This window comes from Brevundimonas sp. FV1ye28, from assembly GCF_058681135.1.
The window spans coordinates 1,184,442-1,237,829 of sequence record NZ_CM178731.1; the positions used below are offsets into that span (position 1 = coordinate 1,184,442).

General features: G+C 67.9%; 62 protein-coding genes (1 of these 62 cut by a window edge). 36 read left to right on the forward strand and 26 right to left on the reverse strand.

From position 1 onward, the window contains the following. From ACW171_RS05875 to ACW171_RS05895, 5 genes are all read right to left on the reverse strand, one after another. Window positions 1-161: the 5' portion of a lasso peptide biosynthesis B2 protein gene (locus ACW171_RS05875; RefSeq protein WP_492096159.1), read on the reverse strand. The gene continues 472 nt to the left of window position 1, outside the view; the window shows 161 of its 633 coding nt (coding positions 1-161); the start codon lies at window positions 159-161; its stop codon lies off the left edge, out of view. Further along, window positions 158-280, reverse strand: a complete 123-nt coding sequence (locus ACW171_RS05880) for a hypothetical protein (protein WP_492096160.1) — start codon at window positions 278-280, stop codon at window positions 158-160. Before ACW171_RS05880 ends, ACW171_RS05875 begins: the two co-directional genes overlap by 4 nt. Before the next feature lie 57 nt (window positions 281-337). Beyond that, the gene (locus ACW171_RS05885) at window positions 338-463 is read right to left on the reverse strand and encodes a hypothetical protein (protein ID WP_492096161.1); all 126 of its coding nucleotides are present in this window, start codon (window positions 461-463) and stop codon (window positions 338-340) included. Window positions 464-560: 97 nt separating this feature from the next. Then, window positions 561-689 (reverse strand): hypothetical protein, encoded by a 129-nt coding sequence (locus ACW171_RS05890; protein ID WP_263973019.1) that lies wholly within the window; start codon window positions 687-689, stop codon window positions 561-563. 69 nt (window positions 690-758) lie between these two features. Continuing rightward, window positions 759-1,325 (reverse strand): GntR family transcriptional regulator, encoded by a 567-nt coding sequence (locus ACW171_RS05895; protein WP_492096162.1) that lies wholly within the window; start codon window positions 1,323-1,325, stop codon window positions 759-761. 242 nt (window positions 1,326-1,567) lie between these two features. On the opposite strand from ACW171_RS05895, the gene ACW171_RS05900 reads away from it, so the two are divergent. The 18 genes from ACW171_RS05900 to ACW171_RS05985 all read left to right on the forward strand — a co-directional run bounded on the left by ACW171_RS05900 (window position 1,568) and on the right by ACW171_RS05985 (window position 15,144). After that, on the forward strand, window positions 1,568-2,065 hold the full coding sequence (locus ACW171_RS05900) for a helix-turn-helix domain-containing protein (RefSeq protein WP_492096163.1): 498 nt from the start codon (window positions 1,568-1,570) through the stop codon (window positions 2,063-2,065). A gap of 92 nt (window positions 2,066-2,157) precedes the next feature. Beyond that, window positions 2,158-2,424: a LuxR C-terminal-related transcriptional regulator gene (locus ACW171_RS05905; protein WP_492096164.1), complete on the forward strand. Its 267-nt coding sequence runs from the start codon at window positions 2,158-2,160 to the stop codon at window positions 2,422-2,424. A 75-nt stretch (window positions 2,425-2,499) separates the two neighbouring features. Then, window positions 2,500-3,120 (forward strand): lytic transglycosylase domain-containing protein, encoded by a 621-nt coding sequence (locus ACW171_RS05910; protein WP_492096165.1) that lies wholly within the window; start codon window positions 2,500-2,502, stop codon window positions 3,118-3,120. Further along, complete coding sequence (locus tag ACW171_RS05915) at window positions 3,120-3,431, forward strand: TrbC/VirB2 family protein (protein ID WP_492096166.1); 312 nt, start codon at window positions 3,120-3,122, stop codon at window positions 3,429-3,431. The genes ACW171_RS05910 and ACW171_RS05915 overlap by 1 nt, the downstream gene beginning before the upstream one ends. Next, on the forward strand, window positions 3,431-3,613 hold the full coding sequence (locus ACW171_RS05920) for a hypothetical protein (RefSeq protein ID WP_492096167.1): 183 nt from the start codon (window positions 3,431-3,433) through the stop codon (window positions 3,611-3,613). The genes ACW171_RS05915 and ACW171_RS05920 overlap by 1 nt, the downstream gene beginning before the upstream one ends. Further along, window positions 3,606-3,941 (forward strand): VirB3 family type IV secretion system protein, encoded by a 336-nt coding sequence (locus ACW171_RS05925; RefSeq protein ID WP_492096168.1) that lies wholly within the window; start codon window positions 3,606-3,608, stop codon window positions 3,939-3,941. Before ACW171_RS05920 ends, ACW171_RS05925 begins: the two co-directional genes overlap by 8 nt. Continuing rightward, window positions 3,934-6,309, forward strand: a complete 2,376-nt coding sequence (locus tag ACW171_RS05930; RefSeq protein WP_492096169.1) for a VirB4 family type IV secretion/conjugal transfer ATPase — start codon at window positions 3,934-3,936, stop codon at window positions 6,307-6,309. Before ACW171_RS05925 ends, ACW171_RS05930 begins: the two co-directional genes overlap by 8 nt. Next, window positions 6,306-7,034 carry a TrbJ/VirB5 family protein gene (locus ACW171_RS05935; RefSeq protein ID WP_492096170.1) on the forward strand — a complete coding sequence of 243 codons (729 nt, stop codon included), beginning with the start codon at window positions 6,306-6,308 and terminating at the stop codon, window positions 7,032-7,034. Before ACW171_RS05930 ends, ACW171_RS05935 begins: the two co-directional genes overlap by 4 nt. Next, complete coding sequence (locus ACW171_RS05940) at window positions 7,031-7,249, forward strand: EexN family lipoprotein (RefSeq protein ID WP_492096171.1); 219 nt, start codon at window positions 7,031-7,033, stop codon at window positions 7,247-7,249. Before ACW171_RS05935 ends, ACW171_RS05940 begins: the two co-directional genes overlap by 4 nt. A gap of 11 nt (window positions 7,250-7,260) precedes the next feature. Further along, window positions 7,261-8,181: a TrbL/VirB6 family protein gene (locus ACW171_RS05945; RefSeq protein WP_492096172.1), complete on the forward strand. Its 921-nt coding sequence runs from the start codon at window positions 7,261-7,263 to the stop codon at window positions 8,179-8,181. A gap of 1 nt (window position 8,182) precedes the next feature. Further along, a complete protein-coding gene (locus tag ACW171_RS05950) occupies window positions 8,183-8,377 on the forward strand; it encodes a hypothetical protein (RefSeq protein WP_492096173.1) in 195 nt (64 codons plus the stop codon). Beyond that, complete coding sequence (locus ACW171_RS05955) at window positions 8,374-9,057, forward strand: VirB8 family type IV secretion system protein (protein ID WP_492096174.1); 684 nt, start codon at window positions 8,374-8,376, stop codon at window positions 9,055-9,057. The genes ACW171_RS05950 and ACW171_RS05955 overlap by 4 nt, the downstream gene beginning before the upstream one ends. After that, a complete protein-coding gene (locus tag ACW171_RS05960; RefSeq protein WP_492096175.1) occupies window positions 9,054-9,881 on the forward strand; it encodes a TrbG/VirB9 family P-type conjugative transfer protein in 828 nt (275 codons plus the stop codon). Before ACW171_RS05955 ends, ACW171_RS05960 begins: the two co-directional genes overlap by 4 nt. Continuing rightward, the gene (gene virB10, locus ACW171_RS05965; RefSeq protein WP_492096176.1) at window positions 9,878-11,002 is read left to right on the forward strand and encodes a type IV secretion system protein VirB10; all 1,125 of its coding nucleotides are present in this window, start codon (window positions 9,878-9,880) and stop codon (window positions 11,000-11,002) included. The genes ACW171_RS05960 and virB10 overlap by 4 nt, the downstream gene beginning before the upstream one ends. Then, window positions 11,002-12,009 (forward strand): P-type DNA transfer ATPase VirB11, encoded by a 1,008-nt coding sequence (gene virB11, locus ACW171_RS05970; RefSeq protein ID WP_492096177.1) that lies wholly within the window; start codon window positions 11,002-11,004, stop codon window positions 12,007-12,009. The genes virB10 and virB11 overlap by 1 nt, the downstream gene beginning before the upstream one ends. After that, a complete protein-coding gene (locus ACW171_RS05975) occupies window positions 11,975-13,792 on the forward strand; it encodes a type IV secretory system conjugative DNA transfer family protein (RefSeq protein WP_492096178.1) in 1,818 nt (605 codons plus the stop codon). The genes virB11 and ACW171_RS05975 overlap by 35 nt, the downstream gene beginning before the upstream one ends. Beyond that, window positions 13,789-14,394: an LPD7 domain-containing protein gene (locus ACW171_RS05980; protein WP_492096179.1), complete on the forward strand. Its 606-nt coding sequence runs from the start codon at window positions 13,789-13,791 to the stop codon at window positions 14,392-14,394. Before ACW171_RS05975 ends, ACW171_RS05980 begins: the two co-directional genes overlap by 4 nt. 135 nt (window positions 14,395-14,529) lie before the next feature. Beyond that, complete coding sequence (locus ACW171_RS05985; RefSeq protein WP_492096180.1) at window positions 14,530-15,144, forward strand: class I SAM-dependent methyltransferase; 615 nt, start codon at window positions 14,530-14,532, stop codon at window positions 15,142-15,144. Between the two features lie 154 nt (window positions 15,145-15,298). On the opposite strand, the gene ACW171_RS05990 is transcribed toward ACW171_RS05985, so the two are convergent. From ACW171_RS05990 to ACW171_RS06010, 5 genes are all read right to left on the reverse strand, one after another. Beyond that, window positions 15,299-16,294: a relaxase/mobilization nuclease domain-containing protein gene (locus ACW171_RS05990; protein WP_492096181.1), complete on the reverse strand. Its 996-nt coding sequence runs from the start codon at window positions 16,292-16,294 to the stop codon at window positions 15,299-15,301. Beyond that, on the reverse strand, window positions 16,291-16,812 hold the full coding sequence (mobC, locus tag ACW171_RS05995; protein ID WP_492096182.1) for a plasmid mobilization relaxosome protein MobC: 522 nt from the start codon (window positions 16,810-16,812) through the stop codon (window positions 16,291-16,293). The genes ACW171_RS05990 and mobC overlap by 4 nt, the downstream gene beginning before the upstream one ends. 229 nt (window positions 16,813-17,041) lie before the next feature. Then, window positions 17,042-17,188 (reverse strand): hypothetical protein, encoded by a 147-nt coding sequence (locus ACW171_RS06000; RefSeq protein WP_169802110.1) that lies wholly within the window; start codon window positions 17,186-17,188, stop codon window positions 17,042-17,044. Window positions 17,189-17,666: 478 nt separating this feature from the next. Then, the gene (locus ACW171_RS06005; protein WP_492096183.1) at window positions 17,667-18,557 is read right to left on the reverse strand and encodes an ArdC family protein; all 891 of its coding nucleotides are present in this window, start codon (window positions 18,555-18,557) and stop codon (window positions 17,667-17,669) included. Between the two features lie 70 nt (window positions 18,558-18,627). Continuing rightward, a complete protein-coding gene (locus ACW171_RS06010) occupies window positions 18,628-18,924 on the reverse strand; it encodes a DUF736 domain-containing protein (RefSeq protein WP_492096184.1) in 297 nt (98 codons plus the stop codon). Between the two features lie 439 nt (window positions 18,925-19,363). On the opposite strand from ACW171_RS06010, the gene ACW171_RS06015 reads away from it, so the two are divergent. The 3 genes from ACW171_RS06015 to ACW171_RS06025 all read left to right on the forward strand — a co-directional run bounded on the left by ACW171_RS06015 (window position 19,364) and on the right by ACW171_RS06025 (window position 21,099). Next, entirely contained in the window at window positions 19,364-20,134 is a 771-nt protein-coding gene (locus ACW171_RS06015; protein ID WP_492096185.1) for a COG4705 family protein, read from the forward strand. A gap of 43 nt (window positions 20,135-20,177) precedes the next feature. Further along, window positions 20,178-20,801, forward strand: a complete 624-nt coding sequence (locus tag ACW171_RS06020; protein WP_492096186.1) for a methyltransferase family protein — start codon at window positions 20,178-20,180, stop codon at window positions 20,799-20,801. 61 nt (window positions 20,802-20,862) lie between these two features. Further along, on the forward strand, window positions 20,863-21,099 hold the full coding sequence (locus ACW171_RS06025) for a hypothetical protein (RefSeq protein ID WP_492096187.1): 237 nt from the start codon (window positions 20,863-20,865) through the stop codon (window positions 21,097-21,099). Window positions 21,100-21,134: 35 nt separating this feature from the next. Here ACW171_RS06025 and ACW171_RS06030 read toward each other — a convergent pair whose 3' ends face one another. From ACW171_RS06030 to copM (ACW171_RS06050), 5 genes are all read right to left on the reverse strand, one after another. Next, a complete protein-coding gene (locus ACW171_RS06030) occupies window positions 21,135-22,256 on the reverse strand; it encodes a hypothetical protein (RefSeq protein WP_492096188.1) in 1,122 nt (373 codons plus the stop codon). Continuing rightward, the gene (locus tag ACW171_RS06035; RefSeq protein ID WP_492096189.1) at window positions 22,240-23,157 is read right to left on the reverse strand and encodes a HEPN domain-containing protein; all 918 of its coding nucleotides are present in this window, start codon (window positions 23,155-23,157) and stop codon (window positions 22,240-22,242) included. Before ACW171_RS06035 ends, ACW171_RS06030 begins: the two co-directional genes overlap by 17 nt. A 216-nt stretch (window positions 23,158-23,373) precedes the next feature. Continuing rightward, window positions 23,374-24,042, reverse strand: a complete 669-nt coding sequence (locus tag ACW171_RS06040) for an MBL fold metallo-hydrolase (RefSeq protein WP_153921737.1) — start codon at window positions 24,040-24,042, stop codon at window positions 23,374-23,376. Window positions 24,043-24,053: 11 nt separating this feature from the next. Continuing rightward, entirely contained in the window at window positions 24,054-25,493 is a 1,440-nt protein-coding gene (locus ACW171_RS06045) for a YncE family protein (protein ID WP_153921745.1), read from the reverse strand. Window positions 25,494-25,496: 3 nt separating this feature from the next. Further along, entirely contained in the window at window positions 25,497-25,880 is a 384-nt protein-coding gene (gene copM / locus ACW171_RS06050) for a CopM family metallochaperone (RefSeq protein WP_228763506.1), read from the reverse strand. A gap of 133 nt (window positions 25,881-26,013) precedes the next feature. Here copM (ACW171_RS06050) and ACW171_RS06055 point away from each other — a divergent pair, with 133 nt between their 5' ends. The 9 genes from ACW171_RS06055 to ACW171_RS06095 all read left to right on the forward strand — a co-directional run bounded on the left by ACW171_RS06055 (window position 26,014) and on the right by ACW171_RS06095 (window position 33,622). Next, on the forward strand, window positions 26,014-26,904 hold the full coding sequence (locus ACW171_RS06055) for a LysR family transcriptional regulator (protein ID WP_291756533.1): 891 nt from the start codon (window positions 26,014-26,016) through the stop codon (window positions 26,902-26,904). 148 nt (window positions 26,905-27,052) lie between these two features. Beyond that, window positions 27,053-27,481 carry a nuclear transport factor 2 family protein gene (locus tag ACW171_RS06060; RefSeq protein ID WP_183197711.1) on the forward strand — a complete coding sequence of 143 codons (429 nt, stop codon included), beginning with the start codon at window positions 27,053-27,055 and terminating at the stop codon, window positions 27,479-27,481. 467 nt (window positions 27,482-27,948) lie between these two features. Then, window positions 27,949-29,118 carry a molybdopterin-dependent oxidoreductase gene (locus tag ACW171_RS06065; protein WP_221205267.1) on the forward strand — a complete coding sequence of 390 codons (1,170 nt, stop codon included), beginning with the start codon at window positions 27,949-27,951 and terminating at the stop codon, window positions 29,116-29,118. Then, window positions 29,115-29,612: a c-type cytochrome gene (locus tag ACW171_RS06070; RefSeq protein ID WP_291756537.1), complete on the forward strand. Its 498-nt coding sequence runs from the start codon at window positions 29,115-29,117 to the stop codon at window positions 29,610-29,612. The genes ACW171_RS06065 and ACW171_RS06070 overlap by 4 nt, the downstream gene beginning before the upstream one ends. A 132-nt stretch (window positions 29,613-29,744) precedes the next feature. Further along, window positions 29,745-30,287, forward strand: coding sequence for a hypothetical protein (locus tag ACW171_RS06075; RefSeq protein WP_291756539.1), 543 nt, complete (start codon window positions 29,745-29,747; stop codon window positions 30,285-30,287). A gap of 31 nt (window positions 30,288-30,318) precedes the next feature. After that, window positions 30,319-31,500 carry a TDT family transporter gene (locus ACW171_RS06080; protein WP_183197705.1) on the forward strand — a complete coding sequence of 394 codons (1,182 nt, stop codon included), beginning with the start codon at window positions 30,319-30,321 and terminating at the stop codon, window positions 31,498-31,500. Between the two features lie 31 nt (window positions 31,501-31,531). Beyond that, complete coding sequence (locus tag ACW171_RS06085) at window positions 31,532-32,155, forward strand: DsbA family protein (RefSeq protein ID WP_291757088.1); 624 nt, start codon at window positions 31,532-31,534, stop codon at window positions 32,153-32,155. Window positions 32,156-32,163: 8 nt separating this feature from the next. After that, on the forward strand, window positions 32,164-33,150 hold the full coding sequence (locus ACW171_RS06090; RefSeq protein WP_183197703.1) for a malate dehydrogenase: 987 nt from the start codon (window positions 32,164-32,166) through the stop codon (window positions 33,148-33,150). A gap of 58 nt (window positions 33,151-33,208) precedes the next feature. Then, complete coding sequence (locus ACW171_RS06095; protein ID WP_492096190.1) at window positions 33,209-33,622, forward strand: OsmC family protein; 414 nt, start codon at window positions 33,209-33,211, stop codon at window positions 33,620-33,622. 136 nt (window positions 33,623-33,758) lie between these two features. Here the strand turns inward: ACW171_RS06095 and ACW171_RS06100 are convergent, their stop codons facing one another. Then, window positions 33,759-35,759 (reverse strand): ParB/RepB/Spo0J family partition protein, encoded by a 2,001-nt coding sequence (locus ACW171_RS06100; protein WP_492096191.1) that lies wholly within the window; start codon window positions 35,757-35,759, stop codon window positions 33,759-33,761. A gap of 339 nt (window positions 35,760-36,098) precedes the next feature. On the opposite strand from ACW171_RS06100, the gene ACW171_RS06105 reads away from it, so the two are divergent. The 3 genes from ACW171_RS06105 (at window position 36,099) to ACW171_RS06115 (ending at window position 38,419) form a co-directional block, all read left to right on the forward strand. Then, window positions 36,099-36,692 (forward strand): hypothetical protein, encoded by a 594-nt coding sequence (locus ACW171_RS06105; RefSeq protein WP_492096192.1) that lies wholly within the window; start codon window positions 36,099-36,101, stop codon window positions 36,690-36,692. A gap of 52 nt (window positions 36,693-36,744) precedes the next feature. Continuing rightward, complete coding sequence (locus ACW171_RS06110; protein WP_492096193.1) at window positions 36,745-37,860, forward strand: helix-turn-helix domain-containing protein; 1,116 nt, start codon at window positions 36,745-36,747, stop codon at window positions 37,858-37,860. A gap of 97 nt (window positions 37,861-37,957) precedes the next feature. Further along, window positions 37,958-38,419 carry a DUF411 domain-containing protein gene (locus ACW171_RS06115; RefSeq protein ID WP_492096194.1) on the forward strand — a complete coding sequence of 154 codons (462 nt, stop codon included), beginning with the start codon at window positions 37,958-37,960 and terminating at the stop codon, window positions 38,417-38,419. Here the strand turns inward: ACW171_RS06115 and ACW171_RS06120 are convergent. From ACW171_RS06120 to ACW171_RS06160, 9 genes are all read right to left on the reverse strand, one after another. Beyond that, window positions 38,384-39,544, reverse strand: coding sequence for an acyltransferase family protein (locus ACW171_RS06120; protein ID WP_492096195.1), 1,161 nt, complete (start codon window positions 39,542-39,544; stop codon window positions 38,384-38,386). The genes ACW171_RS06115 and ACW171_RS06120 overlap by 36 nt on opposite strands. Window positions 39,545-39,611: 67 nt before the next feature. Beyond that, on the reverse strand, window positions 39,612-39,929 hold the full coding sequence (locus ACW171_RS06125; RefSeq protein WP_492096196.1) for a hypothetical protein: 318 nt from the start codon (window positions 39,927-39,929) through the stop codon (window positions 39,612-39,614). Between the two features lie 106 nt (window positions 39,930-40,035). Further along, entirely contained in the window at window positions 40,036-40,479 is a 444-nt protein-coding gene (gene copM, locus ACW171_RS06130; protein ID WP_492096197.1) for a CopM family metallochaperone, read from the reverse strand. Further along, a complete protein-coding gene (locus ACW171_RS06135; protein ID WP_492096198.1) occupies window positions 40,476-42,563 on the reverse strand; it encodes a heavy metal translocating P-type ATPase in 2,088 nt (695 codons plus the stop codon). Before ACW171_RS06135 ends, copM (ACW171_RS06130) begins: the two co-directional genes overlap by 4 nt. 11 nt (window positions 42,564-42,574) lie before the next feature. Then, on the reverse strand, window positions 42,575-42,913 hold the full coding sequence (locus ACW171_RS06140; RefSeq protein WP_492096199.1) for a DUF190 domain-containing protein: 339 nt from the start codon (window positions 42,911-42,913) through the stop codon (window positions 42,575-42,577). A gap of 53 nt (window positions 42,914-42,966) precedes the next feature. Then, window positions 42,967-46,212, reverse strand: coding sequence for an efflux RND transporter permease subunit (locus ACW171_RS06145; RefSeq protein WP_492096200.1), 3,246 nt, complete (start codon window positions 46,210-46,212; stop codon window positions 42,967-42,969). Between the two features lie 3 nt (window positions 46,213-46,215). Beyond that, the gene (locus ACW171_RS06150; protein ID WP_492096201.1) at window positions 46,216-47,376 is read right to left on the reverse strand and encodes an efflux RND transporter periplasmic adaptor subunit; all 1,161 of its coding nucleotides are present in this window, start codon (window positions 47,374-47,376) and stop codon (window positions 46,216-46,218) included. Beyond that, entirely contained in the window at window positions 47,373-48,632 is a 1,260-nt protein-coding gene (locus ACW171_RS06155) for a TolC family protein (RefSeq protein WP_492096202.1), read from the reverse strand. Before ACW171_RS06155 ends, ACW171_RS06150 begins: the two co-directional genes overlap by 4 nt. Window positions 48,633-49,127: 495 nt before the next feature. Continuing rightward, complete coding sequence (locus ACW171_RS06160; RefSeq protein ID WP_492096203.1) at window positions 49,128-49,772, reverse strand: cation efflux transmembrane domain-containing protein; 645 nt, start codon at window positions 49,770-49,772, stop codon at window positions 49,128-49,130. A gap of 74 nt (window positions 49,773-49,846) precedes the next feature. On the opposite strand from ACW171_RS06160, the gene ACW171_RS06165 reads away from it, so the two are divergent. The 3 genes from ACW171_RS06165 (at window position 49,847) to ACW171_RS06175 (ending at window position 52,148) form a co-directional block, all read left to right on the forward strand. Continuing rightward, complete coding sequence (locus tag ACW171_RS06165) at window positions 49,847-50,317, forward strand: MerR family transcriptional regulator (protein ID WP_492096204.1); 471 nt, start codon at window positions 49,847-49,849, stop codon at window positions 50,315-50,317. 185 nt (window positions 50,318-50,502) lie between these two features. Next, window positions 50,503-50,850 carry a helix-turn-helix domain-containing protein gene (locus tag ACW171_RS06170; protein ID WP_492096205.1) on the forward strand — a complete coding sequence of 116 codons (348 nt, stop codon included), beginning with the start codon at window positions 50,503-50,505 and terminating at the stop codon, window positions 50,848-50,850. After that, window positions 50,847-52,148, forward strand: a complete 1,302-nt coding sequence (locus ACW171_RS06175) for a type II toxin-antitoxin system HipA family toxin (protein WP_492096206.1) — start codon at window positions 50,847-50,849, stop codon at window positions 52,146-52,148. The genes ACW171_RS06170 and ACW171_RS06175 overlap by 4 nt, the downstream gene beginning before the upstream one ends. A gap of 44 nt (window positions 52,149-52,192) precedes the next feature. On the opposite strand, the gene ACW171_RS06180 is transcribed toward ACW171_RS06175, so the two are convergent. Then, a complete protein-coding gene (locus ACW171_RS06180) occupies window positions 52,193-53,173 on the reverse strand; it encodes an arsenic resistance protein (protein ID WP_492096207.1) in 981 nt (326 codons plus the stop codon). Window positions 53,174-53,388 lie beyond the last annotated feature (215 nt).

Genomic DNA, 53,388 nt, shown 5'->3' on the forward strand with positions numbered 1-53,388 from the left:
AGCAGGGCGTCCATCGGTCCGCGCAGGCGTTCGCCATCGACCGCGACGTCGCCGCAGTTCGGGAAAAGCAGATAGTCGTCCGCCGCCAGATCCAGCAGGATCAGATCGCCTCCGATCGGCACGGCGTGGACGCCCTGCGCCAGTTGCCCTTCCTCGCTCATTCGAGCGCAAGCTCGTAGCGGTGGGTCACCTGCAGCTCGACGAACTCGCCGCCCTTGCCGCGGGTCAGCCGTCGCGCCGACCCAAGGATCAGCAGGCATGCAGTCTTTCGTATCAGCATGAACTTTTCCTCCAAAGGGAGCCGATCGGGGTCGCCCCGAAAGACGACCCCGGCCGCTCATTCGGGCGGCATTTCCCAGCGGAAATGCGAGTTGAGCTCGGCGAAGTCGCCTTCGTCGACGGCGCGCGTCAGGCGGCGAGCGCCGCCCAGCCGAAAGATGCGGCTCTTGTTCTGGACCTTCATGGCCAGACTCCCTTTTTCGATGACGGCCTCTGATCTGGACGCACCGGGCGAGGCCGGACCGGGCGTCCGTGCCGCCCCGCAGGACGGCACGTCGCGCTCAGGCGCCCGGCGGGATCGTGTAGAGCTTGGAGGTGTTCAGCTCGGCGTAGTCGCCTTCGTCGACCGCGCGCGTGAGGTCGCGGGCGGCGCCGAGGCGCACGAGGCGCGGGGTGCGGTGGGTGGTCATGGTCGTCTCCTCGTTGAAAAGTCGACAAAAGGTCGACGACGGACTATCAGCGCCTCAAAGCAAATCGATTCAAACTATATTGCGCGTATACTTTGACTGTTCGGGATCGATCCGCCGCGCGCGCGAAGCGATTGTTCCGGCGGTGATCCGCCAACGGGCGTAGTAGGCGTCGATACTGTCTCCCTCGTGCGAACCGGCCGGCGCCTCTGTCGAAGCGGTCAGGCTCCTGAGCGGGGCGAGGCGACGACGGACCCGCGCGAGACTCTCCAGCAGCGGCTGATTTTCACAAACCTCGATCAGTTCGCTGATCCAGGCATCGACGGCCTCATCCGAGGCGTCGGCCGGACTGGCGTAACCGGCGCCGCGCGCCGCGAGGCGAATATGCGCGGCCTCGAGATCCAGCAGGCCGAGGATGTCTTCCAGAGGCGTCGCCCGCGTGAAATAGCCGAGACCACGATGCTCCTCGATCAATCCCTCGCCGCAAAGCCGGGACAGGGCTTCACGGACCGGGCTGGTGCTGAGGTTCAGCGATGCGGCGATATCGGCCACCGACAAGTGCTGGCCGGGCGCCAGCCCATCCTCGATCGCCGTTCGCAGGCTGGCGAGCGCCGTTCCGAATGGATCGCGCTGTCTCACCGGCCTCTCCCACACGGGCCATGGGCGATCTGTAGGCCAGCGGTCGCGACACACCGGGGAAGCCCGGCTGCGGGACGGCGTCTATACTGTCGTCCGCAAGAAACTTGCGTCATAGCCGCAGCTTTCATGCTGTTGATCTTTATCGACTTTCATTTGACGCATGGCTGAGTCATTTTTCAACCTGTAGGGGTGAACCTGAGTTCGTAACGCGTGATGCCCACGGCGAGGGAGTAAACCGAGAGATGGACGCCCGGCACACCCAGTCGACGAATGCGGTGCTCTCCTCGAGCCTGCGCCTGATCCGCTCTCACCGGCGCATGCGGTCGATCGACGTCGCCCAGGCCATGAACATGGCGCTTCGGTCCTACGAGCATTTCGAGTCCGGTGCGGGGCGAATCAACATCGAACGCATTCATCGCTTCGCCGAGGTGACGAACAGCGATCCGCACGGGATTCTCGCGGCCCTCGCCCTCGGCTCCCCCGCCTTCGCCTTGCGGTGCGCCGACAACAAACTGGCGACCATCCTCGCCGTGGCGCTGCAGGAATTCGACGAGGAAGCCGGGGACGCCATCGCTGATCTCGACGCCCGGCCGATCATAAACACCTTCACCAGGATGTTCAGGGATCTCGCGGATCAGTCCGTCAAGCGCGACACCGAGGCAGACGCCTGGCTCGAGCAACGGCGGAGCAGACTGTTGGCGCCCGATCGGGAGGACGGCGGGACCAACACCGGCGGCTGAGACCGCCCGCCGGCGCCCCGCCCCGGTCGTAGAGTCCCGGTGGGAAGGTCCCGGACTGGCGCGCGGCCGTGATTTCCCGGCTGGATTCGGTGATGAAAGCGCACCCCTCCCTTCCCGCTGCGTCATCCACCCCGGGGCTCGAGGCCCTGACCGACCGGCAGCGCGAATGCCTGCAACTCGCCGCCATGGGCTTGACCTCATCCGGCATCGGCGAACGGCTCGGACTCTCCCCCAGGACCATCGATGAGCATCTGATGACGGCCTGCAGCGTCCTCGGCGTGCGGACACGCGTCCAGGCCGTCGCCTGCCTGGCGGTGGCCGCCCGACGCGCCGACGAACCCCGCAGCTTCCTACCGTAGATCTCCCACGGGGCGCTCGCGGGTCGCCGCCGCCGGCCTGATCCGATGGGATGGCGGCGGTTCCTGGAGGCCCTCATGCTCGACCTCGCGTTCGTCCTCGCCCTCTCGCAAAGCTGCGCGCCTTCGGTGGCGCCCCAGACCCTTGCGGCGATCGCGCACGTCGAAAGCCGGTTCGATCCCCTGGCGATCGGCGTCAATCGCAACGGCGCCCGACCCGCTCGGGCGCGCAATGCGACGGAGGCCGCGACGACGGCTCGTCGTCTCCTGAGCGGCGGCGCCAACCTCGATCTCGGGCTGGCCCAGATCAACAGCGACAACCTCGGCTGGCTGGGCCTGACGGTCGAAGACACCTTCGATCCCTGCCTCAACCTGCGGGCCGCGGCGACGGTCCTTCGCGCGGGCTACCGACCCGTCGGCGAGACCCCGGCGCATCGACAGTCCGCCCTGCGCGTCGCCCTGTCCCGCTACAACACCGGCGACGCCCGGCGGGGATTCCGCAACGGCTACGTCGCCAGGGTCGAGCAGGCGGCGGTCGCCTTGGACCTGGCCGCGCCGCTTCTAGCGAGCGTCCTCGAACCGTCCGACACGCGCCTTCCCGAACCGCCGACCCCGAACGCCCTGCCTGCGGCCTGGGACGTGTTCGCGCGCGGGCCCGTGCGGGTCGCCTTTTCCACTTCCGTCGACCGGAGCCACTGATGTTTCGTTCCCTGACCCTTTCGTCCTTTCCGCGTCAGGCCGGCGCTGCGGCCTGCATCGCGCTGGCGGCGACCTGTCTCTCGGCGCAGCCCGCGCTCGCCTCGGCCAATGTCGAAGGCCTGCTGCAGAACGTCGTCGACATGCTCACCGGCAATACGGCCCGCCTGCTGGCCGTGCTGGCGGTGGTGATCGTAGGCATCCTATGGATGTTCGGCCTGTTCGACCTGCGCCGGGCGGCGATCGTCGTGCTCGGCATCGTCGTGGTCTTCGGCGCGGCCGAGATCGTCAATCTGATCACGGGCGGCGCCTGATGACCGCCGCCGCGCCCTGGCTGTGGATCGGGTCGGCGTCGGCCTTTCTCGCCCTGTGTCTGATGCTCGGCCTGAAGCTGATCTCGCCCAAGCGGTTCGCCCAGATCCTCGCCGGTCTCGGCTCGGGCCTGGCGATCGGCCTGGCCTTGGCGCGCCTGTCGGCGGGAGGGCCCAATGGCTGACGAACGTCTGACCGAGGATCCGCTGTTCCTGGCCTGCACGCGTCCGGCGATGATCCTCGGCGTGCCCATGGAGGCGATGGGCGTCAACGTCATCGTGTCGGGCATCGTCTTCCTCGTCGGCGGCAGCCTGCTCTACCTCCTCGTGGCGCCGGCCCTGCACCTGGTGTTCCGGGCGGTCTGCCGGGCCGACCACAACGCCTTCCGACTGCTCTTCGTCTATGTCGACACCAAGGGCCGGTCACGCAACGCGGCGCTCTGGGGCGGGAGCTCGGCGACGCCTCTCCCCCTCGTTCGCCGCTATCGCCTGGCGGAGCTGTCCCGTGGCTGAGGGCGGCATTCCTCCGGCGCGGCTGCGGCGCGAGGGCGACGCCCGGCCGCACCTGCCCTACGCCCGTCACGTCTCGGACCATGTGGTCGCGCTCGACAGCGGCGCCCTGATGATGGTGTTTCAGGTCGACGGGGCCAGCTTCGAGACCGCCGACGCCCGGGACCTCAACGACTGGCACGTCAAGCTCAACCAGGCCTGGCGCAATCTCGCCGACGATCGTCTGGCGGTCTGGCACCATGTGGTGCGACGCCCGGTCGAGCTGGAGCGGTCGGCCGGCTTCCGCTCAGCTTTCGCCGGTGAGCTCGGCGCCCTCTACGACGACCGTGTCGCCGGACGGCGGCTCTGGATCAATGAGCTGTTCGTCACCCTCGTCCTGCATCCCGGTCGGGACGCCGGCGACCGCGCTGCGGCGCTCGCCAAACGTCTGAAGGCGGCGCGCCGCAACGACGCCGAGGTCGAGTTGGCCCATATCCAGCGCATCGAGGAGGCCGGGCGGGACCTGGTCCAGTACCTCGGCCGCTATGCGCCGCGTCGGCTCGGCCTCTATGAACGCGGCGGCCTGTGGTTCTCCGAGCCGATGGAGGTCATGCGGCTCGTCCTCACCGGGCGCCGGTCGTCGGTCCCGATCGTGTTCGGCCACCTCGGCGCGGCGGTCTACACCGTGCGCGCCATCTTCGGGCGCGAGACCCTCGAGCTGCGGGACGCCGCCGAGGCGCGCTACGCTGGCGTCCTGGCCGTCAAGGAATACCCGGCCACGACCCGACCCGGCCTGTGGGACGAGCTGCTGAGCGTCCGGTTCGGCTTTGTGATCAGCCAGTCCTTCGCCTTTCTCTCCAAGGCCTCGGCCCGCGCGGTGATGGAGCGCAAGCAGAATCAGATGGTCTCGGCGCGGGACCGCGCGGCCTCGCAGATCACCGGCCTGTCGGACGCGCTCGACGACCTCGTCAGCAACCGCTTCGTCATGGGCGAGCACCAAGCCTCGATCCTCGTCCACGGCGACACTCCGAACGCATTGGCCGACCACCTGTCCAAGGCCCGCGCCATCCTCGCGGACTCCGGCCTCGTCGTGGCGCGCGAGGATCTCGGCCTGGAAGCGGCCTTCTGGTCCCAGTTCCCCGGGGCCTTCGCCCGCCGCACCCGGCCGGCCGCGATCACCTCGCGCAATTTCGCGGCCCTGGCGCCCTTCCACGCCCATCCGGTGGGCAAGGCGCGCGGCAACCACTGGGGCGACGCCATCGCCGTGCTGCGCACCACGGCCGGGTCGCCCTTCTGGTTCAACTTCCACGTCGGCGACTTGGGCCACACCTTCATCTGCGGGCCGTCCGGGTCGGGCAAGACCGTGGTCCAGAACTTCATGCTGGCGCAGCTGGAGCGCTTCGACGCCCAGCAGCTGTTCATCGACAAGGACCGGGGCGCCGAGATCTTCGTGCGCGCCTGCGGCGGGACCTATCTCGCCCTGCGCAACGGCGAACCGACCGGCTTCGCGCCGTTCAAGGCCCTCGCCCCCAGTCCCGCCAACCGCGCCTTCCTCGTGCGCCTGGTCCGGACCCTCGTCGCCCGGCCGGACGAAACCCTGACGGTGCCCCAGGCCCGCGCCATCGATCAGGGCGTGGCCGCGCTGGAGGCCCTGCCGCGCGAGCGGCGGTCCATCGCCGCCCTGCGCAGCCTCCTCGGCCAGGGCGACGCCGGCGGCGTGGGCGCGCGGCTGGAGCGTTGGCAAAGGGGCGGTCCCCTCGGCTGGGTTCTCGACAATGATGAGGACGCCCTCAGCCTGGAGGCCCGCTTCGCCGGCTTCGACATCACCCAGGTGCTCGACCACGACGAGGTCCGCACGCCAGCGATGTTGTATCTGTTCCACCGCATCGCCGAACGGGTCGACGGCCGCCGTCTGGTCCTCGACATCGACGAGTTCTGGAAGGTGCTGGGCGACCCGGCCTTCACGGAACTGGCCCAGGACGGACTGAAGACCTGGCGCAAGCAGAACGCCCTGATGGTGTTCGGCACCCAGTCCCCCGCCGACGCCCTGCGCTCCCCGATCGCCCACGCCATCCTCGAACAGTGCGCGACCAAGATCTTCCTGCCCAACGGCCACGGCCAAGCCCGCGAATACATCGACGGCTTCGGCCTCACCCAGGAGGAATTCCGACTGGTGCGCGAGGTCCTGACCCCGGAGTCGCGCCGCTTCCTGGTCAAGCAGGGCCACGACAGCGTGGTCGTCGAACTGGACCTGAGCGGCATGGACGACGCCCTGTCGGTCCTGTCCGGCCGCACCGAAACCACTGCCCTGCTCGACCGCCTCCGCGCCGAGGTCGGCGACGACTACACGCTGTGGCGCGATCCCTTCCATGACCAGAGGAGGTTCCTGTGAGAGCCCGCATCCCCTTCGCCGCGGCGGCCGCCGCCCTCGTCCTCGCCTGCGCGCCGGCCGTCCACGCGCAGCAGGTTGTCCACGATCCGAGGGCCTTCGCCCAGATGATCGAGGAGGCCCGCACCACCCTGGAGCAGCTGAGGGCGCTGCAGACCCAGGTCGAGCAGGGCCAGCAGCTTTTCGACAGCCTGAACAATCTGTCTGACGTCAACGCCCTGGCCGGCGAGCTCGGCCTGCCGACGGTGCGCAACCCGCTGCCCGATATGCGCGCACTGCGCGTGGCGGCCAGCGGCGACCTGTCCGCGCTCGGCGACCTGGCCGATCGCGCCGACGCCATCCGCCGCGACACGCGGCTCTACACGCCGCCGGCGGGTGATCCGGGCTCGGCGGACGCCTACTATCGCGACAGCCTCGAACGGGCCGGCGCGCGGACCGCACGGGATCTCGCCATCGGCGAGGCCATCGGCGGCGCGGCGGACCGGCGCCTGCAGGGTCTGGAGACGCTCCGTTCCGCCCTCGACACCGCGCCCAACGCCCGCGCCGTCATGGACCTCGAAGCCCGCCTCGCGGCCGAACAGGCCCTGATCCAGAACGAGCAGGTCCGGCTGCAGGGTCTTGCCCTGACCCAGGCGGCCGAGGCGCGCCTTGAGGAGCAGCGCGCCCGGGAACGGGCCGAGGCCGCCCGGGCAGCCCGCATGGACGTCTATCAAAGGGCGTTCCGGTGAAACGGTCCGCGCTGCTCGTCGCTCTCGGCCTCGTCGGCTGCGGGGCGGCCGACCGGACCGCTGAAGACTTCGCCGCCGATCCCGATGCGGCCGAGGCGATCGTGGCGGCCTGCGACGCCGGACGCGAGGTCGATGGCGAATGCGAGGCGGCGCGGCGGGGGCTTGCCGAGGCGCGCCGCGAGGCGCGGATGCGCGCCTATGAGCGGGCCTTCTGAGGAGTCCGACGATGAGCTTTCGCGTCTTCGAGCCCAGCTACGACTTCATCGACGAACGGCTCAACGTTTTCCTCGGCGACCGCCTGTCGTCGGTGATCGCCGAGGTCGAGGGGCCGCTGCGCATCGCCCTGGTCCTCTACGTCGTGCTCTACGGCGTCGCCATCCTGAGGGGCGCGATCAGCGAGCCGGTGATGGATTTCGCGGTCCGGTCGCTGAAGCTGGCCTTCCTGTATCTGCTGGCGACCACGGCCGCCTATTCGACCTTCGTCACCGAGCCGCTGTTCACCGGCCTGCCCAACGCCCTGACCCGGGCCGTCAGCGGCGCGGACACGCCCAGCGTCGGCGCGGCCTTCGACCAGTTCTTCGCCTATGCCGCCTGGCTGGGCGAGGACATCTCGCGCGAGGGCTCGGCCTTCAATCCCGGCCCCTGGGTGGTGTCGGCGGCCGTCTTCATCATCGGCGCCCTGGCCGCGGCCCTCGGCTTCGGCGTGGTGCTGGTGGCCAAGCTGGCCCTGGCCCTGCTCGTCACCCTCGGCCCCATCTTCATCGCCTGCGCCCTGTTCGACGCCACTCGCCGCTTCTTCTTCGGTTGGCTCAGCCAGGCCGTGAACTATCTCGTCCTGTTCGCCCTGATCATCGTCATCTTCCAGCTCGTCCTGTCGCTCGTCCGCGACCAGTGGGGCGCGATCCAGGGGTCCGACCCGATGATCGGCGGGCTGATCTTCATCGCCCTGTGTCTGCTCGGGGCGATCTTCTTTCTGCAGACCCCGGCCATCGCCGCCGGCATAGCGGGCGGCGCCAGCGCCGGCCTCGCCGACTTCGCCAACGCGGCGGCCCTGGGCGGGAGCGGCTCCGGCCGCAGCCAGGGTCCGCAAGAAGCCAGCCGCCAGCCGCCCAGGGGCGGCGGCACCATTCGACCGAGAGGCGCCTGACATGACCTATCGCTCACTCCTGCTCGCCGGCCTGATCCTGCTGGGCGCCTGCGCCCACCGGAGCGATCCGGCGTTGCCGACTTGCGACGGCTGGGCCCGGCGGCCCGCCAATCCCCATGGATCGGTGCTCGCGCCCCAAACCGAAGCCCCATCGGTCCCCGAGGCCGTAACCTCGGACACGGGAGGCTGCGCATGAGCGGCGTCCCCTCCCCTGAACTGAAGCGCTACTTCACCGAGGCGCGACGCTGGGATCAGGACCGACTGGCCTCGGCGATCCGGTCGCGCCGCCTGGCCTGGTCGGCCGCCGCCCTGGCCACGGGTCTGGCGGTCATCGCGACCGGCGCGGTGGCGATGCTGACCCCGCTGAAGTCCACCGAGCCCTTCGTCATCCGGGTAGACCAGACGACCGGCGCGGTCGACGTCATGCGCGGCCTCTCGGCCGAAGATGGGCCGGTCCGCTACGACGAGGCCGTCAGCAAATATTTCCTCGGCCAGTATGTGCGCCAGCGCGAGGGCTACCTCGATCCGGCCGCCGAGGACGCCTTCCGGCTCGTCTCCATCCTGTCGGCGCCGGCCGAACAGCGGCGCTGGGCCGATCTGTTCCGCGGCTCCAATCCCGCCAGTCCGCAGAACCTCTACGGCCGCGACGGCGAGGCCATCATCTCGATCCGCGCCATCGGCTTCATCAACGACGGCGTCGCCAACGTCCGCTTCCACCGCACAATCCGCCAGGCCCAGCAGACCGTGGAGAGCGACTGGATCGCCACCATCGCCTTCACCTACACCCGCGCGCCGATGTCCGAGCCCGATCGTCTGAGGAATCCCCTCGGCTTCCAGGTGACGTCCTACCGCGCCGATCCGGAGGTCATCCGATGAGACGCCCCATTTTCCTCCTGCCCCTGGTCGCCGCCCTCGCCCTCGCGTCTCCGGTCGCGGCGCAGGCCCCGCTGGATCCGCGTATTCGCGAGCTCACCTATGATCCGTCGGCCGTCTACCGGATCGCCGGGGCGTTCCGCACGGCGACCCAGATTGTCTTCTCGCCGGAGGAGACCATCCGCCATGCGGCCATCGGCGACAGCGTCGCCTGGGAGGTGGCCGCCGAAGGCTCGGTGCTCTTCCTCAAGCCTCGGGAACGTCATCAGGCGACCAATCTTCTGGTCGTCACAGAGCGCGAGGGCGCGGTCCGGCACTACGCCTTCGAGCTGCTCGCCCGCGAGGCCGGCGACCGGACGGCGATCGCCTATCAGGTCCGGTTCCGCTACCCGGCCGACGAACAGGCCCAGGCGGCCCGCGCATTGGCCCTCCAGGCCGAGGCCGTGGAGCAACGCCTCATCGGACTGGAGCTGGAGCGCGGGGTCGTCGAGGGGACCCGCAATCTGGCCTGGTCCGCCCAGGGCGACGCCGCCCTGCAGCCGAGCGAGGTCAGCGACAACGGCCGATTCACCGTGTTGCGCTTCCCCGGCGTCCAGGCGCTACCGGCCGTGTTCGAGGTCGGGGAGGACGGATCGGAGCGCCTGATCCCCTACGACGTCCGCGGCGAGTTCGTGGTGATCCACGGCGTGACGCGGGGTCTGCGGCTGAGGCGGGGCCAGTCGGTCCTGTGCCTGTTCAACGACGCCTATGACCGCCGCGGAGTCGGCGTGGGAACCGGAACGGCCTCGCCGGTCGTCGATCGCGCGCCGCTCGGAGGCCGGTCATGAGCGCGCCCGACCCAACGCCGCCGGCCGACGCGCCTCGCCCGCCCTCCGCGCCTACCGATCGCGGCGTCTCGCCGATCGCCGGACGCCTCGGCGGTCGGCAGGGCAAGATTATCACCCTGGCCGCCCTGGCCGTCGGATGCGGCGTCTTCCTGATCGCCAGCTGGGATCGCGGCGACGCCAGCGACGCCGAACCGGCCCGTCGCGATGAGCCCGCCCGGCAGACGACGCCGTTCGAGCCCGCCCGTCGCGAGGCGCCGCCCTTGCTGAGCGACGCCGTCGTCGATCCCGACGCGCCGACCCTGACCGGCGAAGAGGCCATCCCGCCACTCGAAGCCGCGCCCCGGGATGGCGCGACACCCCGATCCGGCACCAGTCCGGCGGAACAGCGGCGCGCCCTGGCCGAAAGCGCCCGGCGCGCGCCCGTGCTCGCCTATAGCCGGGCGGGGGGCGGCCAGCCGGGGACGCCGCCCATCTTGACGACGCCGACGCCTCCAGGCGAACCGACGTCGCTCGATCAGTTGCGTCAGCTCACGCCCGTGGGCCAGACGCGCGCCGGCCGCCTGCCGGACCGCAACCTGCTGGTCACGGCGGGGACCAACGTGCCCTGTGTCCTGCAGACGGCCCTGGACAGCACCACGCCCGGCTATGTGACCTGCGTCCTGCCGCGTGACGTCTGGTCCGACAACGGCGCCGTGGTCCTGATGGAGCGCGGCACCCGGGTTCTGGGCGAGTATCGCGGCGGCCTTCAACAGGGCCGGCGTCGGCTGTTCGTCCTCTGGACCCGGGCGGTGACGCCGACCGGGGTCGCCGTCACCCTGGCCTCGCCGGCCGCCGACGCCCTGGGCCGGTCGGGGTTCGACGGCGTCGTCGACACCCATTTCTGGGACCGGTTCGGCGGCGCCCTGTTGCTCTCCATCGTCGACGACAGCGTCTACGCCGCCGTGGGCCAGGGTGACGGCGGCTCCGCCACGGCGCGTCTGCCATCCGACGCTGCGGGCGTGGCCCTGCAGGGCTCGGTCGACATCCCGCCGACGCTTCGCAAGGGTCAGGGGGCCGAGGTGTCGATCTTCGTGGCCCAGGACCTGGATTTCGCCGGGGTCTATCAGCTGCGGCCCCGGTGATGGACGACACGTCGGTCCTGGATCACTACCTCGCGCCGCTCCGTCCCTTCCTCGAGCCGGCGGCGGTGACCGAGGTCGTCATCAATCGGCCCGGCGAGGTCGGGGTCGAGGCGGACGGGGCCTGGCGCTGGACGGAGGCGCCCGAACTGACCGAGGCCTGGCTGCGCACCCTAGCGGTGGCGGCCGCGGCCTATACCCGTCAGGACGTCGGCCCCGAACAGCCGATCTGCTCGACCACCCTGCCCGGCGACGTGCGCTGCCAGATCGTCCTGCCCCCGGTGGCGGCGGACGGCGGGCTCTCCCTGACCCTGAGAAAGCCGTCGCGGCGCCGTCTCGGCCTGATGGAGTTCGCGGCGGCCGGCCTGTTCGACCAGGTCGCCGACGCCCAGGCGGACGCCACGGACCTCGTCGACGCCGAACTGATCCGTCTGCGGCAGGACGGCGACTGGCCGGCCTTCCTCACGCTGGCGGTCACCGCCCGGCGCAACATCCTGATCTCCGGCGCGACCGGCTCGGGCAAGACGACCCTGGCCAAGGGGCTGATCGAACTCATCCCGGACCACGAGCGCCTGCTGACCATCGAGGACACCCGCGAGTTCGTCGTGCCGCACCGCAACGTCGTCCATCTGGTCTATTCCAAGGACGGTCAGGGGTTGGCCAGGATCGGACCGAAGCAGCTTCTGGAAAGCGCCCTGCGCATGCGGCCGGACCGCATCCTCCTGCAGGAACTCCGCGACGGCACGGCCTTCTTCTATCTGCGCAACGTCAACTCGGGCCATCCCGGGTCGATCACCACGGTGCATGCGGATTCCGCCGCCCTGGCCTTCGAGCAGCTCACCCTGCTGGTGCGGGAATCCGAAGGCGGACGCGACTTGCCGCGCGAGGACATCCGCGCCCTGCTGCATCTGCTCGTCGACGTCGTCATCCAGATGAAGAAGGTCGACGGGCGCTTCCGCGTGACGGAGGTCTGGCATGACCCGGTTCGCAAGCGCCAGCCCGGGGGCTAGGGCGGCGGCGGTCGCCCTCGGCGGCCTGGCCGCCTTGAGCCTCCTGGCCGTCTTCGCAATCCTCATCGCCCTGGTCGGTCTGGGCCAGTTCTCAGACGCCATCGACCCGGCCCGGGTCCCGGCCTGGCTTTGGTACTACCGCCAGGACCCCGAGGTGCGCCGCTGGCTGACCGTCGGCGTCTCGGTTTCAGCCTTGGTCGGCGCGGTCCTCGTCGCGGCCGTCCTGCTTGCCCGGCGCCGCCCCCTGCACGGCGCCGCCCGCTGGGCCTCGGGGTCGGAACAGCGGCGCGCGGGGCTGCGGGCGCACCGCGGCATCGTCCTGGGTCGGGGGGACGGCGGCTTCCTCATCGCCGACGATCCAGAGCACGTCATGCTCTACGCCCCCACCCGCACCGGCAAGGGCGTCGGCGTGGTCATTCCCAACCTCCTGGCCTGGCCGGACTCCGTGGTCGTGCTGGACATCAAGCGCGAGAACTTCCTCGCCACGGCCGGCTATCGCGCCGAGGCCGGCCAGACCGTGCATCTGTTCGACCCCCTGGCGCGGGACGGTCGCACGGCGCGCTTCAACCCGCTGGGCCATGTCGATCGCACCGACCCCATCGCGGTGCTCGACGAGCTTCAGCGCATGGCGGCGATGCTCTTCCCGGTCCACGAACGCGCCGATCCCTTCTGGGCCGAGGCGTCGCGAACCGGCTTTATCGGCGTCGGCGGCTACGTCGCGGCCACCGCCGAACGCCCCTTCACCCTCGGCGAGATCTTCCGCCAGCTCACCGCCGGCGACGCCCGCGCGCGGCTGCCCCGGATCCTCGCGGCCCGGGAACAGGAGGGTCGCCCCCTCCCCGGACCGGTCGTGGCCGCGCTCACCGACTTCACCAGCGCCAGCGAGAACACCTTCGCCTCCGTGCGCCAGTCGATCACCACCCGGATGGGGCTGTGGCTCAACCCGCGGGTCGACGCCGCCACCGCCGCGTCGGACTTCGACCTGCGCGACCTGCGCGGCGGCCGGCTCTCCCTCTATCTGGGCGCCACGCCGGACAACATGCTGCGGATCCAGCCGCTCTACGCCCTGCTCTTTCAGCAGCTGGTGGATCTGAACAGCCGCGCCCTGCCCGGTCCCGCCGACCGTCCCGCCCTGATCGTCCTCGACGAATTCGCCCGTCTCGGGCCGGCGCCGGTCCTGGCCCATGCCTTCGCCTGGGTCGCCGGCTACGGCCTGCGGCTGCTGGCGGTGCTTCAAAGCCCCTCGCAGCTGAGGGCGATCTATGGTCCGGACGTCGCCGAGGAGGTCATGACCAACTGCGGGGTCGAGATCGTCTTCGCGCCCAAGGAGCTCAAGATCGCCCAGGAGCTCAGCGATCGGCTCGGCGCCTATACGACCGAAGGCCGCAGCCGCAGTCGGCCGACCGGGCTCAGCCCGGGTCGGCGCAGCACGACGGTCTCCGACCAGCGCCGGGCGCTGATGCTGCCTCAGGAGCTGATGCAACTGCCGCAGACGGCCCTGATCGTGCTCAAGGCCGGCCTGCCCCCGGTCCGGGGCCGGAAGATCGCCTATTTCCGGGAGCGCGCTTTCCAGAGTCGACTGCGGCCCGCCCCCGATCTGGCGCCGGTCGCCGCGCCGGCATCGCCCCCCGTCGTGGAGGAGGATCCCATGGATTTCGACGTCATCGCGCGCGCCTTCGCCGCCGAAGGCCTGCCGCCGCCTGAGGCCGGGGCGGATGAAGACGCCGTCGGCGCCTGGCTGGATCGGGTCGTCGATACGGCCGTGCTGGAGCGCGAAGCGTGAAGACGCCTGACACAGCCCCGCCGTCCAACCGCCTCGGCCCCGCGCCGGGCCCTGCCGGGTCGCGCCGCTCCACCACCAAGGGCGACGTGCCCGAGGCGGTGCTGGACCGCTATCTGGTCGAGCGCGACCTGCGCGGCCGGCCGGAACGCTTCTTTCGCGATCATCGCGCGGCCGAGCCGATGTTCCGCGACCGCGGCGGCTCGCTCGTCTCCAACCAGGCCTATCCCGACGCCGTCATCGACATGCTCAAGATCGCCCGCCATCGCGGCTGGGACCAGGTTCGGGTGTCCGGCGATCCGGCCTTCCGGCGCGAGGTCTGGATCCAGGCTAGGGCCCTGGGGATGGAGGTGCGGGGCCATCGACCGCGCGAGCGCGATCGGCAGGCCGCCGGCCTCGATCGTCCATCGCCCCGGCGAGACGCTGAACCCTCGAAGGCGCAGAACGCGCTCGCTGAGCGTTTGGCGCGGGCAGCCGTCGTGGTGGCGCGCCTGGTCCCCGATGCTGCGATCCAGACGCGCCTGCTCGAGGCCGCCTGGGCGCGCGCGGGCCGAACCCGCCCGATGGAGCGCGAACCGGCGCGCGGGCGCGACCGGCAGCGGTAACGGCTGCAAACGCCGAAGAACAACGTCGCCGATCGTGCCAGTCGGCTCTCACCGACCGCAGACATTCGGACGTGCCCCTCTGGCATTCACCCAGCCGGAGCCCCAGCTTCCAGATCAGGTTTGGGAGCAGCGGCGATGACCACCAGGGCCCATTGGGACGGCGTCTATCAGACGAAAGCGGTAGATGAAGTAAGCTGGTATCGGCCTCACCTGGAGGTTTCACTGAAACTCATCGAACGCGCCACGTCGAACAGCGGCGACGCGATCGTTGATGTCGGTGGCGGAGAAGCGACCTTGGTTGATGATCTGGTCGCCCGCGGCTACGGTGACGTGACCGTGCTGGACATCTCTCCGGCCGCGATTGAGGTGGCGAAACGCCGACTGGGGTCGTCTGCTGCTTCGGTTCACTGGATCATCGGCGACATCACCGCGGTGGAGTTGGAAGCGGCTCGTTACGATGTTTGGCATGATCGGGCCGTGTTCCATTTCCTGACGAGTGCGGACGACAGAGCCGCATACGTGCGTCAGGTCACCCGCTCGGTTAAGCTTGGCGGTCACGTCATTGTCGCGACCTTTGGGCCAGATGGTCCGGAGAAGTGCAGCGGACTGGAAGTCGTTCGCTACGACCCCGAGAACCTGCACGGCGAGTTCGGACCGAGGTTTCGCTTGTTGGATAGCGTCACGGAGTTGCACGAGACGCCTTGGGGGGCGGCCCAACAGTTCATGTATTGCCTCTGCCGCGTGGAATGAGAGGGCGTCCGCGGCCATGCCCGCTCGAGCATTGGGCAAATCTCGCCCTCCACCCAAGCAGCAGCCGCCGCTTGGGGCCTACGTATCTCCTCGGCGCGCGGTCTTTCTGACACTTCGCAAATTCGACGTGGGCTACGCCGACGAGGGCCAACGCCTATCGCTCACGGGTCCGGGCGGGGTCGCGCTGCGTCTCCCCTCTCTGCCGCAACGCCTGATCCCGGGTCATTGGCGTCGGTCGTTCCCGCACGAACCGCTCCACCAGCGCGGCAAGGGCGCGATCTCCGGGCCGCTCCGATCGCGACAGACGCAGGGCCTCGGCGACCAAGGCGCGCCGGACGGCCAACTCTCGCGTTCGGATGGCGTCCAGCCAGGGCGCTTCGCGTCCGCCCCCTGCGAGCACCGCCCGATAGGCGCCGGCGAGCACCTCGGGTAACGGGCCTTCCCCCGCTACGAACCGCTCCCGCATTTTGCGTACCGGGATGCGTTCGGCCTTGTGGGTCACGCCGCGCGTGCGGCGAGGCGTCGCTTCGGCATCGATGAACCGATCCCGAAGGGCGTGGGCGAACCCTTCCCGCCAGGCCTGCAGGTCCGCCTTGCGCGGGTTCAGACGCTCGCCGTCCCGCCCGAGCCTTCGCACCGCCAGATGGACATGCGGGTGTCGTCCCTCGTCGTGTAGGGCGAAGACATAGGGATAACTTTCGCCGAACGTCTCGGCCGCAAAGGCCCGCGCCGCGTCATGAAGACGGACAGCGTCGGTTCCGGCCGGCATGCTCAACACGATCGACAGGGTGATCGAGGCGTCCCGTCTGCGTCCCGGTTCGAGCGCAAACTCCTCAGCCCAGTCGTGCGCCAGGTCCCGCACCTGCCCACGTCCTTCCAGACGTTCCCCGTCCGGCCCTTCCAGCGCCAGGGCGCCGTTGCGGCTGATGTACTCGAGGTGAGCCTTCAGATGCGCGCCGTCCCGGGTTCGGCCGGTGATTTTCACCATCACCTCCGGCGCGCGGCGCGCCACCCGCGTGAACCGGGCGGCCGGATCTTCGCCGCCGAGGCGAGGCGGCCGCAGCACTGCGGTCGTGATCCGGGCGCGCCGGATATCGACGGGCGGACGCAGCGCCTCCTCGAACCCGCGCGATGCCCGAAAATCCGTCATGTCGCCGAGCCCCAGTAGGCCAGGTTGCCATCGAAGGCCTCGCCGATCGCATCGACCCAGGCCGCGATCTCAGTCTGGAACGCCCCTAGTTGCTTGACCTCCACATCCAGCACCGCGCCCTCCATCACGGCGGTGTTGAGCGCGCGGGCGATCTGGTTGACGTTAACGCCGATCCGCCTGAGCTCGCGCCGCACTTCGATCAGCGCCAGAGCCTCGGGTCGGCTGAACTGCGGCCGATCATGCAGGCGGCGACGGATGAGCGCCACGCTCCACTGGGTTCGCGACAGGCCCCTCGCAGCCGCCTCGACCTCCAGGAGGCGCAAGTCGGCTTCGCCCAGACGCAGGGTCAGCTTGCCCGACCTGGCCGTGGTCGGCCCTTCCTCCGGCGTCGTCAGGGGCGCTTGGGCCGCGCTTTCCATGAGCCGTCGCAGGAGTCGCGACCGTCCACCCTGACCGACCGCCGCGGCGTCGAACCGGCGGATCAGATCGGGCGAGAGGCGGAGGGTGAGGCGGTCCATCGGAAAGCGGGTCTGTCAGACATTGCCGGCGCAAAGCCTATCCTGCCCTAGACCGTCAACACCCTCGCCCCGTAGGCCTCCGGTGCTGCCCGCCCTCCCCTCGGCGTCCGCTTCACGGCCGCTCGCCCGCCGTCCTGTCGGACGCCCCAGCCTGACGGATCACAATGAGGGAGGCGGGTTTCCGGAGGCAGACGCCCGCGCTTTCGCGCGGGCGTCCTCCGTCAACGGATCAGCAGCAGGGTCCGCCGTTGCAGCAGGCCGCGAGCAGCTCGCAGCACGAGGCGGCGGCCTTGACCACCGAGTCGGGCGCGGCCGCAAAAGCAGCCGAGGCCGAGGTCAGCAGCACGAGGGCCGCGAGCGAAAAGGCACGTTTCATCGTTGATCTCCATGGATCGGTTTTAGAAAAAGGATCGTCGGTGGAGATCAGGCTCGAGGGGGCGGGTCTTCCGATTCAGGATCCACCCCGACAAGAGGATCGGTCGGGAGGCTTTGGTGGACGTCGGCGGGCAGCGTTACCGGAACGACACTGGCCGGCATCGGGACGAGTCCGTGGCAGAGCACGGCGCAAAGTCGGGCGCAGGTCATCTTCACGGGATCGCAGGGAGCGTCCGAACCGGACTCGTCGGCGGGCGTCATGGCCATAGCCACGGTTTGTGTCGGCGTTTGCCAAGCCGCGACGGGACTCGATGCGAACAACAGCGAGAACACGGCCAGGATGGCCGGCGCCCAGGCCGAGGTTTTCTGACGTCCGATCATAGAGTCGAGTTCGTCCCGCGAAGGCTAGAGGTTACAGCCAGGTCGAGGCGTGCGCCAGCGGCCACGGACGCACGCCCCTTATCACTACGGTTCGCAAATCAGGAGCCCTCGCCGGCACGGTGAAGAAAGTCCGCGGCGCGTTGGGCGTGGGCCGCGGCGGAGAAGACGAACCTCTTGTCGTCGCGCAGTACTTCGAGCCAGGCGGCGAGATAGGCGGCGTGATCCTCGCGGGGCTCCAGAGCCAGCCCGAGGTCGGCGCACAGGAACGCGGCTCCGAGTTCCGCCACGAGTTCTTCTCGGGCGTAGCCTTCGTCGCCGCGACGACGGCGTCCGAAGTCGCGGTCGAGCCGGCTGGGGTGTCGAGTCCAGTGCGTCAGTTCGTGGCCGAGGGTGGCGTAATAGGCTTCAGAATCACGGAAGCTCTCGAACACGGGCATCTGTACGAAGTCCGGCCCCGGCGCATAGAAGGCGCAGCCGCCGCCGTGACGGACATCGGCGCCCGTCGCGGCGAAGAACGCCTCGGCCCGGGCTATCCGTTCGCCGATATTCAAGACTGGTGCGGGCGGCGGGGCATACAAAGCGGGGAGACCGTCAATCTGCTCGACATTGAAGACGGTGTAGGCCTTCAGAAACGGGATCCGTTGGGTCGTCTCCTCGCCTGCGTCATCAGTGTCCGAGCGGACCAGCTTGTTGGCGTAGACAACCGTGGAGCCCCGTTCGCCCTTGCGGACGTGAGCGTCCAGCGCCAGCGATTGACGAAAGGTCATCCAGGTGGAGGACTGGAAACCGCGCGCCGCGGCCTCTCCCCACAACAGGACGACGTTGATGCCCTGATAGGGCGTGCCGTCATGTCGAAGGGGTTTGCTGACGCTCTGGGAGGCCGCCCAGGGCTGGGTCCAGGGACGGACGCCGGCTTCGAGCTGGGCGACGATCTGGTCGGTGATGCGGCTGTAGAGATCGGGACGTGAGGGTTCGTTGGGGCGCGACATGGCGACCTCCTGAGGATGGGATTTTGAAGGAAGGGGCGGCGGCGCTGTCGTCAGCGCCGCCGCGGCCCGGTCAGCGGGACCAGATCAGGCTGTGTCCGCCGTCGATCTCGACCAGGGAGGCGTAGATCGGAGCCGGGAAGCTGGGATCGTCGAGCTTGACCGACAGGTAGTCGCGGTTCTGCTGGCTCGTCTTCTTCCAGGCGGCGCCGAACTCGGTCTGACCGGAGAAGATGCGGAAGTCGGGCGCCTTGTCGTCGGTCTTCTCGTTGGCCCGGAGCTGGGCCGCCTTGACGTTGAGGGTCAGGGTCTTGATCGAACCGCTGTAGCTGCCGTCCGCTTGCTGGGTGAAGGTGCCGATGGTGGCCATGGTCGTCTCTCCTTGCTGATCTCGGGCCACGCCTGCCGCAGCCTCGATGGCGATCGACGGACCGGGAGACGGACGGCCCGCAGGTCGGAGCGCCGCAGGCGTGAGAGACCCCGCAGCGCATGCGAAGGACCGGGCGGGGCGTGTTTCTTGGCTCGCGCGAGGAGGCCGTCAGGCCGGGGAAGAAACTCGCCCCGCCCGGTTGCGGAAGACGGCCGGCTTTCGGTCAGATCAAGCCCTTCGAGAGGCCGCGCCGGCTGGCGCGCCGGCGAGAGACCACCACCCCGCCTCGACGCCACCTCCCACCGGACGGCCTCCTCCGGCTCGGCCTTCTGACCTGCGAACCAAAGCTGCGCCCCAGCCCGCGCCGATTTCGCCGCAATCGAGGATCACGGTCACGCTTCGACGGCCGAACCGGAACGCCGCCGCCGGAGACCATACCGTGGCGACAACCGAGACCATGACCGAGGCCAACAAGGTCGCGACGGTCACATTGGCCTTCTGGATCATGAAGATCTGCGCCACCACAGTGGGCGAGACCGGCGGCGACCTCCTGTCGATGACGCTGAAGATCGGGTATGCGGCCAGCTCGGTGGTGCTGTTGACCTTCTTCATCGCCACCCTGGTGCTGCAACTGCGCGCCAAACGCTTCCACCCCTTCCTCTACTGGGCGGTCATCCTGGCCACGAGCACGGCCGGGACGACAATCTCCGACTTCATGGATCGCAGCCTGGGCCTCGGCTATGCGACGGGAGCGACGATCATCGGCGTCACCCTGTTGGCCGTCCTCGCGACATGGCGACTGACGATGGGGTCGATCGCGGTCGATCATATCCGTGATCCCAAGATCGAGACCTTCTACTGGATCGCCATTCTGGTCTCGAACACCCTGGGCACGGCGCTGGGGGACTTCCTCGCCGACAGCTCCGGCCTCGGCTACGGACTCAGCAATCTGCTGATCGCGGCCGGGATCGGACTAACGATCCTGGCCTATTTCTTCACGCGGGTTTCGCGCACGGTGCTGTTCTGGATCGCCTTCGTCCTGACCCGGCCGTTCGGCGCGACCATGGGCGACCTGCTGACGAAGACGCCGGACAAGGGCGGGCTGGGGTTCGGCACCATCGGCTCGACAGCGGTGCTTCTGGCTGTTCTCATCGCGTTGATCGCCTTCACCAGTTGGCGGACCGGCCGCAGGACGACCGCACCCGCCTAAACGCTCCGACGCCTTTTTCTCATCCGGTCTCGACGGAGTCCTTATGTCGACCACCCAGTCTCTCGATCTTCGACGCGTTCAACTGATCCGCAAGGCGGTCCTGCTGATCGCCATCCTGGCGGTGATCGCGCTCGCGGCGATCAGCCAGTCGCTCGGCGGCGAGACGGAACTCCACGAAGGCCTTGAAACCTTCGGCATCGCCGCGATCGTCGTCTGCATCGTCGGCCGCGCCTGGTGTTCCCTTTACATCGGCGGCCGCAAGAAGGCCGAGATCGTCGATCGCGGCCCCTACTCCGTCAGCCGCAATCCCCTCTATGTCTTCAGCTTCATCGGCGCCTTCGGCATGGGAGCGCAGACCGGCAGCGTGACGATCGCCGCCCTGTTCGTCCTCATCGCCGTGGTGGTGTTCGCCGCGACGGTGAAGCGAGAAGAGGCCTGGCTGTCGGAGGCGTTCGGGCCGACCTATGCCGCCTATGTCGCGCGCACGCCGCGCTTCTGGCCCGACTTCACCAAATGGCGCGACCGGGAGGTGATCGAGGTTCGCCCCCGGTTTTTCCTGACGACCCTCTGGGACGGTCTGGTCATGCTGATCGCCTTTCCGCTGTTCGAAGGCGTCGAGCATTTCCAGCACATCGGCTGGATCAGGGTCATGTTGAACTTGCCCTGAGAAGCCCTGTAGGTTGAGGACGACCGCGCGCGGCACGGGCGGAGAGGGAAGGAGTGATCCCTTGGCGATGCATCCCGACACAATCCAGTTCACGGTCATCCGCGGCGACGGCGACTGGCGCGTTTTTCGTGACGGCCGGAATTCCGGGCATTTCGATTTCAGCATCGACGCGATCGAGTCCGCGCTCGTGAAAGCGGCGACGCTGATCGACAAGGGAGAGCGGGTCGAAGTCTTCGTCCAGGACGCGGCCGGTCAGCTGCGTCAGGTCGATCCGGTCGGCGGTGAAGTGCTGCACTGAAGGCTACCGCCAATCGACGATCCCTTCGTGGGCTTTTAGCCAGCCCAATCGAGATCAAAGTCAGGCGTGAGCGCGAGCAGTCCTGTCTCGATCTGGTTCCACGTCAGGCGAAGCGCCTTGAGATCGTCGGGCGTGAACAGGTGCGCGTGGTGCGATGCAGCCCGCAATTTTCCGGCCTGTTTCAGAAGATCGAACACCGCTTCTGGGTCGTCGAAGCCGGCCTCAAAGATCGCCTGGAAATGCTCCGGATGGCTCATGATCCGGGCGTAGTGGGTGTAGTCGGCGTGGTCGAGAACCTCGCCTCCCCGGTTCTGCCACTTCCCGAGCAAATCCTTGCACTCACACAGCGGCAGACGCTCATTCGGCCAATCCTCGCCGTAGGTCTCGGCCATCACCGCATCGAGAATTTCGCGCAGAGTCAGTTCGTAGCGGTGAACGAGCGTCTTGGCGCGCTTCACATGCGGCGGGGCGGAGTTGGCCTGGAGGCGCGCCTTCAGGCGACGCCGCTTCTCGGCCATGGTCAGAAGACGCCGCCGCGGCCAATGCGACAGCCGCAGGCCGGCGGCGTCAAGGAAATGGCGATAGCAGGACAGGTTGGCGAACTGCGGCATGTCCGTGATCGAGAAGACGCCGACGGCCTCTCGCACACCGCGGGTCAGCCGCTCGCTCTCGGCGAACATGTCTGCCATCGCCGACGCCCGCGCGAAGGCCTCGATCTGGGCCGGCCGCGTGATCGCCAAGGCGCTGGCGCCAAGACCGCCGTCCGACAGCCGAAGGATGCGATCAACAAAACTGTCCGTCGGCGTCCGGAAGCGCTCAAGGACATCGGGCAAGGCGAACCCCGCCGACAGTTGAGCGATCCTCTCGGCCTGTTCGATCAGGCCGTTCGGAAACGCGGCGCGATAAACGCGGTCCGCGTCCGCTTGGGCCTTCATGATGGCGCCGACACCCTGCATCCGCTCCAGAAGCGGATTCCGACCCATCGCCGCGTAGGCGAGCGGGGTGTCCAGCTTCATGCGGTCGGCCAGACCAAGCACTCCGCTCGCGCGCAACATATCGTCCCGTCGCCGGATGTCCTCGAAGGGATCGGCCAGACGCCTCGCCGCGTCCAACGTCGCGGCGAGGTTAGGTGGGATCAGATCACGCGGAAGGGTCATGGTTCGCCGCCTCGCGCAGTTGCGCCAGCCGTTCTTCGCAAACCGTGACAGCCAGTTTGCGCAGCACCTCGACCCGCTGGGTCAGCCAGGCCAGTTCCTCGGCGCTGATTTTGTAGTGCTTGGAGTAGCGCGCCTTCACATAGGCTTCGCGCAATAGCTCGAAACAGCGGCGCTCGAACTTGGTCTCGCGCGGCCACGCCTCGGCCAGCCGGGCGTCTATGGCCTCGCACTTCTTGCGCAGGAAGGCGAGGTTGTGGGCCTTGCCGCTGTAGAGCGTCACCACCAGCAGTACCGAGTGGTAGAGGTGTTCGGCGGTTTGATGGAGCATGAAAGCAGCCCAATTGGGCTGGTTCGTCTCAATGGAAAGCCGCGCGATGTCTTGGGCACCGGTGGCGCTGGACATCCACTTTTCGAAGTGCTGCTCGGCTTCTTCAAGAGCAACCTTCGCCTTCAAGTCCGCGGGCTTGTGCAGCTTCGCGCCCGGAGTATCGAAGAGGACGATCCCCTCGCGCACGATGTCCGCCCAGAAGTAGCGCCCGCGATCCAGCTGTTCGTTCACGTCGTCGAGGCTGTGAACGATCAGGCTGACCGGCGTGCGGATCAGGGTCTCGCCGGGCATCAGCCTGTTCTCGGCGTCATGCCAGAATTCGCCGTCTGCCAGGTCTTCATGATCGACGACGATCAGCAGATCAAAGTCGGAGAAGTAGCGCCCGACCGGATCATGGACCCAGTCGCCGCGCGCATACGATCCGTATAAGATGACCTTGAGGATCTTGCCGTTCTTCAGCCGCTCGGCCCGGCGGGTGGAGATGGCCTCGGCGAACGACTCCTGGATCACCTCGACCACCCGGCGCAGTTCCACCTGCTTGCGCGGCGGCAGATGATCGATCGAAGTCTTCATCGGGCGAGTCTCGCCCAAGGCGTGCATCGGGGCAAGGCGCGAAGCCTCAGTTTGCGACCGCCCCTCGAACTCCGATTGGATTCCAGGGCCGCTGTCGCAGACGCGCCAGAAGCGGAAGTTGAACTCGCGCCAGGAAGGCGACATCCCATGTGCAACTGACCAAGATAAATCTGCGTGGTCAGGCGAAGCCGATGGAGACTCAGGCTGCGTCAATCGTCATTGGTCGGCGACCTCAAACCCGTCTCCGGGCGTCATCGGCCGGTGCAGCTTAATCCCGACTTTGTCCAGATAGGGCTCGTAGACGTCGTAACGCTGCTTGAGGAAATAGTCGCGCGCGTAGCCGTCATGGACCGGCACGACAGATTTCGGCTTCATCCGCTTGGCGAAGGCATGGGCGGTGAGCTCGGTCAGAAAGGGCGCCATCACCGGAAGGGCCAGCACCTCCACGCCGACGAATCGATCCAGACGGCTGTCGAAACTGTCGCCCGGGTTGAGGAAAACGTCGTTGACAAGGAAGGCGGTCAGTTGCGTGCTCTCGTCCGACAGGATGGGCTCATGCGCGACCGCCTGAGCCTGCAGTCGGAACGCGCCGAAGATCCGTTCACCCTCTTCGAAGACCGTGACCGACAGGCCCTTCTCGCTGAGCTTGTTGGCGACCTCGCCGTTGCCGACGAGCGTTGCGCCACTCGCATGCACGATCCTGCCCAACGCATCAGGGTCGATGTGATCCGGATGGCCGTGCGTCAGGACGATCGTCGAGACGTCCGAAAAGACAGCGGGATCGACCCGTCCGTCGACGAACGAGAACTTGCCCGGATCGAAGAGCAGTCGCTCCTGGCCGATCGTCAGGCGCAGGCAGCTATGCACGAACTTGTCGATACGCATGGCGGCCGGTCCTATTCCGACTGTCTCTGGACGACCGGGCCGATCGCCTCGGGCGTTCCCGAGGCGATGACCAGCCAACGGCGGGGTGCGCCGGCGTCGGCGGCGACCACCTGACGGATCGGGCCCACGGCATTGACGACCGCGGACCCGGCCGGATTGGTCATAAACTTCGCCAGAGGCTGCAGCGTCCCCGATCCGTCCGCCGTCTCGGCGAAGGCGAGGACATAGGGCTTGCCGGGTTCGAGGCCTGCGGCGGCGATCTGCAGCATCTGCACCTGCCCCTGCTCGAACAGGGTCGCCTGCGACCGGGCGTCGTCCTCGCCTGTCAGAACGAGTTGATGCGAGGCGCGAGCGGTGCCCAGGGGCATGAGGTTGGCCCTGCCGTCACCCTCGGTGACCGCACGCGGCACATAGGTGACGCCCTGCGGTCCCTGACCTACCGGCACGGTGGCGATCACGCGATTGGCCAGGGTGTCGATGACCGCCACGCCGTCGCCATTCTCCAGTCCGACGTAGATCCGCGAGCCGTCGCCGGAGGGCCACAGACCGTGCGGCAGGGACCCCACCGCGATCGCGGTCACGGGGTCGAAGGTGTCGGTGCGGAAAACCTTGACAACGTTCTCGGTCCCCACCGTGACATAGGCGAACTGACCATCCCGATTTCGCACGATGTTGACGTGATTGGTCAGCGGGCCGGTGTCGAGCGTCTGAAGCACGGCGAACGGCGGACGGGCGTCGAACACCATCGTCTTGCCCACGTCCTTCAGCGTCATCCAGACCTGGTTCCCATCGGGCGTGGCGGCGATGTCTGGGCAGAACGGACTGGCCTGGGCCACCCGACCGACGATCTGACGGGTCGCGGTCTCGACCACGACTGTCTCGGGGCTGAAGCTGGAGCAGATGTAGGCGTAACGGCCGTCCGGCGAGAAGATGGTCATGCCTGGCCCGTTGGGCGTCTCGACCCGGGCGGTTTCCTGATAGGTCGCGGCGTCCAGCACCGAAATATAGGCCTCGCCCCGCACCGTGACCCAGACCTCTTTGCCGTCAGGCGTGAAGAAGGCCTCGTGCGGAGAGCGTCCGACATAGGTGGTGTGTTTGACGACGTTGGTGGCCGTGTCGATGAAGCTGACCGAGTTCGACCCGATCGAGACCACGGCGATCGTCTTGCCGTCCGGCGCCGCGCCGATGCCGTGGACCAGCAGCTGACCCCTGTAGAGCGGGCTGAGGTTGGCCGGGGTCGGCTCGCCGAGGGAGATCACGCCCAGAAGGCTGTTGGTCGAGGGATCGACCACCGAGACGGTGTTGGAGAACTGGTCGGCCGAATAGAACCGATCCTGGCCGCTGATCGGGATGGCGGGCGCCGCCGCCGCGCCGGGAACCTGATCGGCCAAGACCGGGGATGCCATCAGGGCAAGCGCCAGGACGAAGGGCGTCTTCGAAACGAAAGTCATGGGTCAGTGTCCGGTATGAGGTGCGGCGGGCGCGTTGGACGTCGGGCGGGTGGCCGAGCGGTCGAGGAAGGCTTGCATCAAGGCGATCTCCTGGGTCTGTTCGACGATGATCCCCTGGGCCAGACGGCGCATCGGCTCGTCCTTGCCGTAGGCGAGTTCGATCCGCGCCATGTCGACCGCGCCCTGATGGTGAGGGATCATCATGGCGGCGAAGTCGCGGTCAGGATCGCCGGTCGGCGCGATCGTCATGGCGGTGTGCATGCGCGACATGGCCTCGGCCATTTCCGTATCGAAGGGGGAGCGTGGCGTCTGGGCGAAGGCCATAAGTCCTGCGCCAAAGAGGGCGGCGACAGCCAACAGGCCGGTCAGTTTCAAGGAGGAGGTCATCATCGGGACTTTCGGTTCATCGCCATCCTGACGGTTGGACAATCGACCATCCAACGGAGATTGTTGCTGAGAACGTTCGCGACCGCCGAACGATCCATCTGTTTTTCCGGCGCGAGCGGGCTAGGTTGCGCCCATGACCCTGGATCAACTCCGCATCTTCGTCGCCGTCGCCGAGCGTGAGCACGTCACACGTGCTGCCGAGGCCCTGAACCTGACCCAGTCTGCCGTCAGTTCTGCGGTCACCACGCTGGAGGCACGTCACGGTGTTGCGCTGTTCGATCGTGTGGGGCGAAGCATCGTGCTGAATGCGGCTGGACAGGTGTTCCTGATCGAGGCCCGCGCCGTCCTGGCTCGCGCGGCGGCGGCACAGGAGGCACTCAATGACCTCGGTGACCTGAAGCGCGGCAGGTTGTCGATCCAAGCCAGCCAGACGATCGCAGGATGGTGGCTACCGTCTCGTCTGGCGGCGTTTCATGCCTGCCACGCTGGCATCCAGATCGATGTCACCATCGGCAACACCCGAGACGTGGCCCGAGCTGTGATCGAGGGCGAGGCCGAAGTGGGTCTGGTCGAGGGCGAATTGGACGAGCCCGTCCTCAGCCGCACGGTGCTGGATCACGACGAATTGGTGCTGGTCGTCGCTGCAGGACATCCGCAGGCCCAGGACGGGGCGGCCCGACCGGACCTGAAGGCCATGACCTGGGTCTTGCGCGAGCCCGGCTCCGGCACGCGCTCAGCCTTCGAGGCCGCGCTGGCGGCACACAGTCTGAGCGTCAACGATCTGGATGTGGCGATGAGCCTGCCGGGCAATGAGGCGGTGGCGGGTGCGGTCGAGGCGGGGGCTGGGGCCGCCGTCGTCTCGCGAAACGTCGTCGCCGCGCGTCTGAAGGCCGGTATCCTTACGACCCTGCCATTCGACCTTCCGGCCCGACCGTTCTGGCTGCTGCGTCACAAACAGCGATATCGGTCAAAGGCTGGGGACGCATTTGTCAGCCTGCTTGCGTCAAGGTCTCCGATGGCTTGACGGAAAAACCATCAACGAAGACGGACATCTGCTCGGATGATCGGTTCAACCGAATGATCAGTTCGATACATCGCATTGGACCTTCTGGGCGTCGATCCTTGAAGATGAGCAACGATCCAGCCCGGATTGATCTTTCAAGGATATCGCGATGCGACTTCATGCTCTTTCGGCCTTCGTCCTGACGTCAGCCGTGCTGATGACGGGGGCTCCCGCCTTCGCCCAGTCCCACGAGGCTCTGGCCCGAACCCGGATCGCAGCGATCGCCGCAGGGTCGGTCAATACGGTTCTGTCGGCCTATGCACCAGACGCCGACTTGCAGTGGGTTGGCGGACCGCTAGACGGGCATTATGACGACCCGGTCGAACTGCGCGACGTCTGGTCACGATTCGCCGGCCTGGGTCCGCTCAGCGCCAACATCGCCGCCATGACGATCGCCGAAAACCCGGCCGGCGCGACCGTCACCGTCGATGTGACCTTCGAGGGCAAGCAAGCGATCCCGGTCCGCTATGTCCTCTTGTATCGGGCGGGTCTGCTGGTTGATGAAATCTGGCAGGTCAATCCGCCTCATGCCCACTGATAGGCAATATGGTCGCGGCGGCCCAGGTTCTCTTTCGGATCTGGCCGTCGGAGTCAGTCGCGCCCGGCCTGCTTCTGACATCCGTTCGCCGCTGTTCAGGGAGGGAGTTGCATTGGTCCGCGCGGTCAAAACCGCGTATGCAGCAACGCCGTTTCAATCCTCTGAACGATGGGGAAAGGACGGAGGCTCTGATCCTTTTGGAGAAGCCTGGACCTGGACCCGTTCAGGTCCCTTCGGGCTCGCCGGAAAATCCGAACCGCACGGCGCGTGATCTCCGACAGCCGTGCATTGGGCGGAGATCAACACCAGGAGACTGGCACCCCGGAACTGCGATCCTCGGGACAACCCGCTTGCCAATAGAGCTGAAACATCGCCTGATGTGTGCGACGGTTAAGGATATCGACATGGCTTCAGCCAACGACCCCATATCTCACGCCGTTGGACGCCGCTTCGTTATTGGAGGGGGTGTGGCGGCAGCCGCCTGGTCGGCCCCCGCCTGGGGGCAACAGGCGGTGGACCTGGCTCTACCGGGTGGACCCTCGTCGCGCCCACTGACCTCCAGCTTTCCGGGCAAGGGATCGATGATCCTGCAACGCAGCCGACCGCCGCTGCTTGAGACGCCGATGTCGGTGTTCGACCAGAGCGTCTTCACACCCAACGACCAGTTCTTCGTGCGCTGGCACTGGGCCGATATCCCGACCTCGGTCGATGCCACGACCTTCCGGATCAATGTGCACGGCCATGTGGTGCGCCCGTTGTCGGTGTCGCTGACCGAGCTTCTGGCCATGCCGCGCGTGCAGATGGCAGCGGTGAACCAGTGTTCCGGAAACTCGCGCGGCCTGTTCCAGCCCCGCGTGCCGGGCGCGCAATGGGCGCATGGGGCGATGGGCAATGCCATGTGGATGGGCGTCAGTCTGAGGCACCTTCTGGATGTCGCAGGGGTCAGACCCGGAGCCCTGGCCGTCCGCTTCGGCGCGCTGGACCAGCCCGTCGTGGCGGGTGCGCCGGACTTCTCAAAGTCGCTGGCCCTGGATCATGCGCGCGACGGCGAGGTGATGGTGGCCTTCGCCATGAACGGCGAACAACTGCCTCTGCTGAATGGATTTCCCGTCAGGTTGATCGTGCCGGGCTGGTTCTCGACCTACTGGGTCAAGATGTTGAACGATATCGAGGTGCTGGACAAACCCGACGACGGGTACTGGATGGCAAAGGCCTACAAGATTCCCGACACCCCGATGGCCAATGTCTCCCCGACCGACAAGGACTATCCCACCGTGCCGATCAACCGGATGGTCCCTCGGTCGTGGATCACGAGCATCGCGGGCGATCACCCCGTGGCCTGGCAGCCCACCCTGCCGATCGGCGGCATCGCCATGGGCGGGGACACCGGAGTGTCGAGGGTGGACCTGTCGTCCGACGGCGGGCGAACCTGGCGACCCGCGCAGCTGGGACCGGACCAGGGCCCCTACAGTTTTCGACGCTTCGACGGGGTGGTGCCGATCCGTGGCCGAGGGGCCATTCCCCTAATGACGCGCTGCACCAGCACTGCGGGCGTCGTTCAGCCGATGACGCCGAACTGGAATCCGGGCGGCTTCATGCGTGGATGTGTCGAGACCACCACGGTGACTTTCGGATGAGCAAGTCCAGAACACCGTTGTCGACCGGGATGTCGATCCTGCTGGCCGGCGGGCTTACGAGCGTGATCCTGATCGGAGCCATCGCGGGCGGCAATGAGCCCCGGGGACGGAAGATGGTCGTACCTCCTGTGGTCCCTGCGGCCCCGGTCGCGCCGCCGCCGTCGTTCGTGTCGGCAAGCGGCTTCACCCTGACCTCGGCCAGTATCGAACTGCCGGACGAGGCCTCGTCATTCCCCGACGGCCCTGGCGCCGATGTCGTCAATGCCAACTGCACATCCTGTCATTCGGCTAGCATGGCCCTGACCCAGCCCCGGCTGACTGAGGCCCAGTGGCATTCTACCGTCGTCAAGATGCGGGAAACCTATGGCGCCCCGATCGCGGTCGGCGACATCGACGCCATCGTCGATTATCTCAGGGCCATGCCGAGCCAGGCGACACCTGCGGGCGCTGCTGCGGGACTGGCTGTGAACGAGGGCGACGGCGCGACGGGCTGATCAGCATTTCATTCGCCTCAATCGATTAAATAGTTCGCATCATTGCGTTGGATGGAACGAATCCTTGCGATCAATATCGGCGTCGAGGAGCGCGCCGACTGTCGGCCTCCACTCCATTAAAGGAGACCGATCATGACCCCCGCCTGCACGTTCGATACACCGGCACGCATCGTCCAGCCACAACCCCGTCGAGCCGTTCGTGACCTGCGGGTGCCGGTAAAACCTCTACCACCCACTATGGTGACCGCCGTCGAATCCGAGACGGCCCACATCCCCGATGTCGGCGACGGCAAGACGCTTCACCGCATCCAGCTTGATGTCGGTCAGACCGGTATCCACCCGATCATTATCAAGGCCGTCGCCGGCCTTTATGCCAGCATGGTCCTGGTGTTCTGGATCACTTTCGGGCGGGGTGAGGCCACCCTCGCACTCGGCTTTATCAGCCTGCTCGGTGCGATGTATTTCGGCCTGCTGACCGGTGGCACCCTGGTGTCGGATACGCCAGACGCGGGTAATGGTGTACGCAGCTTCAGCCAGTTCCTGAATGGTCGCGTCGTGACCTACACCGGCTGGATCACGGGACGCGAGGCCACACTTCAAATCCTTACCCTGTCGGCTCTTCTGGTCGTGACGGCCGTCGTGCTGGGCGTGATCTGTCGCCTCAACGCCCATTAGTTTCATTCCAGCATTGTTCAGGACACTTCAGATGGCGCATGACCTTCACCTTCGCGACGTCGCCTTCGGCCTGCGGCCTCTGGCCAAACTCCAGCGGCCCAGCGAGGTCGTTCGCCAGTTCACCCCGAACTGGTTCGCCGCCACCATGGGCACAGGCATCCTGGCCATCGCCCTGAACCAGATTCCGATCGACATCCCTGGCGTGAAGCTGGTCGCCGAAGGTCTGTGGGTTTTCAACATCGGCCTCTTCGCCCTGTTCACCGTCCTCTACGCCGCGCGGTGGATCTTCTTCTTCGACGGCGCGCGCCGCATCTTCGGCCATTCGGTCGTCTCGATGTTCTTCGGCTGCATACCGATGGGACTGGCGACGATCATCAACGGCCTGATGGCCTTCGGCCTGGCGCGGTGGGGCGACGGCATCGTCCCTCTCGCCGAGACACTGTGGTGGATCGACGTGGCGATGGCGGTCGCCTGCGGCGTCGGCATCCCCTTCATGATGTTCACACGCCAGGAGCATTCCATCGACCAGATGACGGCGGTCTGGCTGTTGCCCGTCGTGGCCGCGGAGGTCGCGGCCGTCACCGGCGGGCTGATCGCGCCCCACCTGACCGACCCGAACGCGGCCTTATCCGTGCTGGTGGTCAGCTACTCTCTTTGGGCGCTGTCGGTGCCTCTGGCGCTAAGCATCCTCGTCATCCTGGTTCTGCGCATGGCGATCCACAAACTGCCGCACGCCGGCATGGCGGCGTCCAGCTGGCTGTCGCTGGGTCCGATCGGGACCGGCGCTCTGGGGATGCTGGTGCTGGGTCAGGCCGCGCCGGCGATCTTCACCGCCTCCGGGCTGGGTCAATACGGTGACGCGGCAGGAGGCATCGGACTGATCGGCGGCCTTTTGCTGTGGGCCTATGGCCTTTGGTGGGCAGCCATGGCTGCATTGATCACTCTGCGTTACCTTCGTCAGGGCCTGCCCTTCAACCTCGGCTGGTGGGGCTACACCTTCCCGATCGGCGTCTTCTCGGTCGCGACCCTGAAGCTGGGGACCTTGCTGCCGATCCCAGCCTTCAACATCTTCGGCGTGGCCCTGATCGCCGGCCTTGCAATCCTCTGGCTCATCGTCGGCGCCCGCACGATCCGCGGCGCTTGGCGCGGAGACCTGTTCGTCGCCCCCTGCCTTACGGACGCGGCCAAGCGCGACATTCCCTGCGCGCGCTGAGTCGCTCGTCAGTTTCCTGCCCGGAGGCCTCATGAATCCCGATATCCTTCTTCCCACTCGTCGCTCGATCATCGCTGTGGGAGCCGGCGCCCTGATCACGGCATGCGCGCCCCAAGCGGCGGAAGCCGATGACATGGTTCTGGGCCGTCAGGACGCCCCGGTAACCCTGATCGAATACGCTTCGAGCACCTGCGGCCCCTGCGCCCGGTTCGCGATCGAGGTGCTGCCCGAACTGCGCCGTCGCTATATGGATACCGGCCAGGTCAAGCTGATCTATCGGGAGTTCATTACCGGCCCTGCGAATCTTTCCGCCGCCGGCGTTCTTCTGGCGCGCTGTGCGGGGTCTCAGCGGTATTTCGAGGTGATTGACGCCCTGATGCACGGCCAGTCTGAATGGACCGGTGGACAGAGCCCGCGGGCTCATCTGGTGCGGGTCGCGGGTCGTTTCGGGATCGACGAGGCCCGACTGAAAGCCTGCATCGCCGACCCTGACGCCATGGCCGCGTTGGAACGGCGTGTTCGCCGGGCGCAGGATGCGGGCGTCACCGGCACGCCGACTCTATTCGTTCAGGGCCGCCGGGTGGATGGCCCGCTGACTCTCGACAGCGTGGTCATCGCTATCGACACAGCTCTTTCCCAATCTTCCAAGCCCTGAGGTCCACAATGCCCAATACTCCCATCAAGGTCGCCGTGTCCGGTGCGGCCGGCCAGATCGCCTACGCCCTGCTGTTCCGTCTAGCGCAAGGCGACGTCTTCGGCCCCGAGACGCCGATCGACCTTCGCCTGCTCGATCTTCCCCAAGCTCTGTCGGCCCTCAAGGGCGTGACGATGGAGTTGGACGACTGCGCCTTCCCGCTCCTGACCACGATCCGGACGACGGACGATCCGAGGGTCGCGTTCGACGACATCGACGCCGCCTTCCTGGTTGGCTCGCGTCCCCGATCCAAGGGCATGGAGCGCCGTGACCTGCTGGCCGCCAATGCCGCCATCTTCAAGACCCAAGGCGCCGCGCTCGACGCCGTCGCCAAGCGGAGCGTGAAGGTCCTCGTGGTGGGCAATCCCGCCAACACGAACGCCTGGGTGGCGATCCAGTCCGCGCCGAACCTGCCCGAGGGCGCCATCACCTCCATGATCCGGCTGGATCACAATCGCGCCGCCGCGCAATTGGCGCGAAAGGCAGGCGTGTCGGTCGATGCGATCGATCACCTCGCGGTCTGGGGCAATCACTCGCCCACCATGTTCACCGATTGGAGCCACGCCTCGGTGAGCGGCGAACGACTGGCCGCGCGCATCGGCGATGACGGCTGGTATCGCGACACCCTGATCCCGGAGGTGGCGCGGCGCGGTACGGCGGTCCTGGAGGCCCGCGGCGCATCGTCCGCCGCTTCCGCCGCCAATGCTGCCGTCGATCACATGCGTGACTGGGTCCAGGGCTCGGACGGTCGCTGGGTGTCGATGGGCATCCCCGCCACAGGAGAATACGGTATTCCCGCAGGCTTGGTCTGCGGCGTACCGGCGGTCTGCCGCGATGGGCGCTATGCGCCTGTGAACAGTCTGGACCTCGACGCCTTCGCCCGCGCCGGTCTGGCGGCGTCGGTTCAGGAACTCATCGGCGAACGCGACGCTGCGCTTTCGATCGTCTCCACCTGAGGCGCGTCGATCGCGCGACAATCACCGAACAACCCCTACTCATTCAGCAAGGCGCCCCATGACGGCTTCCACACCCCGATCTTCCTTCGCCGACGATGCGGGCCACGGCGGCCTGCAACTCGTGGTCCGCGCCGGCCCTGCCAGCTTCGTCGTCGATGAGCCTGTCGAACTGGGTGGGCTGGATCTCGGGCCGACCCCGCATGAACTGGTGCAGGCCGCTCTAGCCTCCTGCACCGCCCAGACCCTGCGCCTCTACGCGAACCGCAATGGCTGGGCGATAGGCCCCTTGTCCGTCGAGGTTGTTCTGGTCCGACAGCCGGAAGCGACGCCCTCCGACCACTTCGTGCGGACCATCAGCCTGCCGGCAGACCTCCCACAGGAGCAGCGCGACCGACTTCTTGAAATCGCCGACCGATGCCCGATCCACCGCATGCTCGTTGGGGCCGTCTCGATTGAAACCGAGGTCGGTTGATCTTAGCGAATTGTGTCGCCCGCCGCCGCTAAGCAGACATTCCAAACCGCCGCTAAGAGTCAGGATCCGGCATTCAATCCATGAAAAAAGCCGCGCGCCCCCAAAGGGCGCGCGGCGAGTTTTTGATGACCGAGCGCTATTCAGCGGCGAACGAATAGGCGACGTCGTCACGCGGTTCGTCCGCGCCCTGATCCTCCGGCTCCGCCGCATCCGACACCGTTCGCAGCGGAACGGGCAGCCACCCCTTCCCTTCCACCAGCCGCTCGGCGGCCTCGGCCATGTCCGCCTTCTTGAAACCGGCGATCCGGCCCGCTTCCTCCGGATTCACGGCCTCGGTCACCGCCTCCAGCACCCGCGCCTTGGACACGCGAGTGAAGTAGCTGGCCGCCGTCGCCGTCCACGTCCCGGCCATGTCGAGCCCGACCGCCGTCGCCAGCGTCTCGGCCTGCGCCAAGGCGCCGGGTCGCCGGTCGTGCGGATCGCGCACGGCGTAGAGGCCGACCCCGGCGCAGCAGGCCATCAGGTCCAGCTGCTCCGAAGGCGGCAACGCGGCCACCACGCCCCAGAGGTCTTCCGGGCGCTCGGGCAGGCGCGCGCCCCACGCCTCGCACCGGTCGCTGACCCGGCGTCCGGCGGGGCCGTCGTCCACCCCCGGCGCCAGCCGCTCCAGCCCGGTCATCGTCAGCCGAAGCTGCAACGGCGTCCAGACGCCATAACCCGGATAGAAGACTTGCAAGGCGAGGGCGTGGACCACGGTCGCCAGCGCCGCATTCACATCGGCCTGCACCGCGTCGCGCAGCCCCATGGTCTTGTGAGCGGTCAGGTCGATCAGCAGACGATCCGACAAGGCCGACGGTGCCTCGTCCTCGGACGCGTCGGCCTCCGCTCCCGGCCGGTCGTCCGTCCCATCGTCCCCGGCCGCGTCCTCTTGCCACGGCGATGGCGGATCGGCGGGCACGTCTTCAACGCGGACCAGTCCGCGCTCGAACCGGGCGAGCCCGTCGTGACCCAGCGTCACCACGACCCCGGCCCGCGCCCTGGACTCGTCGGCGTAGGCGAAGTCCGGGCCGAAGGCCTGCAAGGCCTTGTCGATCTCCTCCAGCCGCGCATCCGCCTCGGGCGACAGACCATCAACGCCCGCTCCGGAGACGATCCCATCGTACTCCTCGGACAGGACCACGATCTCGGCGGCGTCCGCCTCCGACCGTTCGACCGCCGCCGGATAGACCCGCCCGAACGCCGACACGTCGGGATAGTCGAGGCTGGCCTCGGCCCATTTCCAGCCCTCGCGCTCGCGCGCCTCGTCCGCCAGCCCGGACAGCTTCTCGCCGACCAGCCGGTCCAGCAGAACCACGTCCTCCAGCCAGCCGCCGCCGTCCTCGGTGAACAGGTCCCGAAGCACCCCGCCGCCCGCCTCGGCGTAGGCCTCGACGCCGACGAAGCGGACGCGCCGGTCATCGACCCGGACCTTGGCCTCGGTCATGGCGCGCCGGATGGCGTAGGCCGGGGTGTGGGGGCCGATCTGCTCGAATACCTGCCGCTGCCGGTCCTGATCCTCGCTGACGCAGAAGGCCATCAACTGGTCGAGCGCCATCGCCCCTTCCCGATAGGCAGCCATCAGCTCCGGCGCCGCCGCCCCCAACCGAAGCCGTTGACGCACCACCTGAGCCGAAACCCCGAACCGGGCGCCGATCTCTTCCGGTCCATAGTCCTTCTCCACGGCAAGCCGCTGGAAGGCCTCGAACTGGTCGGCGGGGTGCATGGCCTCGCGGGTGATGTTCTCGTCGAGGCTGATCTCATGGGCGTCGTTCTCCGCGTCCACGATGACCCGTACCGGATGGGTGCGCTTGATCTGCTTGCGCTTGGCCAGCAGCCGCAGGCCCTGACGACGCCCCTCGCCGATGGTGACGAGGTAGTTCCCGGTAGGAATGCCCTCCCCGTCCCGCTCGATCTCGACCACGGGCGGCTGCAACACCCCCTTGGCCTTGATGGAGGCCGCGAAGGCCTCGATAGTCGCTGGCGCGTGCGGGGTCTTCCTCGCATTCTTCGGCGAGGCCTTGAGCCGGTTGAGCGGCACGGTGATCTCGTCGCCGTGCTGCGGCTCCGTCGCGACGGTTTGGATGGATTGAGCAGTCATGTCTGCCTCCTTTGGTCATGGGTTGCAGGCACGCGAACTGCGCGCCTGAAACCCTGCCCGTCGGCGAGACCGGGGTAGCAAGGGCCAGGGCGGACCGGCCGGAGGGGGATCGCCCGACCTGCACAAGCCTGTCGCCATGACATCGTTGACCATCATCGTCGGCGCGGAAGGCCGGGGAGACCGGCCGGTCCGGCGGCGAAGCCGCGGACCCTGTCCCGCGCGAGGGCGGAGCCCTTAGCGTTGCCACTGTTTACAAACAGGGCCCCAGCTTACTTTCGTCAGGTCAGTTGACAGAATCATATTTTTGCCCATTATGGCAGTCCTAGCTCGGAGCTCCGCATGACCCCTTGGGAACATCACACCGCCCTTACCCGGGATCGTCTGATCACGATCGGGAAGCTGATACAGCGCGGCCGGAACGACGCCCTTGATCGCTTTGACGCGAGCGTGGGCTGTACAGGATGGACCCTCGGCTGCGAGGCCTTTGCGTTCCAGAAGCATCAGATCGAGGCGGCGGCGCCCGATGTTGAGTGGCTCGAGATCCTGAACCCGACGATGCAGTTCGTGTTCAGCGTCGGCGGCGTGCCGATCCGCTTCTACCGTGGCGAGCCGGACGACCCGAACGCCCGGACCCTCAAGCAGACCTTTTCCGAACTTCAGCAACTCAGCCTGTTCGGGGCCGATGAACTGGTCAAGCTGACTTCCGAGCCGCTGTACCGCTTCGCGATCGAAACCGATCTCGACGGCGCGATCACCGCCGTGACCTTCGTGGTGCTGGCGGGCGATACGCCGGTCCTGACCTGGCAGGTTCCGCTGGACGAACCGGTCACCAAGGTGTCGCCGCTCTGGGTCGCCGGCAGCGACGGCGTCGATCTCCCCTCCCCCGCCGTCGGAATCGCGGCAAGGAAACAAAAGGACGGGACGACCGAATGATCGGACGACCTGTACGGATCTGGGTGGGGGACGGTCGCTAGACCGGCCAGTCATGGAAGCGAACGCGAAAATTGCGGGCGAGCAGCTAAGGCTCGCCCGGCTGGCCCATGGTTATTCGCTTGAGGAGGTCGGCGACCTCATCGGCGCGACCCGTCAGTTTATCCATCAACTCGAAACTGGCTCCAGGTCGCCGTCGGACGAGGTAGTGGACGCGCTGGCCGACGTGCTGGGCGTCACGCCGGCCTTTCTGGCTCAGCCGATCCCATCAACAGTTCGTCCGGAACAGTGCCATTTTCGTGGGCACATCACCCGGCCGGCCTCGATCACCAGCCAGGTGCTCGCCCGTGGCACGCTGCTCGACAAGTTCGTCGCGGCCGTCGAGGACCACCTTGATCTTCCACAGGTCACCTTCCCCGATCTGCCGGCGACGACAGCGGAAGAGATCGAAAACGCGGCCGAAGACGCACGTCGGCATTGGGGGCTGGGGACCACCGGCCCGATCACGAGCATGATGCGGGTCGTCGAAAACGCCGGCGCCATTGTCACCTATTTCGGCGACCTGTCTGATCGGGTGGACGCCTTCTCCATGGATCGCCGCAGGCCCATCATCGTGCGCAGTTCGCTCAAAGAGAGCCTGTGCCGGCAACGGTTCGACTTCGCCCACGAGTGCGGCCATCTGATCATGCATCGGGGCCTGCAAACGGGAGATCGGCTCACCGAAGATCAGGCTCACCGTTTCGCGAGCGCCTTCCTGTTCCCGCGCGGAGCCGTCCTTCGGGAATATCCTCGCGGACGATCAATCAATTGGCGCGCCCTTTTTGAGCTGAAGCTTAGATGGAAGATGTCCGTTCGCGCGCTTGTAAGGCGCGGTTACGACCTGGGCCTGTTGACCCCAGCTCAATACCGCACCGCCAATATTCACCTGGTCAAAACGGGTCAGGCCAAGGTCGAAACGTATGACGCAGACGGGACCTTGCCGATCGAAGAGCCGGAGTTGCTGCCGTCGGCGATCGCCGCGCTCAACGATGCCGTCGCCGGTGGCGCCGGGGCTATCGGCCGTGAGATCGGCCTGACTCCCGCCATGCTCGAGTTGATCACGGGCTCCAGTTTCCCGGAACCGGAGCCGTCGATGGATGACCCCAAGATCGTCCGCCTCAGACCCGTGTAGGGACCTCACCCAACCGGATGCGCGACACCCTGACGGTCGCCAAGTCGGGCGTCTTCGTCCATGGTGCCAGCCCTCATAGTTGATCGGAACTCAGGACATGAGCCAACCCTCGACGTCCCGTCGCGCACTTCTGATCGGCCTCTCCCTGAGCGCCGTGGCGGGCCCTGCCCTCGCCGCGCCTCCGAAGCGGATGATCGCCTACAAGACCCCTTGGTGCGGCTGTTGCGGCGGCTGGATCGCCCACATGCGCCAGGCCGGCTGGACCGTCGAGGTCGTCGAGCGCGAAGACCTCGCGCCGATCCGGGCCGAGCACGGGATACCCGACCGGCTGGCCTCCTGCCACACGGCGGTGGTTGGCGCCTACGCCATCGAGGGTCATGTTCCGGCCGGTGACGTGGACCGGCTGCTTAGCGAACGCCCCGCCGCCCGGGCGCTGACCGCGCCCGGCATGCCCGCGGGCTCGCCGGGCATGGAGGCCGCCGGGCGCGAACCCTATACGACCGTCCTGATCCTCAACGACGGTTCAACCCGCGTGTTCGGCCGACACAACGGCGCCTGACGCGGACGCAGGACCCGCCGCCTCTCCTGCGGCCCGGCGCGCGCTCGGGGGATTGAGCCAGGTCTGGACGGGGCGGTCGAAGCCGTAGCGGAACACCGCCGCCGCCACGAAGGCGCCGGCGAAGCCGATCGACCACAGCGCCCAACGAGGACCTGACGACAGGGCGTCCTGGCCCAGGGCGTCGAGCAGGCCGAACCAGACGATGCGGCTCACCTCATTGGTCAGGAACATCGAGAACGACATCAGGGCCAGATGTTCGATCAGGCGCGAGGGCTTGAGAACCGGGACGGCGCCGGCGGCCCAGATGATCGCGGTCATCAGGCCCAGCGACAGCAGGCTGAAGTCGCCGAAGCCCTGAAGCACGACGAGGGCGACGGCGGCTCCAACGCCGACAGCCCCGGCCCGGCGGGGCGCGACATAGACTCGCGCGCCGTAGAAGGCCGCTGCGACCCCGAGCAGGAAGAGCGGCAGGGCGCGCAGGATGCCGTAGCGCATCGGCAGGCGGTAGATCGGATCGCCGAGCCAGAGCGAGGCCGCGACATCGGCGACGACGACGAGGACGGCCGCGCCGATCACCACGACAACCGGCGGCCAGCGCCAAAGGGCGCGGCAGATCCACGGCAGGAGAAGGTAGCAGCCGATCAAGGCCGAGAGCGTCCAGGTCGGGGCGTTCCACCCCTGTCCGCCCGGCACGCCATAGGCCTGGACCAGCAGCACCTGGGCCGGCAGCTGGGACCAGTCGAACCAGCGCGGATTGCTGGGCGTGACGCCGGCCAGGGCGGCGCCGCCGACGATCGCCACGAGGATGAAGCTGACGACCAGATGGGCGGGGATGACGCGTAGCAGGCGCTGGCGCGCATAGGCGCGCAGCGAGGCTTGGCCGGACGCGAGCCGGTCGCCGTAGATGCGGGCCAGGACATAACCGGAGTCGATGATGAAGAAGTCGGTGAGCAGATAGCCGCGCTCGAACACGGGATGCAGCTGCGGCAGCGGGACCGGCGAGGCCTCGCGGAAATGGTAGAGGATGATCAGCGCTCCGACGATGAAGCGGAGCGCGTCCAGCCAGCCGCCCCGGGCGATGCGCGGCGGAAGAGACTTCATCGGCTCGTGGTCGGCGCGAGACATGCCGGACCCTAGTCCTGGAGCGGGCAAGGAAAGGTTAGCAGCAGGTCCCCCCGGGCCGACGGGACCGTCAGCCCTCCGCCTTGTCAATCACGACCGGCTGGGCGACGGTCGCCTGCCGATGAGGGGGTATAACGATATCGGCTCGCGCGGCGAACAGACCGGCCGAGCCGATCAGCCAGAGCACGCCGATCGCGGCGGCGATCAGCCGTCCTCCGCGGTCTTGAGGTCCAAGGGTCAGACAGGCCACGCCGACGCCGCCCAGGATCACGGCATAGCCGAGATACAGGGGGACGCCGTGAGACCCGAACAAGATGAATGCGAGGCAGAAGACGACGCCGGCCGCCATGAGGCTTGCGACCCCGGCGACGACCAGATCCAGGGTCAAGTTCGGCGTTGGTGGGGGCTTGGGCCGCGACCGCCTGATCTTGGCGCGGCCCTCCTTCCAACGAATGTCGCGACTCCGGACGGTGAAGCGCTTCCCAGCCACTGACTCAGGGCCTTCCGGCGGCGACCGGGGCGTCCTCGTGGCGGGCGAGCATTACCTTCATCCGGACGATTTCGGCGTCCTGCGCGGCGATGATCTCCTCGGCGAGATTGCGGACGTCCTGGGCCTCCCCGTGCTCGACGGCGATCTTCGCCATGGCGAGGGCGCCTTCATGGTGAGCGATCATGCCGCGCAGGAAGTCGATGTCGGGATCGCCCGTGTAATCGATGCTCATGGCCGCGTGCATCTGGGCGCTCGCCTCACGATAAGCCGCCGTCGAGGGGCTGTCGGTCGCTCCTCCGACGTGGCTCGCCCCGGTGTCGATCGGACGGGCGTCTACGGCCGGGCCCCTTTCAGGGACGTCGCGGGCCTGCCGCGAGATCATGCCGAAGGCGAAGGCTGACAGGGCGAGAAAGACGGCGATGACGGAGACCCATCCAATCCGTTTCATGTCGATGTCCTCGAGAGCGCCGGTGAGGCCGCAGGGCCCGCCGGGATCGCGGTTGAGACGGCCGTCCGGGCTGGATCGCGGTAGGCCAGCAGCCGAAGGGCGTTGAACACCACCAGCAGGGTCGAGCCTTCGTGGAGCGCCACTGCGGGGCCGATGCCAAGGCCGAGAATGGTCGCCGGCACCAGGAAGGCGACGACGCCGAGGCTGACGTACAGGTTCTGGAGGATGATCCGGCGGGTCTGCCGGCTAAGGCCGACCGTGAACGGCAGCTGCGCCAGATCGTCGGACATCAGGGCGACATCCGCGGTCTCGAGAGCGACATCGGACCCGGCCGCGCCCATGGCGATGCCGACCGTGGCCGTGGCCATGGCAGGGGCGTCGTTCACGCCGTCGCCCACCATGGCGATCTTGCCGTCCGCGCGGAGCTTCTTGATGGCGTCGACCTTGTCCTCCGGCATGAGATCGCCCCACGCCTCGGTCAGCCCGACCTGCTCCGCGATGGCCTGCGCGGCCTTCTGGTGATCGCCCGAGATCATGATCATGCGCTGGACGCCGAGGGCCCGCAGCGCCGCGAGCGCCGGCCCGGCCGCAGCCCGGGGCGTGTCGAGCAGGCCGATGACACCGAGGTCTCGCGTCCCGCGCCGCACCACCATCAGGGTCCGCCCCTGGTCGCGTAGTTTGGAGACGACGGCCGTCATCTCGTCGTCGAGGCCCGCGACGCCATCGGCCCCGAACATCTCGGGCTTGCCGATCCAGATCGTCTCGCCGCCGAGTTGGGCCGTCACCCCCTTGCCGGTCAGGCTCTTGAGCTCGGTTGCGGCCACTAGCGCGGTATCGCCCAGCCGTTCGGAGCCGTCGCGGGCGATCGCTTCCGCGAGCGGATGGTCGCTGAGCCGCTCGACGGCGACCGCGATCGCTAGAAGGTCGGCTTCCGTCGTCCCGCGCACCGGCATGACGTCGGTGATCCGGGGCCGACCCTCGGTCAGGGTCCCGGTCTTGTCGAAGGCGATGGCGTTGAGCGAGCCGAGATTCTCCAACGGCGCGCCGCCCTTGATCAGAACCCCTGCGCGCGCCGCACGGGCGACGCCCGACAGGACCGCGCTCGGGGTGGCGATGGCGAGCGCGCAAGGGCTGGCGGCGACCAAGACGGCCATGGCGCGATAGAAGCTGTCACGGAACGGCTCATCGACCACCACCCAGGCGAACAACAACACGAAGGCCAAGCCCAGGACGACGGGTACGAAGATGCGCTCGAACCTGTCCGTGAAGCGCTGGGTCGGCGACTTCTGGGTCTCGGCCTCGCTGACCATCCGGACCACCTTGGCCAGGGTTGTGTCGCTCGATTTGCGGGTGGTCTCGATCTCGATCGCACCCGCGCCGTTGATGGTGCCCGCGAAGACGAGGGACGCCGATCCGACCTGGGCCGGCCGCTCGCGCGCCGCGGCGGCGTCCGGGACCGGCTGCTTGTCCACCGGCATGCTCTCGCCGGTCACCGGGGCCTGATTGATGCTTGTCGTGCCCACCACGACGAAGCCGTCGGCCGGAAGGCGCTCGTTCGGGCGCACCACCACGGTGTCGCCGACCAGCAGATCCTCGACCGGCAGTTCGACGAGCTGCCCGTCACGCCGCACATGGGCGGTCCGGGGCGCCAGATCCGCCAGGGCCTCGATCGCCCGTTTGGCCCGCCCCATGGCGTAGTGCTCAAGGGCATGGCCGATGCTGAACAGAAACAGCAGAAGCGCGCCTTCGGCCCAGGCGCCGAGCGCCGCCGCGCCCGCGGCGGCGACGAGCATCAGGGTGTCGATCTCGAACCGCTTCTGCAGGAGGTTCTGGACGCCCTCGCGGACGGTGAAGAAGCCGCCGAACGCGTAGGCGACAAGGTAGAGCGCGAGCGGGATCCAGGTCGGGACGCCGGGCGCGACCTTCTCCAGCGCGAACCCCACACCCAAGGCAGCGCCCGACGAGAGCGCGAAGATCACCTCGGTGTTGGGACCGAGGATGCCGCCATGGCCATGATCGTGGCCGTCACCGGGACCGTGGTCTACGGCCTTGGGCTGCTCTTCGGGCGAATATGTCGATGTCATGCGTCGCTCTCCTAACCGGCGTCCGCCGGAGCGGGGTTTGGCCAACGCAGGACCTCGACCGCCTCAAGCGTGACCGGACCGAGGTGTTCGAGGTCGGAGAGGGTCTCAAGGAAACCCCTCAGCTTGGACTCATGGTCGAGCACCTCCACGATGAGGGACTGGTCGTCGTCGAGGACGTGACGGCGATGCAGGTGCGGGGTGTGGCCGAAGCCGACGACGGCCTGCAGCACGGTCGCGCCCGCCAGACCGGCGGACCGAGCGCGCTCGGCCAGGATTTCGAAGACCTTGCGGTCGCCGAAATAGGCGGCCTCGTCGGTGTAGATGCGCATCAGTTTGATGGGGTCGGACATGATCGCCTCCTGAAGGGAGGTCCCCGCCGCCGTTCAGACGGCGGGGACCGGGACTATTCCGCCGGAACGGGTTCTGCGGCCGGCGCGTCGGTGGGCTTGGGACGCCGACCCTCGGTCAGGCCGAGGACCAGCCGGCTCATGGCGGGCAGGACAAGCAGCGTCAGCAGGGTCGCGGTGACCAGGCCGCCGATGACGACCATGGCCAGGGGCTTCTGCACCTCGGCGCCGGTGCCGTGGGCCAGGGCCATAGGCACGAAGCCGATGGCCGGGACCAGGCCGGTCATGATGACCGGGCGCACCCGCTCCATGCAGCCTTCTATGATGGAGCGGGACAGCTCCATTCCATCGTCAAGCCGTTGCCGGATCGAGGACATCACGACCAAGCCGTTCAGCACCGCCACGCCGGCCAGGCAGATGAAGCCCACCGCCGCCGACACCGAGAAGGAGATGCCGGTCAGCGCCAGGGCGAAGACCCCGCCCGCCAAGCCGAGCGGCACGGTCAGGAAGACCGCCACCGCCCGGCCGAACGTCCCCACGGCGAGGAAGAGCACCGCGAAGATGGCCAGGAAGCAGATCGGCACGACGAGGGCGAGACGATCCGAGGCCGCCTTGAGGTTCTGGAACTGGCCGCCCCACTCGATCCAGGAGCCGGCCGGCAGGGCGACGGTCGCGACCTTGGGCATGGCCTCGGTGACGAACGAGCCGACGTCGCGACCGCGGACGTTGGCCTGGACGACGACGCGGCGCTTGCCATTCTCGCGGCTGATCTGGTTCAGCCCCTCGGCGAAGCGGAAGGACGCCACCTGCCGCAGGGGTACGGAGGCCCGGGTGCGGCCCTCCTGCTCCGGCAGCATCACGGGGATGGCGCCGAGGGCGTCGAGATCGTGACGGCTGGCGTTAGGCACGCGGACCACCACGTCGAAGCGGCGGTCGCCCTCGAACAGCTGCCCGGCCTCGCGCCCGCCCATGGCGGCGGCGACCGTGTCGGCCACCTCCTCCACGGTCAGGCCGAACCGCGCGATGGCGGCCCGGTCGAAGGTCACGTCCAGAGACGGCGCGCCGTCGGTCTGTTCGACCTTGACGTCGGCGGCGCCCGGCGTGGCGTTGAGCTGGGCCGCGATCTGGTTGGCCGTGGCAGTCAGCTTGTCGAGATCGTCGCCATAGATCTTGATGGCGACGTCGCCGCGGACGCCGGCGATCAGTTCGTTGAACCGCAACTCGATCGGCTGGCTGAGCTCATAGCCGTTGCCGACCTGGCCCGCCGCCGCTGCCTCGATCCGTTCGATCACGTCTTCCTTGGTGTTCACCCCGTTAGGCCACTGATCCTGCGGCTTGAGGATGATGAACCCGTCCGAGATGTTGGGCGGCATGGGATCGGTGGCCACTTCGGCCGTGCCGGTCTTGGAGAACATCAACTCGACTTCGGGTAAGGCGATGATCGCGCTCTCCACGCCCCGCTGCATGCGGATCGACTGCTCCACCGCCGTGGACGGCACCCGTTGGGAAGCCATGGCGAGGTTGCGTTCGTCCAGGGTGGGAATGAATTCCTGACCGAGCATGGTGAAGATCACGCCGGCCACGGCGAACAGGGCCAGACCGCCGCCGACGAAGGGCCAGGGCCGGGCTACGGCCTGACGCAGCACCGGCTCGTATTTCGCCTTGATCCAGCGAATGACGAAGACGTCCTTCTCGGAGACCTTGTTGCGCATCACCAGGGCGACCATCGCCGGGATGAAGGTGATGGACAGGATGAAGGCCGCGACCAGGGCCAGCATCAGGGTGATGGCCATGGGCGAGAAGGTCTTGCCCTCGACGCCCTGGAAGGTCAGCAGCGGCGCGAAGACCAGCAGGATGATGGCCTGGCCGTAGACGGTCGGCTTGATCATCTCCTGGGTGGCGATGGTGGTTTCCTCGAGCCGCTCTCGCAGGGTGAGCAGGCGGCCTTCGTGATGCTGCCGCTCCGATAGTCGTCTCAAGCAGTTCTCGATGATGATCACCGAGCCGTCGACGATGAGGCCGAAGTCGAGCGCCCCCAAGCTCATCAGATTGCCCGACACCCCCATGAAGTTCATGCCGATGGCGGTCATGAAGAAGGAGATCGGGATGATCGCGACCGCGATCAGGGCGGCGCGGACGTTGCCCAGCAGCAGGAACAGGGCGACGGCGACCAGTATGGCGCCCTCGATCAGGTTGCGCTGGACGGTCGAGATGGTGGCGTTGACGAGCTTGGAGCGGTCGAGAACCGGGGTGACCTTGATCCCCGGCGGCAGCGACCGAACGGTCGTGTCGAGCTGTTCGCCGACCGCGCGGGCGACCGTGCGGCTGTTCTCGCCGATCAGCATCAGGGTCGTGCCGATGACGACCTCGTGGCCGTTCATCGTCGCCCCGCCGGTGCGCAGATCGCCGCCGAGGCGGACGGTTGCGACATCGCGGACGGCGACCGGGACGCCGCCGCGGGTGGCGACGATGGCTTCCTCGATCTGGCTCAGGCTGCGGATGCGGGCGTCGGCCCGCACCAGATAGGCTTCCCCGCCCCGCTCGACGAAATTGGCGCCGACCGAGAGGTTGGCGGATTCCAGACCGGCGGCCAGTTCGCTGAAGGAGACGCCGTACTGGGCCAGGCGGATCGGGTCGGGTTCGACGACATACTGTTTCTCGAAGCCGCCGATGGTGTCGACGCCGGCGACGCCGTTCACCGACCGCAGCTGCGGCGCGATGATCCAGTCCTGCACAGTCCGGAGATAGGCCGCGCGGGAGATGTCGTCGGTCAGGCGATCGCCTTCAGGGGTGAGGAAGGACCCGTCGGACTGCCAGCCCGGCTGGCCGTTTCGCACGGTCGCGCCCCGCCCGCCCGGGTTGGTGAAGTCGATGGCGTACATGAATACTTCGCCCAGACCGGTGGTGACCGGTCCGATCTGGGGCTGGACGCCCTCGGGCAGGCTTTCCTGGGCCTGGACGAGGCGTTCGCTGACCTGCTGGCGCGCGAAATAGAGGTCGACGTTCTCCTCGAAGATCACCGTGACCTGCGAGAAGCCGTTGCGCGACAGGGACCGGGTGGACTGCAGGCCGGGGATGCCGGCCATGGCGGTCTCGACCGGGAAGGTGACGCGCTTCTCGATCTCGACGGGCGAGAGCGAGGCGTCGGAGGTGTTGATCTGCACCTGGTTGTTGGTGATGTCGGGCACGGCGTCGATGGGCAGCTGGGTCAGCTGCCAGGCGCCGTAGGTGGAGACGAGCAGCACCAGCGCGATGATCATCCATCGCGCCCGCACCGACAGGGCCATGAGGTTGGCGATCATGGGCTAGTGCTCCACTTCGCCGGCGCCGAGCGCGGCCTTCAGAAGGAAGGCGTTACGGGTGGCCACGGTCTGCCCCGCCGTCAGGCCGGAGGTGATCTGGGCCCGGCCGGCGCTGCGCTGGCCGACGATGACCGGCACGGGGTTGAAGCCCGTCGCCGTCCTGACGAACACCACTTCGCGGCCTTCGACCGTCTGGATGGCTTCCTCGGGCACCGAAACGCCGGCGGAGGTCTGAGCGTCGCGGGTGTAGATCCGCACGGCGATGGCCTGGCCGGGACGCAAGCCCCCCACACCGGAGACGGTGAGCAGGACGGTGGCGGCGCGGCTTTCCTCATCCACCCCTGGAGTGATCGACCGCACCGTGGCCTGGACCTCACCTTCGGGCAGGGTGATGCTGGCCCGATCGCCCGGAGCGATCCGGCCCGCGTCGTCGGCGGAGACCGAGGCCTGGACCTCGATCTGGCTGGCGTTGGCGACCCGGAACAGTTCGGTTCCGGCGGTGACGAAGGCGCCGAGCGTCGCATCCGCGGCCGTAACCTGCCCGCTGATGGGACTGACGACCCCCGTGCTGCGACCGTCGCCAGAGACCCTGGCGGCAGCGGCGGCGGATGAGGTGCGGCGTGATTCCGCCTCGGCCTCGGCCAGGACGGTCTGGGCCGCCTCGAGATCCTGACGCGCCGTGATCTGGGCGTCGAATAGACGTTGCTCGCGGGCGAGCGCCTGGCGGGCTGCGGTCAGCCGGGCCTGGGCGGTCGATCGCTCGGCGGCGATCGAGGAGGCCTCGCGGCTTTCGATCAGGGCGACTGTCTGGCCGGCGCGAACGCTGTCGCCGAGGCGCAGAGAAACCCGGCTGATCACGCCGTCGGCGCGGGCTGCGAGCACGGCCTCGCCCTGGGGCGTGCCTACGACGGTGCCTTGGGCCACGATCTCGGCGCTAAGCGAGCCGCTGCCCGCGGGCGCGAGGATGATGCCGGCCGCCTGGATGCGGGCGGCGTCCATCTCCAGGGCCTCGCCGGCGCCGTGTTCTTCTTCGGCTTCTGCAGCGGCTTCCGCCGGGGCTTCCGGACCCCGGGTCATGCTCCACACGGCGAACCCGCCGCCGAAGACGATCACGGCCGCCGCCGCGCCGCCGAGGAGGCGTTGCTGGTTGGTCAATCTCTTCATTGGGCGGATCCTTCGGTTTCGGTGGCGCGAGTCAGGGCGGCGACGGCTTGCGCCCGCTCCAGCTCGGCGGTGATCATGTCGGCCTGAACTGTGTTGAGCGCCTCTTCGGCGTCCAGCACGTCCAGCAGGGTGAAGCGGCCGGCCGAGAAGCCTTCACGCGCGATGCGCACGGCCTCGATCGCTTCGGGTTCGGCCTGGGTTTCGAGGAAGGCCAATTGGGCCTCGGCCGTGCGCAGCGCGGCCTGGGCGTCGCGCGTCCGCCGGATCGCGCCGGCGAGAGCGGCGTTGCGGCGGGCCTCGGCTCCGGTGCGCTCCGCGTTGGCGGCGGCGATATTGCCCTGGTTCCGGTCGAACAGACCGATCGGCATGGAGGCGCCGAACACCAGAGCCGTGTCGTCCGTGCCCCGGAACTGGCGGGCGCCGACGCTGACGGTCACATCGGGACGGGACAGGGTCCGTTCCCGCTCGACGACGGCGATGGAGGTCGCCACCTCGGCTTCGGCAAGGCGCACATCGAGCGCGCTGGCCGGGTCGATGACGGCGCCGGGCGCCGCCGGGGTTTCAGCTGCGGTCGGTTCGGGCAGGTCTTCGCCGCCGCCCCACAGGGCGGCGAGCGCCCGCTGGGCTTCAGCGTATTCAGCCTCGGCGGCACGAACCCGTCCGACGGCTTCCAGAGCGGCGGTCCGCGCCCGCAGAGCCCGCAACGGCGGTTCGCGGCCGGCGTCCACCAGTTCGGTGGCGATGGTCTGAAGGTTATCGGCGCGCATGAACTGATCGCGGGCCAGTTCGACCCGGCGGCTGTCCGCATAGGCCTCGGCGTAGGCGTCGCGCACCTGCTGTTCCAGGTCCGCCCGCGCGACCGCGAGGCGTAGCCGGGCGGCGTCCACCTCGGCCTGGGCGGCGCGCTCGCGGGCGGGCCGCTTGCCGCCGAGTTCGAACCGCTGTCCGACGCTCAGGGTGCTTTCGGCGTCATCGACGCCGGAGAATCCGCCGGTGCCGGCGAAATTCTCGACCTCGATGCCGAGTTCGGGGTTGGGCCGGAACCCCGCCTGTTGCGCGCGACCGATCGCGGCGGCGACATCCGCCTCAGCGGCGGCGAGAGTCGGGGAGGAGGCAGAGGCGCGCGACAGCGCTTCGGCCAGGGTGACGGGGTCGGCGAAGGCTGACCCTGAGGCCAGCATGGCCAGCATCGCCGCAAGGGCGATCGCGGCTCCGCCGGCCGCGGGGTGCGGCGGACGGCGTTTAGGGGATGGCATAGGTCCTGTTTCCCGGATGGTTGACGTGGAAGGCGCGCGGTCGCGCGCAGTCCCGTCAGCCTCTGGGAGGGCGGTCTGGTCCGGCGGGCATGCGGGACGGCAAGCCGTCCGCCAGCGGAAGGGCGTCGAGGTCGGCTCCGGCGTGGGTCACGGCCGGTGCGTCCGGCGACTGCGGCACGGCGACGCCGCCGTGGTGGCAATGGCCGTGAGAGCAGATTGCGTGCTGATCCGGCCGATCAGTGTCACTGGAGTCGGAGGGGACGTCGGCTATGATCTCCGAAGCATGGGCGGTCGCGGCTTCAGGCGCGCAGGTGGCGGCCTCGACGGCGGAGACCAGGACAAACAGGGCAAGCAACGACGCAAGCAGCGCCGCCATCCAACCGTGCCTGACCGAGGAGAATCCCATGGCGTCCCATAACATGGTCCGCCGCGACTGCAATCGCGCCATCGTCGCAGGATCTATGCGCCTGCCTGCCCCGATCAACCGGGCGGGCCTCACCCGGCGGCCCGCAGTTCCTGCTGCGACTGACGGATGATCGACCAGGCCGACTGCAGGAAGATGAGGGCGAGGACGGCCCCAGCGATCAGATCGGGCCAGCGCGAAGCGGTCAGCCAGACCAGGCCCCCGGCGGCGGCCACCACCAAGCTCTCGATCAGGTCGTTGCGGGTGCAGAGCCAGACGGAGCGGACGTTGGCGTCGCCGTCGCGGTGACGCACGAGTAGCAGGGCGGCGACCGCGTTGGCGAGGAAGCCGAACAGACCCAGGCCGGTGATCACCGTCCCTTCGGGCGGCGCGCCCGACACGGCCCGCCAGATGGCGAAGCCGAGGATGAACACGGCGAGGAAGCCCAGGCTGGCGCCCTTGAGCAGGGCGGCGCCGGAACGGACCTGCACGGACTTGCCGATCGCCCACAGGCTGATGGCGTAGGTCGCGCTGTCGGCCAGGAAGTCCAGCGCATTGGCGCCGAGAGACGCCGATCCCTGGGCCAGGGCGCCGCCCGCCACGGCCACGAAGGCGACTGCGTTGATGGCGATCACGGCCAGGAGGATCCGACGATAGGCCGGCGAGGCGCCATCGAATTTGACGGTCGCGCCGCAACAGCTCGCGGCGGGTCTGTCCTGGATCAGCGGATCGGTCATCGGGGCTCCAACTCGGCGTTGGACGACCTATGCATGCTCTAGCAGCTAGAGGATCAAGCGCTTATTCTCACGCCATGGCTTCTTCCGTCCCCTCGCCTCTTCGATCCATCGGCAAGCTGGCTGCGGCCACGGGCGTGAAGGTCCCGACCATCCGCTTCTATGAGCAGATCGGCCTTCTGGCGCCGCCGCCCCGCACGGCCAGCGACCGTCGTCTCTATGACGACGCCGCCCTGCGTCGGCTGTCCTTCATCCGTCATGCGCGGCAGCTGGGGTTCGATCTCGACGCCATCCGCTCCCTGCTCGACCTGTCAGACCATCCCGACCGGCCTTGCGGCGAGGCCAATGCGATCGCCGAACGTCATCTGTCCGACGTCACGGAAAAGATCGCCCAGCTTCAGGCCCTACGGACCGAACTGTCCCGGATGTCGGCGGAATGCGCCGGCGGCCGCGTCTCGGCCTGCAAGGTGATCGAGGTGCTGCACGATCACGACCTGTGCGCGGCGGGCGAGCACCGGGCGTTTACGGGCGCAGACTTCCGGGCTTGAGCCTGAGCTCCGCCTGAGACATCTTTGGCTCAAATAAATCGCCACTTTTGGCGACTTATCGCCTCAGACGCGGAATATCTCGCCACAAATGACGAATTACACGGCTTCTAGGACATATTTCTAAGTCGCCATTATTGACGACTTAACCCACAAAGGCCTATATAACTCGTCGAAAGTGACGAATTATGAAGATCACCAACCTTACTACCGATGACGCCGCCCTCGCCGAGTTCGGCCGCAGGATCGCCGACGCCCGTCTCGCGCGACAGATGACCCAGGCCCAGTTCGCCCAGGCCGCAGGCGTTTCCAAACGCACCATCGAACGGCTCGAGGACGGGGCCTCGACCCAGTCCGGCAATCTGGTCCGCTGTCTTCGCGCCCTGGACACGCTCGACGGGCTTGACCGGCTGCTGCCCGAGACCCCGCCCAATCCCATCGCCCTGCTCGAGCGGCAGGGCAAGACGCGTCAACGCGCCCGACCGACCGACGCCCAGGAACCGGCCGCGCCCTGGACCTGGGGCGACGAACAATGACGAGCGTCGCCGAGGTTCGTCTGTGGGGCCGGCGCATCGGCGCCGTGTCCCTGGAGGACGGCGCCGACGTCGCCGCCTTCGCCTACGACCCCGCCTTCCTCACCAGCGGCATTCAGCCGGCGCCGCTGATGATGCCCCTGGGCCCGCAGGTCTTCACCTTCCCGAGCCTCAATCGCGAGAGCTTCCACGGCCTTCCGGGCCTGCTGGCGGACGCCTTGCCCGACCGCTACGGAAACACCCTGATCGACGCCTGGCTGGCCACCCAGGGCCGCACGCCCGAGAGTTTCAACGCAGTCGAACGCCTCTGCTACACGGGCTCCCGCGGCATGGGCGCCGTCGAGTTCACGCCCGCCCTCGGCCCGCGCCCGCGCAAGGCCGCCAAAATCCAGATCGACGCCTTGGTCGAACTGGCGTCCGAGGTGCTCAGCCATCGCAACGACCTGCAGGCCTCCTTCGCCGACGCCAGCAAGGCCGACGCCCTGCGCGAGATCCTGCGGGTCGGCACCTCGGCGGGCGGCGCGCGGGCCAAGGCCGTCATCGCCTGGAACGCCGCCACCAACGAGGTCCGTTCGGGTCAGGTCGAGGCCGGCGACGGCTTCGACTACTGGCTGCTCAAGTTCGACGGGGTGAAGAACAACAAGGACCGCGAACTGGCCGATCCCGAAGGCTATGGCGCGGTCGAGTATGCCTATGCCCAGATGGCCGCCGCCGCCGGGGTCCAGGTGGCCGAATGCCGTCTGCTCGAAGAAGGCGGACGGCGCCATTTCATGACCAGGCGGTTCGACCGCCTGCCCGGCGGGGGCAAGCTGCACATGCAGTCCCTGGCGGCGCTGGCCCACTACGACTTCTGCGACCCGAACGCCTACGCCTACGAACAGGCCTTCCTGGTCATCCGCCAACTCGGCCTGCCGATGGCGGCGATCGAGGAGCAGTTCCGGCGCATGGTCTTCAACATCATCGCCCGCAACCAGGACGACCACGTCAAGAACATCGCCTTCCTGATGGACCGGACCGGCGCCTGGTCGCTGTCGCCGGCCTACGACATCACCTGGAGCTACAATCCGACCGGGCTGTGGACGGCGCGCCACCAGATGTCGATGAACGGCAAACGCGACGGCTTCACCCTGGACGACTTCGACGCCAGCGCCCGCGTCGCGTCGATCAACGCCCGTCGCGCCCGCGCGATCGTCCAGGAGATCCGCGACGCCGTGGCACGTTGGCCCGAGTTCGCCGACGCCGCCCACGTCGGCGAGGACTGGCGAAAATCCATCGACGCCTCCCTCAGGACGGCGCTCTAGGCCGTCGGTCTCACGCCGACGGTGGCGATGGATCGCACGCCTAGCTAGGCCGATCTGACGGACGTCGGGCCGCCCAGCCTGGACAGGAGCCTGACGTAAGCGAGTTCGCTGAGCAGTTCGATCAGCGTCTGGGTGACGATGACCGCTGGGACCAGTGGAATGGCGCCCGGCACGACAAGGGCCAGCGGCAGAACGACCAAAGAGTTGCGGGTGCCGGCGCTAAAGGCGATGGCGCGACCCGCATCGGGCGCAAGGCCCGCCAAGCGCGACCCCACCCAGCCGATCATCGGAGCCAGCACGGTGAACGCCGCATAGATCGGAATGACGCTCAAGGTCCGATCCAGGGTCTGGCCAAGCTGCGGCACGACCGCAGCGACGACAATGATCAGCACCAGGGCCGTCGCGGGCGCCGGGGCCAATCCTAGCCAAGACGAGACCCGTTCGCCGGTCGCGCTACGCGCGGCCGAGGCCTGGACCACGGCCGCCAGAACGAACGGGACGGCGATCAGCCAGACGAAGGCGTGGATGAACGGGCCCGGCTGAACATAGGCCGCCGCCTCGGAGCCGAGGAACAGGCGCAGATAGAGCGGCAATAGCGCCATCTGCGCGATCAGCAGGACCGGCGTCGAGGCGAGCAGCAACCGGGCGTCCGCTTTTCCCAGGTGGGCGAAGGTCACGACATAGTCAATGCAAGGGCAGAGCAGCACCATGAGCACGCCCAGGCGGATCAGTGGATCAGCCGGGAGGAATTGTACCAGGCCGAGGACCAGCAGGGGCACAGCGATGAAGTTCACCGCCAGCAAGGTACCCATGAACCGCAGTTCCCGAAGCGCCCGACCGAGCGCCGCGACCGGCACCTGCAGGAAGGTGACGAACAGCATCAGGGCCAGCGCCGGATTGATCGCCCCTTCCAGCACCGCCGTGCCCGGGATCAGGAGGCCGACGACGGCCGCGACGAGCACGGCGGCGAAGTAGATCCAGACCTGTCTCGCTTCCAGCGCGTCGCGAAGATCAGACGTGTTCATTCGAGATACCGGCCCTGCGGCGTTCCGACTGTGGTCGCCGACAGCCGAACGTCTCAGGCCTTTTCCTTGCAGCCGCAAGCGCCGTCCACGCTGCTCGAAGAACTCACCCATAACCGCCGCCGAGGCGGCCTGAACGCGCAAGCGGGGTGATCCCGACCGTAGACGAGCGGGCGTAAGCCTGCGGCTTCACCTGTCGCCTGCTTTCGCGTTCGATT

Excerpts from the sequence above, each read along its gene's own strand:
- ACW171_RS05955 (WP_492096174.1), top strand. The coding sequence starts at position 8,374 with ATGAGCGGCGTCCCCTCCCCTGAACTGAAGCGCTACTTCACCGAGGCG.
- ACW171_RS06155 (WP_492096202.1), bottom strand. The coding sequence starts at position 48,632 with ATGCCATCCCCTAAACGCCGTCCGCCGCACCCCGCGGCCGGCGGAGCC.
- ACW171_RS06090 (WP_183197703.1), top strand. The coding sequence starts at position 32,164 with ATGCCCAATACTCCCATCAAGGTCGCCGTGTCCGGTGCGGCCGGCCAG.
- ACW171_RS06145 (WP_492096200.1), bottom strand. The coding sequence starts at position 46,212 with ATGATCGCCAACCTCATGGCCCTGTCGGTGCGGGCGCGATGGATGATC.
- copM (WP_492096197.1), bottom strand. The coding sequence starts at position 40,479 with ATGAAACGGATTGGATGGGTCTCCGTCATCGCCGTCTTTCTCGCCCTG.
- mobC (WP_492096182.1), bottom strand. The coding sequence starts at position 16,812 with ATGGACCGCCTCACCCTCCGCCTCTCGCCCGATCTGATCCGCCGGTTC.
- ACW171_RS06160 (WP_492096203.1), bottom strand. The coding sequence starts at position 49,772 with ATGACCGATCCGCTGATCCAGGACAGACCCGCCGCGAGCTGTTGCGGC.
- ACW171_RS06055 (WP_291756533.1), top strand. The coding sequence starts at position 26,014 with ATGACCCTGGATCAACTCCGCATCTTCGTCGCCGTCGCCGAGCGTGAG.
- virB10 (WP_492096176.1), top strand. The coding sequence starts at position 9,878 with ATGAGCGCGCCCGACCCAACGCCGCCGGCCGACGCGCCTCGCCCGCCC.
- ACW171_RS06045 (WP_153921745.1), bottom strand. The coding sequence starts at position 25,493 with ATGACTTTCGTTTCGAAGACGCCCTTCGTCCTGGCGCTTGCCCTGATG.
- ACW171_RS06110 (WP_492096193.1), top strand. The coding sequence starts at position 36,745 with ATGGAAGCGAACGCGAAAATTGCGGGCGAGCAGCTAAGGCTCGCCCGG.
- ACW171_RS06020 (WP_492096186.1), top strand. The coding sequence starts at position 20,178 with ATGTCGACCACCCAGTCTCTCGATCTTCGACGCGTTCAACTGATCCGC.
- ACW171_RS05985 (WP_492096180.1), top strand. The coding sequence starts at position 14,530 with ATGACCACCAGGGCCCATTGGGACGGCGTCTATCAGACGAAAGCGGTA.
- ACW171_RS06080 (WP_183197705.1), top strand. The coding sequence starts at position 30,319 with ATGGCGCATGACCTTCACCTTCGCGACGTCGCCTTCGGCCTGCGGCCT.
- ACW171_RS06005 (WP_492096183.1), bottom strand. The coding sequence starts at position 18,557 with ATGTCGCGCCCCAACGAACCCTCACGTCCCGATCTCTACAGCCGCATC.
- ACW171_RS05900 (WP_492096163.1), top strand. The coding sequence starts at position 1,568 with ATGGACGCCCGGCACACCCAGTCGACGAATGCGGTGCTCTCCTCGAGC.
- virB11 (WP_492096177.1), top strand. The coding sequence starts at position 11,002 with ATGGACGACACGTCGGTCCTGGATCACTACCTCGCGCCGCTCCGTCCC.
- ACW171_RS06040 (WP_153921737.1), bottom strand. The coding sequence starts at position 24,042 with ATGCGTATCGACAAGTTCGTGCATAGCTGCCTGCGCCTGACGATCGGC.
- ACW171_RS06000 (WP_169802110.1), bottom strand. The coding sequence starts at position 17,188 with ATGAAACGTGCCTTTTCGCTCGCGGCCCTCGTGCTGCTGACCTCGGCC.
- ACW171_RS05915 (WP_492096166.1), top strand. The coding sequence starts at position 3,120 with ATGTTTCGTTCCCTGACCCTTTCGTCCTTTCCGCGTCAGGCCGGCGCT.
- ACW171_RS06060 (WP_183197711.1), top strand. The coding sequence starts at position 27,053 with ATGCGACTTCATGCTCTTTCGGCCTTCGTCCTGACGTCAGCCGTGCTG.
- ACW171_RS05950 (WP_492096173.1), top strand. The coding sequence starts at position 8,183 with ATGACCTATCGCTCACTCCTGCTCGCCGGCCTGATCCTGCTGGGCGCC.
- ACW171_RS05975 (WP_492096178.1), top strand. The coding sequence starts at position 11,975 with ATGACCCGGTTCGCAAGCGCCAGCCCGGGGGCTAGGGCGGCGGCGGTC.
- ACW171_RS05880 (WP_492096160.1), bottom strand. The coding sequence starts at position 280 with ATGCTGATACGAAAGACTGCATGCCTGCTGATCCTTGGGTCGGCGCGA.
- ACW171_RS05960 (WP_492096175.1), top strand. The coding sequence starts at position 9,054 with ATGAGACGCCCCATTTTCCTCCTGCCCCTGGTCGCCGCCCTCGCCCTC.
- ACW171_RS06070 (WP_291756537.1), top strand. The coding sequence starts at position 29,115 with ATGAGCAAGTCCAGAACACCGTTGTCGACCGGGATGTCGATCCTGCTG.
- ACW171_RS06120 (WP_492096195.1), bottom strand. The coding sequence starts at position 39,544 with ATGTCTCGCGCCGACCACGAGCCGATGAAGTCTCTTCCGCCGCGCATC.
- ACW171_RS06135 (WP_492096198.1), bottom strand. The coding sequence starts at position 42,563 with ATGACATCGACATATTCGCCCGAAGAGCAGCCCAAGGCCGTAGACCAC.
- ACW171_RS06035 (WP_492096189.1), bottom strand. The coding sequence starts at position 23,157 with ATGAAGACTTCGATCGATCATCTGCCGCCGCGCAAGCAGGTGGAACTG.
- ACW171_RS06095 (WP_492096190.1), top strand. The coding sequence starts at position 33,209 with ATGACGGCTTCCACACCCCGATCTTCCTTCGCCGACGATGCGGGCCAC.
- ACW171_RS06165 (WP_492096204.1), top strand. The coding sequence starts at position 49,847 with ATGGCTTCTTCCGTCCCCTCGCCTCTTCGATCCATCGGCAAGCTGGCT.
- ACW171_RS06175 (WP_492096206.1), top strand. The coding sequence starts at position 50,847 with ATGACGAGCGTCGCCGAGGTTCGTCTGTGGGGCCGGCGCATCGGCGCC.
- ACW171_RS05920 (WP_492096167.1), top strand. The coding sequence starts at position 3,431 with ATGACCGCCGCCGCGCCCTGGCTGTGGATCGGGTCGGCGTCGGCCTTT.
- ACW171_RS05905 (WP_492096164.1), top strand. The coding sequence starts at position 2,158 with ATGAAAGCGCACCCCTCCCTTCCCGCTGCGTCATCCACCCCGGGGCTC.
- ACW171_RS06115 (WP_492096194.1), top strand. The coding sequence starts at position 37,958 with ATGAGCCAACCCTCGACGTCCCGTCGCGCACTTCTGATCGGCCTCTCC.
- ACW171_RS06105 (WP_492096192.1), top strand. The coding sequence starts at position 36,099 with ATGACCCCTTGGGAACATCACACCGCCCTTACCCGGGATCGTCTGATC.
- ACW171_RS05925 (WP_492096168.1), top strand. The coding sequence starts at position 3,606 with ATGGCTGACGAACGTCTGACCGAGGATCCGCTGTTCCTGGCCTGCACG.
- ACW171_RS06180 (WP_492096207.1), bottom strand. The coding sequence starts at position 53,173 with ATGAACACGTCTGATCTTCGCGACGCGCTGGAAGCGAGACAGGTCTGG.
- ACW171_RS05885 (WP_492096161.1), bottom strand. The coding sequence starts at position 463 with ATGAAGGTCCAGAACAAGAGCCGCATCTTTCGGCTGGGCGGCGCTCGC.
- copM (WP_228763506.1), bottom strand. The coding sequence starts at position 25,880 with ATGACCTCCTCCTTGAAACTGACCGGCCTGTTGGCTGTCGCCGCCCTC.
- ACW171_RS06075 (WP_291756539.1), top strand. The coding sequence starts at position 29,745 with ATGACCCCCGCCTGCACGTTCGATACACCGGCACGCATCGTCCAGCCA.
- ACW171_RS06170 (WP_492096205.1), top strand. The coding sequence starts at position 50,503 with ATGAAGATCACCAACCTTACTACCGATGACGCCGCCCTCGCCGAGTTC.
- ACW171_RS06140 (WP_492096199.1), bottom strand. The coding sequence starts at position 42,913 with ATGTCCGACCCCATCAAACTGATGCGCATCTACACCGACGAGGCCGCC.
- ACW171_RS06100 (WP_492096191.1), bottom strand. The coding sequence starts at position 35,759 with ATGACTGCTCAATCCATCCAAACCGTCGCGACGGAGCCGCAGCACGGC.
- ACW171_RS06010 (WP_492096184.1), bottom strand. The coding sequence starts at position 18,924 with ATGGCCACCATCGGCACCTTCACCCAGCAAGCGGACGGCAGCTACAGC.
- ACW171_RS05910 (WP_492096165.1), top strand. The coding sequence starts at position 2,500 with ATGCTCGACCTCGCGTTCGTCCTCGCCCTCTCGCAAAGCTGCGCGCCT.
- ACW171_RS05990 (WP_492096181.1), bottom strand. The coding sequence starts at position 16,294 with ATGACGGATTTTCGGGCATCGCGCGGGTTCGAGGAGGCGCTGCGTCCG.
- ACW171_RS05890 (WP_263973019.1), bottom strand. The coding sequence starts at position 689 with ATGACCACCCACCGCACCCCGCGCCTCGTGCGCCTCGGCGCCGCCCGC.
- ACW171_RS06150 (WP_492096201.1), bottom strand. The coding sequence starts at position 47,376 with ATGAAGAGATTGACCAACCAGCAACGCCTCCTCGGCGGCGCGGCGGCG.
- ACW171_RS05945 (WP_492096172.1), top strand. The coding sequence starts at position 7,261 with ATGAGCTTTCGCGTCTTCGAGCCCAGCTACGACTTCATCGACGAACGG.
- ACW171_RS06030 (WP_492096188.1), bottom strand. The coding sequence starts at position 22,256 with ATGACCCTTCCGCGTGATCTGATCCCACCTAACCTCGCCGCGACGTTG.
- ACW171_RS06085 (WP_291757088.1), top strand. The coding sequence starts at position 31,532 with ATGAATCCCGATATCCTTCTTCCCACTCGTCGCTCGATCATCGCTGTG.